55 protein-coding genes, 1 tRNA gene and 1 pseudogene (1 of these 57 cut by a window edge) are annotated in these 55,939 nt (G+C 68.4%); 32 read left to right on the plus strand and 25 right to left on the minus strand.

Going from position 1 to position 55,939, the window contains the following annotated elements; all coding sequences use genetic code 11:
* Positions 1-413: DUF3662 domain-containing protein (locus tag TU34_RS00575; protein WP_045820905.1), on the minus strand; the 413-nt coding region annotated here is incomplete at its 3' end.
* 230 nt (positions 414-643) lie between these two features.
* Here TU34_RS00575 and TU34_RS00580 point away from each other — a divergent pair.
* A tRNA-Leu gene (locus TU34_RS00580) sits at positions 644-726 on the plus strand.
* A 59-nt stretch (positions 727-785) separates the two neighbouring features.
* Here the strand turns inward: TU34_RS00580 and TU34_RS00585 are convergent.
* Together TU34_RS00585 and TU34_RS00590 are read right to left on the minus strand one after the other, a co-directional pair.
* Positions 786-1,400 (minus strand): annotated as a pseudogene (locus TU34_RS00585) (MarC family protein).
* Positions 1,401-1,409: 9 nt separating this feature from the next.
* Complete coding sequence (locus TU34_RS00590) at positions 1,410-2,450, minus strand: beta-ketoacyl-ACP synthase 3 (protein ID WP_045820906.1); 1,041 nt, start codon at positions 2,448-2,450, stop codon at positions 1,410-1,412.
* Positions 2,451-2,566: 116 nt separating this feature from the next.
* Here TU34_RS00590 and TU34_RS00595 point away from each other — a divergent pair, with 116 nt between their 5' ends.
* Positions 2,567-3,325, plus strand: a complete 759-nt coding sequence (locus TU34_RS00595; RefSeq protein ID WP_045820907.1) for a pirin family protein — start codon at positions 2,567-2,569, stop codon at positions 3,323-3,325.
* 18 nt (positions 3,326-3,343) lie between these two features.
* Here the strand turns inward: TU34_RS00595 and TU34_RS00600 are convergent, their stop codons facing one another.
* The gene (locus tag TU34_RS00600; protein ID WP_065973444.1) at positions 3,344-3,928 is read right to left on the minus strand and encodes a TetR/AcrR family transcriptional regulator; all 585 of its coding nucleotides are present in this window, start codon (positions 3,926-3,928) and stop codon (positions 3,344-3,346) included.
* Between the two features lie 38 nt (positions 3,929-3,966).
* On the opposite strand from TU34_RS00600, the gene TU34_RS00605 reads away from it, so the two are divergent.
* The gene (locus TU34_RS00605; protein ID WP_082079717.1) at positions 3,967-4,650 is read left to right on the plus strand and encodes a nitroreductase/quinone reductase family protein; all 684 of its coding nucleotides are present in this window, start codon (positions 3,967-3,969) and stop codon (positions 4,648-4,650) included.
* Here the strand turns inward: TU34_RS00605 and TU34_RS00610 are convergent.
* The 4 genes from TU34_RS00610 to TU34_RS00625 are packed head-to-tail and all read right to left on the minus strand — an operon-like array spanning position 4,590 to position 8,182.
* Entirely contained in the window at positions 4,590-5,561 is a 972-nt protein-coding gene (locus TU34_RS00610) for a glycine betaine ABC transporter substrate-binding protein (RefSeq protein ID WP_238981112.1), read from the minus strand. The two genes, TU34_RS00605 and TU34_RS00610, sit on opposite strands and share 61 nt — an antisense overlap.
* An 8-nt stretch (positions 5,562-5,569) precedes the next feature.
* The gene (locus TU34_RS00615; protein ID WP_045820909.1) at positions 5,570-6,340 is read right to left on the minus strand and encodes an ABC transporter permease; all 771 of its coding nucleotides are present in this window, start codon (positions 6,338-6,340) and stop codon (positions 5,570-5,572) included.
* The gene (locus tag TU34_RS00620; RefSeq protein ID WP_420835145.1) at positions 6,337-7,539 is read right to left on the minus strand and encodes an ABC transporter ATP-binding protein; all 1,203 of its coding nucleotides are present in this window, start codon (positions 7,537-7,539) and stop codon (positions 6,337-6,339) included. Before TU34_RS00620 ends, TU34_RS00615 begins: the two co-directional genes overlap by 4 nt.
* On the minus strand, positions 7,532-8,182 hold the full coding sequence (locus TU34_RS00625) for an ABC transporter permease (protein ID WP_045820911.1): 651 nt from the start codon (positions 8,180-8,182) through the stop codon (positions 7,532-7,534). Before TU34_RS00625 ends, TU34_RS00620 begins: the two co-directional genes overlap by 8 nt.
* 326 nt (positions 8,183-8,508) lie before the next feature.
* On the opposite strand from TU34_RS00625, the gene TU34_RS00630 reads away from it, so the two are divergent.
* From TU34_RS00630 to TU34_RS00645, 4 genes are all read left to right on the plus strand, one after another.
* Positions 8,509-9,501, plus strand: coding sequence for a TauD/TfdA dioxygenase family protein (locus tag TU34_RS00630; protein WP_150116319.1), 993 nt, complete (start codon positions 8,509-8,511; stop codon positions 9,499-9,501).
* A 59-nt stretch (positions 9,502-9,560) separates the two neighbouring features.
* Positions 9,561-9,995 (plus strand): SRPBCC family protein, encoded by a 435-nt coding sequence (locus TU34_RS00635; RefSeq protein WP_045820912.1) that lies wholly within the window; start codon positions 9,561-9,563, stop codon positions 9,993-9,995.
* Between the two features lie 134 nt (positions 9,996-10,129).
* Positions 10,130-11,173: a GGDEF domain-containing protein gene (locus TU34_RS00640; protein ID WP_082079719.1), complete on the plus strand. Its 1,044-nt coding sequence runs from the start codon at positions 10,130-10,132 to the stop codon at positions 11,171-11,173.
* 35 nt (positions 11,174-11,208) lie between these two features.
* Complete coding sequence (locus tag TU34_RS00645) at positions 11,209-12,720, plus strand: ATP-dependent DNA ligase (RefSeq protein ID WP_045820914.1); 1,512 nt, start codon at positions 11,209-11,211, stop codon at positions 12,718-12,720.
* 26 nt (positions 12,721-12,746) lie between these two features.
* On the opposite strand, the gene TU34_RS00650 is transcribed toward TU34_RS00645, so the two are convergent.
* The 4 genes from TU34_RS00650 to TU34_RS00665 form a co-directional block, all read right to left on the minus strand.
* Positions 12,747-13,070, minus strand: a complete 324-nt coding sequence (locus TU34_RS00650; protein WP_045820915.1) for a barstar family protein — start codon at positions 13,068-13,070, stop codon at positions 12,747-12,749.
* The gene (locus TU34_RS00655; protein ID WP_082079730.1) at positions 13,067-13,486 is read right to left on the minus strand and encodes a guanyl-specific ribonuclease; all 420 of its coding nucleotides are present in this window, start codon (positions 13,484-13,486) and stop codon (positions 13,067-13,069) included. The genes TU34_RS00650 and TU34_RS00655 overlap by 4 nt, the downstream gene beginning before the upstream one ends.
* An 82-nt stretch (positions 13,487-13,568) precedes the next feature.
* Positions 13,569-14,453, minus strand: a complete 885-nt coding sequence (locus tag TU34_RS00660) for an SAM-dependent methyltransferase (RefSeq protein WP_045820916.1) — start codon at positions 14,451-14,453, stop codon at positions 13,569-13,571.
* 47 nt (positions 14,454-14,500) lie between these two features.
* The gene (locus tag TU34_RS00665) at positions 14,501-14,917 is read right to left on the minus strand and encodes a YccF domain-containing protein (protein WP_045820917.1); all 417 of its coding nucleotides are present in this window, start codon (positions 14,915-14,917) and stop codon (positions 14,501-14,503) included.
* A 61-nt stretch (positions 14,918-14,978) separates the two neighbouring features.
* Between TU34_RS00665 and TU34_RS00670 the strand changes: the two genes are divergently transcribed.
* From TU34_RS00670 to TU34_RS22120, 5 genes are all read left to right on the plus strand, one after another.
* On the plus strand, positions 14,979-15,848 hold the full coding sequence (locus TU34_RS00670; protein ID WP_045820989.1) for an SDR family NAD(P)-dependent oxidoreductase: 870 nt from the start codon (positions 14,979-14,981) through the stop codon (positions 15,846-15,848).
* A 52-nt stretch (positions 15,849-15,900) separates the two neighbouring features.
* On the plus strand, positions 15,901-17,181 hold the full coding sequence (locus TU34_RS00675; RefSeq protein WP_045820918.1) for a GAF domain-containing protein: 1,281 nt from the start codon (positions 15,901-15,903) through the stop codon (positions 17,179-17,181).
* A 55-nt stretch (positions 17,182-17,236) separates the two neighbouring features.
* Positions 17,237-17,710: a winged helix-turn-helix transcriptional regulator gene (locus tag TU34_RS00680; RefSeq protein ID WP_082079732.1), complete on the plus strand. Its 474-nt coding sequence runs from the start codon at positions 17,237-17,239 to the stop codon at positions 17,708-17,710.
* 52 nt (positions 17,711-17,762) lie between these two features.
* Complete coding sequence (locus TU34_RS00685) at positions 17,763-19,205, plus strand: MFS transporter (protein ID WP_045820920.1); 1,443 nt, start codon at positions 17,763-17,765, stop codon at positions 19,203-19,205.
* Positions 19,206-19,295: 90 nt separating this feature from the next.
* Positions 19,296-20,069: an acetoacetate decarboxylase family protein gene (locus tag TU34_RS22120; protein ID WP_203225387.1), complete on the plus strand. Its 774-nt coding sequence runs from the start codon at positions 19,296-19,298 to the stop codon at positions 20,067-20,069.
* Here the strand turns inward: TU34_RS22120 and TU34_RS00695 are convergent, their stop codons facing one another.
* A complete protein-coding gene (locus TU34_RS00695) occupies positions 20,070-20,522 on the minus strand; it encodes a MarR family winged helix-turn-helix transcriptional regulator (protein WP_045820921.1) in 453 nt (150 codons plus the stop codon).
* Between the two features lie 62 nt (positions 20,523-20,584).
* Here TU34_RS00695 and TU34_RS00700 point away from each other — a divergent pair, with 62 nt between their 5' ends.
* Positions 20,585-20,953 carry a VOC family protein gene (locus TU34_RS00700; RefSeq protein ID WP_045820922.1) on the plus strand — a complete coding sequence of 123 codons (369 nt, stop codon included), beginning with the start codon at positions 20,585-20,587 and terminating at the stop codon, positions 20,951-20,953.
* A gap of 64 nt (positions 20,954-21,017) precedes the next feature.
* On the opposite strand, the gene katG is transcribed toward TU34_RS00700, so the two are convergent.
* On the minus strand, positions 21,018-23,231 hold the full coding sequence (gene katG, locus TU34_RS00705; RefSeq protein ID WP_045820923.1) for a catalase/peroxidase HPI: 2,214 nt from the start codon (positions 23,229-23,231) through the stop codon (positions 21,018-21,020).
* A gap of 85 nt (positions 23,232-23,316) precedes the next feature.
* Positions 23,317-23,733, minus strand: coding sequence for a Fur family transcriptional regulator (locus tag TU34_RS00710; protein ID WP_045820991.1), 417 nt, complete (start codon positions 23,731-23,733; stop codon positions 23,317-23,319).
* 113 nt (positions 23,734-23,846) lie between these two features.
* On the opposite strand from TU34_RS00710, the gene TU34_RS00715 reads away from it, so the two are divergent.
* The gene (locus tag TU34_RS00715) at positions 23,847-24,677 is read left to right on the plus strand and encodes a DUF1206 domain-containing protein (RefSeq protein WP_045820924.1); all 831 of its coding nucleotides are present in this window, start codon (positions 23,847-23,849) and stop codon (positions 24,675-24,677) included.
* 10 nt (positions 24,678-24,687) lie between these two features.
* On the opposite strand, the gene TU34_RS00720 is transcribed toward TU34_RS00715, so the two are convergent.
* Positions 24,688-25,155 (minus strand): SRPBCC family protein, encoded by a 468-nt coding sequence (locus TU34_RS00720; RefSeq protein WP_045820925.1) that lies wholly within the window; start codon positions 25,153-25,155, stop codon positions 24,688-24,690.
* A gap of 150 nt (positions 25,156-25,305) precedes the next feature.
* On the opposite strand from TU34_RS00720, the gene exaC reads away from it, so the two are divergent.
* The 4 genes from exaC (at position 25,306) to TU34_RS00740 (ending at position 28,729) form a co-directional block, all read left to right on the plus strand.
* Entirely contained in the window at positions 25,306-26,829 is a 1,524-nt protein-coding gene (gene exaC / locus TU34_RS00725; protein ID WP_045820926.1) for an acetaldehyde dehydrogenase ExaC, read from the plus strand.
* Positions 26,830-26,865: 36 nt separating this feature from the next.
* Positions 26,866-27,282, plus strand: a complete 417-nt coding sequence (locus TU34_RS00730) for a DUF779 domain-containing protein (RefSeq protein ID WP_045820927.1) — start codon at positions 26,866-26,868, stop codon at positions 27,280-27,282.
* 119 nt (positions 27,283-27,401) lie between these two features.
* Complete coding sequence (locus TU34_RS00735; protein ID WP_045820928.1) at positions 27,402-27,788, plus strand: DUF779 domain-containing protein; 387 nt, start codon at positions 27,402-27,404, stop codon at positions 27,786-27,788.
* 50 nt (positions 27,789-27,838) lie between these two features.
* Positions 27,839-28,729 (plus strand): SDR family oxidoreductase, encoded by an 891-nt coding sequence (locus tag TU34_RS00740; RefSeq protein WP_045820929.1) that lies wholly within the window; start codon positions 27,839-27,841, stop codon positions 28,727-28,729.
* Between the two features lie 12 nt (positions 28,730-28,741).
* Here the strand turns inward: TU34_RS00740 and TU34_RS00745 are convergent, their stop codons facing one another.
* Genes TU34_RS00745 through TU34_RS00755 form a run of 3 tightly spaced genes read right to left on the minus strand, consistent with a single transcriptional unit; the run spans position 28,742 to position 32,180 of the window.
* Complete coding sequence (locus TU34_RS00745; protein ID WP_150116315.1) at positions 28,742-30,058, minus strand: hypothetical protein; 1,317 nt, start codon at positions 30,056-30,058, stop codon at positions 28,742-28,744.
* A 33-nt stretch (positions 30,059-30,091) separates the two neighbouring features.
* Positions 30,092-30,919 (minus strand): SDR family NAD(P)-dependent oxidoreductase, encoded by an 828-nt coding sequence (locus TU34_RS00750; protein WP_045820992.1) that lies wholly within the window; start codon positions 30,917-30,919, stop codon positions 30,092-30,094.
* 13 nt (positions 30,920-30,932) lie between these two features.
* On the minus strand, positions 30,933-32,180 hold the full coding sequence (locus tag TU34_RS00755) for an MFS transporter (RefSeq protein ID WP_045820931.1): 1,248 nt from the start codon (positions 32,178-32,180) through the stop codon (positions 30,933-30,935).
* Between the two features lie 87 nt (positions 32,181-32,267).
* On the opposite strand from TU34_RS00755, the gene TU34_RS00760 reads away from it, so the two are divergent.
* The 3 genes from TU34_RS00760 to TU34_RS00770 all read left to right on the plus strand — a co-directional run bounded on the left by TU34_RS00760 (position 32,268) and on the right by TU34_RS00770 (position 34,910).
* Positions 32,268-33,149, plus strand: coding sequence for a LysR family transcriptional regulator (locus tag TU34_RS00760; RefSeq protein ID WP_238981113.1), 882 nt, complete (start codon positions 32,268-32,270; stop codon positions 33,147-33,149).
* Positions 33,150-33,156: 7 nt separating this feature from the next.
* Entirely contained in the window at positions 33,157-34,032 is an 876-nt protein-coding gene (locus TU34_RS00765; protein ID WP_045820933.1) for a haloalkane dehalogenase, read from the plus strand.
* 299 nt (positions 34,033-34,331) lie between these two features.
* Positions 34,332-34,910, plus strand: coding sequence for a TerD family protein (locus tag TU34_RS00770; RefSeq protein WP_045820934.1), 579 nt, complete (start codon positions 34,332-34,334; stop codon positions 34,908-34,910).
* A 17-nt stretch (positions 34,911-34,927) separates the two neighbouring features.
* On the opposite strand, the gene TU34_RS00775 is transcribed toward TU34_RS00770, so the two are convergent.
* Positions 34,928-35,608: a response regulator gene (locus tag TU34_RS00775; RefSeq protein WP_275041715.1), complete on the minus strand. Its 681-nt coding sequence runs from the start codon at positions 35,606-35,608 to the stop codon at positions 34,928-34,930.
* The gene (locus tag TU34_RS00780) at positions 35,605-36,780 is read right to left on the minus strand and encodes a sensor histidine kinase (RefSeq protein WP_052688562.1); all 1,176 of its coding nucleotides are present in this window, start codon (positions 36,778-36,780) and stop codon (positions 35,605-35,607) included. Before TU34_RS00780 ends, TU34_RS00775 begins: the two co-directional genes overlap by 4 nt.
* A 172-nt stretch (positions 36,781-36,952) precedes the next feature.
* Between TU34_RS00780 and TU34_RS00785 the strand changes: the two genes are divergently transcribed.
* Positions 36,953-37,498, plus strand: a complete 546-nt coding sequence (locus TU34_RS00785) for a hypothetical protein (protein WP_045820935.1) — start codon at positions 36,953-36,955, stop codon at positions 37,496-37,498.
* Positions 37,499-37,551: 53 nt separating this feature from the next.
* A complete protein-coding gene (locus TU34_RS00790; RefSeq protein WP_045820936.1) occupies positions 37,552-38,040 on the plus strand; it encodes a hypothetical protein in 489 nt (162 codons plus the stop codon).
* Here the strand turns inward: TU34_RS00790 and TU34_RS00795 are convergent.
* On the minus strand, positions 38,024-39,049 hold the full coding sequence (locus tag TU34_RS00795) for an alpha/beta hydrolase (protein ID WP_045820937.1): 1,026 nt from the start codon (positions 39,047-39,049) through the stop codon (positions 38,024-38,026). The two genes, TU34_RS00790 and TU34_RS00795, sit on opposite strands and share 17 nt — an antisense overlap.
* A 100-nt stretch (positions 39,050-39,149) precedes the next feature.
* On the opposite strand from TU34_RS00795, the gene TU34_RS00800 reads away from it, so the two are divergent.
* The 7 genes from TU34_RS00800 (at position 39,150) to TU34_RS00830 (ending at position 51,101) form a co-directional block, all read left to right on the plus strand.
* Positions 39,150-40,079, plus strand: coding sequence for an ABC transporter ATP-binding protein (locus tag TU34_RS00800; protein ID WP_045820938.1), 930 nt, complete (start codon positions 39,150-39,152; stop codon positions 40,077-40,079).
* The gene (locus TU34_RS00805; protein ID WP_045820939.1) at positions 40,076-40,879 is read left to right on the plus strand and encodes an ABC transporter permease; all 804 of its coding nucleotides are present in this window, start codon (positions 40,076-40,078) and stop codon (positions 40,877-40,879) included. The genes TU34_RS00800 and TU34_RS00805 overlap by 4 nt, the downstream gene beginning before the upstream one ends.
* Before the next feature lie 26 nt (positions 40,880-40,905).
* The gene (locus TU34_RS00810) at positions 40,906-42,072 is read left to right on the plus strand and encodes a sensor histidine kinase (protein WP_238981114.1); all 1,167 of its coding nucleotides are present in this window, start codon (positions 40,906-40,908) and stop codon (positions 42,070-42,072) included.
* Positions 42,069-42,683, plus strand: coding sequence for a response regulator transcription factor (locus TU34_RS00815; protein WP_045820940.1), 615 nt, complete (start codon positions 42,069-42,071; stop codon positions 42,681-42,683). The genes TU34_RS00810 and TU34_RS00815 overlap by 4 nt, the downstream gene beginning before the upstream one ends.
* 109 nt (positions 42,684-42,792) lie before the next feature.
* A complete protein-coding gene (locus tag TU34_RS00820; protein WP_045820941.1) occupies positions 42,793-44,742 on the plus strand; it encodes an EAL domain-containing protein in 1,950 nt (649 codons plus the stop codon).
* Between the two features lie 301 nt (positions 44,743-45,043).
* Positions 45,044-49,642, plus strand: coding sequence for a glutamate synthase large subunit (gene gltB / locus TU34_RS00825; RefSeq protein ID WP_045820942.1), 4,599 nt, complete (start codon positions 45,044-45,046; stop codon positions 49,640-49,642).
* Entirely contained in the window at positions 49,635-51,101 is a 1,467-nt protein-coding gene (locus TU34_RS00830; protein ID WP_045820943.1) for a glutamate synthase subunit beta, read from the plus strand. The genes gltB and TU34_RS00830 overlap by 8 nt, the downstream gene beginning before the upstream one ends.
* Before the next feature lie 72 nt (positions 51,102-51,173).
* On the opposite strand, the gene TU34_RS00835 is transcribed toward TU34_RS00830, so the two are convergent.
* A complete protein-coding gene (locus TU34_RS00835; RefSeq protein WP_045820944.1) occupies positions 51,174-51,428 on the minus strand; it encodes a hypothetical protein in 255 nt (84 codons plus the stop codon).
* A 150-nt stretch (positions 51,429-51,578) separates the two neighbouring features.
* Here TU34_RS00835 and TU34_RS00840 point away from each other — a divergent pair, with 150 nt between their 5' ends.
* A complete protein-coding gene (locus tag TU34_RS00840) occupies positions 51,579-52,130 on the plus strand; it encodes a dihydrofolate reductase family protein (RefSeq protein WP_045820996.1) in 552 nt (183 codons plus the stop codon).
* Positions 52,131-52,139: 9 nt separating this feature from the next.
* Here the strand turns inward: TU34_RS00840 and TU34_RS00845 are convergent, their stop codons facing one another.
* The gene (locus TU34_RS00845; RefSeq protein ID WP_045820997.1) at positions 52,140-53,015 is read right to left on the minus strand and encodes an SMP-30/gluconolactonase/LRE family protein; all 876 of its coding nucleotides are present in this window, start codon (positions 53,013-53,015) and stop codon (positions 52,140-52,142) included.
* A gap of 11 nt (positions 53,016-53,026) precedes the next feature.
* Entirely contained in the window at positions 53,027-53,692 is a 666-nt protein-coding gene (locus tag TU34_RS00850) for a TetR/AcrR family transcriptional regulator (protein WP_045820945.1), read from the minus strand.
* Positions 53,693-53,738: 46 nt separating this feature from the next.
* On the opposite strand from TU34_RS00850, the gene TU34_RS00855 reads away from it, so the two are divergent.
* Positions 53,739-55,939, plus strand: partial view of an acetyl-CoA acetyltransferase gene (locus tag TU34_RS00855; RefSeq protein ID WP_045820946.1) — the 5' portion only. The gene runs 208 nt beyond the window's last position; the window shows 2,201 of its 2,409 coding nt (coding positions 1-2,201); the start codon lies at positions 53,739-53,741; its stop codon lies off the right edge, out of view.

A 55,939-nucleotide genomic window follows, 5' to 3' on the forward strand; every position in this document is an offset into this window, starting at 1 on the left:
CTAAGGTGGGCCTCCCGCGATCCCACCGGCTTGGGGACGGCGTCGGGGTCGATCGCACCGCGTGCCCGGAACTGTCCGGTGTGCAGCGATGGCGAGTGTTCGAACTCGACGATCACATCACCGTAGGTCTGCCAGCCGTTGTCGCGGATGAAATGCTCGAGATGCTTCGAGAACGTCTTGCGGTTGAGTTCGTACTCGGCGGCCATCTGCTCGTGATCGGTCGAGCTGACCACCACCGTGTAGCTGTTCGGGGCGAGCCTGCCGCCGTCGCCGAGGTTCTCGAGGGAATCCTCGGCCTCGCGCTGCAACGCACCCTCGACCTCCTGAGGGGCCACCTTGCCACCGAAGACGCGGGCGAAGCCGTCGTCGACGGCGCCCTCGAGCTTCCGTTCGATTCTCTGCAGAATTCCCATGCCGGGGGCCTCCCTTCGCTCGCATCAGCGTGTCGCCGTGCCCCGTACGCCGTTTGATGATAGCGATTCGCCTGGGCATTCGTCCCATCGCGTCCCCATCCGTCCCGCCCGTCACAGCGCCCGGTGTCCTCCGATCAGGCGAAAGAGTGCCCCGAGCAGCGATTTAAACCCAAACTGCCCTGCGTGCTATCGTCTTGCAGTCCGTTTGCTTCACAACGCGGACAGGCCACGGGCGAGTGGCGGAATGGCAGACGCGCTGGCTTCAGGTGCCAGTGTCCTTCGGGACGTGGGGGTTCAAGTCCCCCTTCGCCCACACACAAGAGGTCCCCGCTTCGGCGGGGACCTCTTGTCGTTGCAGGCGGCGACCGGCGCTCATCGGGCGTCGATGAAGCCCATGATCGAGTTCGCGATGAGCTGTACCGCGATGGCGGCGAGCAGGAGTCCGGCGATCTTGGCCAGCAGGGTGACCCCGCCGACGCCGAGGATGCGGATGAGCACCGTGGAGAACCGCAACACGATCGCGATGACGACGTGGACGGTGACGATGGCCGCGGCGATGGCGAGTTAGGACGCGGCCTCTCCCGAGGCCTGGCTCACCGCGACGATCACCGCGGCGATCGCACCGGGCCCGGCGAGCAGCGGTGTCCCCAGCGGGACAAGCGCGACGTTCACACCGTCGGACGCCGTGGGCCGTGAGGCGCCGCCCCCGTTCAGCAGCTGCAGCGCCACCAGCAGCAGCAGGAGTCCCCCCGCGCCCTGCAGCGCGGGGACCCCGATGTGGAGGTAGCCGAGGATGAACTTCCCGCCGAGGGCGAACGTGCTGATCACGAGCAGGCTCACCGCGGGTGCCTGCCACGCGGCACGATGTCGGTCGGCCGGGGACTGGTGGCCGACGAGCGACAGGAAGATCGGGATCTGACCGGGAGGGTCCATGATCACGATCAGCGTGATGAGGACCGTCGTGTACTCGGTGACATCGAACCCCACCGTGGGGGGTCAGTCCGCGATCGGCGGCAGCGTCACGACCTGGCCGGCGTAGGCGAGGCCGGCACCGAAGCCCATCAGCAACGCCGTCTGACCGGGCTGTGCAGCACCGGAGCGCAGCACCTCCTCCATCGCCATCGGGATCGACGCGGCGCTGGTGTTGCCGGTCTGTCGGATGTCGTTGGCGACGACGGTCTTCTCGCCGAAGCCGAGGACCTTCACCAGCGCCTCGGTGATGCGGCTGTTGGCCTGGTGCGGGACGAACACGTCGATGTCGTCGACGGCCACGCCCGAGACGTCGATGGCGTCGCGACAGGCCTTCTCGAGGAAGGTGATGGCCCAGCGGAAGACCGCGGGTCCGTTCATGCGGATGTAGGGACGGACCGACGTGCCACCGGTGGCCTCGGCCTCGGCGACCTCGTCGAAGTACTGACCGAAGTCCTTGTCCTGCTTGATCGCCGTGGTCTGCGAGCCGTCGCTGCCCCAGGAGACCGGGCCGACACCCTCGACGTCGGACGGACCGAGCACGACGGCGCCCGCGCCGTCGGCGAAGATGAAGGCGCAGCCACGGTCGGTGGGGTCGAGCAGGTCGGTGAGCCGCTCGACACCGATCACGAGCGCGTACTTCGCCGCGCCGGACCGGACGAGACCGGCCGCGGTGCCCAGCGAGTAACAGAACCCGGCGCAACCGGCGCCCACGTCGAAGGCGGCGCAGTTCTCGATGCCGAGCTCGGTGGCCACGACGGCCCCGGCCGACGGACCGAGAACCAACATCGACGACGTCGCGAGCACGATGCAGCCGATCTCGGCGGCGTCGATGCCCGCCGCGGCGATGGCGTCACGAGCGGCCGCGAGGCTCATGCTGACGATGGTCTCGTCGTCGCCGGCGAAACCGCGGGTCTTGATCCCCGACCGGCTCTGGATCCACTCGTCGCTCGAGTCGATGGCGTCGACGATCTCCGAGTTGGGCACCACACGCTTCGGGCGGTAGACGCCGAGTCCGAGCATGCGCACGTGCTCGGTCGTGGGGGCGGTCGCCAGCACTGCAGTCATTTTCTTCTCTCCTCACCGGTCGGTGCGCCCTCGCCGCCGACGTCGGCCCCAGCCGGGGTGTCTCGGTCTATCGGGCGCACCATATACAAGACATGGTGCCCCCATCACCCCGTCTCATGTGCAGGAGGTCGGACTTGACGGTCGAGGTGTTACCGAGCACAGGCCGTCATCGGTGGGACGACACATGGCTGACGTCGCTGCAGTCGTTCCCCGCGACGGGCGACTTCGACCTCGAGGCGGGCGCCCACGGCGTGTTGATGGTCCACAACGAGGACATCGTCGACGCGGGCGGCGGCTTCGACACGCACCGCCACCGCGACGTCGAGATCGTCACCTGGGTGCTCGAGGGGAGCATCGAGCACCGCGACTCCGACGGCAACTGCGGCCTCATCGGACCCGGGCTGGTGCAGCGGATGTCGGCGGGACGCGGGATCACCCACAGCGAGCGCAACGCGTCGTCGCGGCGGGACGACATCACCGCCCACGTGATCCAGATGTGGTTGCCACCTGACGCCGACGGACGCGAACCGGGTTACGCAGAGCGCGATTTCACCGAGGACCTGTCTGCGGGCGGGCTGGTGACGGTGGTGTCGGGACGTGCGCGGGACCGCGACACCGACGCGCTCGGCATCGGCAACCGCTTCGTGGCGCTGCACATCGCGCGCCCGGGTGCGGGCGCCACCGTCGAGCTGCCCGCGGCGCCGTTCGGGCACCTGTTCGTCGCGCGCGGGCAGGTCGAACTGGTGGGGCCATCGCCCACACCGCTCGCGGCGGGCGACGCCGTCCGCTCGGTCGACGAACCCGCGCTGACCGTGCGTGCGGTCACCGACGCGGAGATCCTCTTCTGGGAGATGCACGCCTCGTTCGATCTCTGAGGTCCCCGGCGTCGGACCTCAGCCGCGGTCGGCCAGCAGACCGTCGACCACGAGGGTGACCATGCGGAGCTGATCGACGGCCCGTGGGCGGTCGCCGGAACTGACCGCATGCATGGCCAGGCCGTCGACGAGGGCGAGCACCGACGCCGCGGCGTCCGCGCAGCGTTGCCGGTCGGTGACGCCGGCGCGCACGAACGCCTGCGTCAGAGAAGCGCGCACCTCGCCGAGCACCTCGCGCTGAAGGTCCGCCAGCGTCGGTGAGACCGCGGCCCGGGCGGCGAAGGCGAGCTGCACCCGCGCCTCGTCGCGGCGCCGGTCGTCGAGGGGGAGCAGCTGGGTGAGGGCGCCGATGAGATCGCCGCGCACGTCGTCGCCGAGCTCCACGGCGTCGACGCGCTCACGGATGCCGGTCACCACCGCGGTGAACGCGGCCACGATGAGGTCGTCCTTCGTGCGGAACCAGTGCTGCACGGTGCCGATCGCCACCGACGCCTCGGCCGCCACCTCGCGCACCGTCACCCGGTCGAGCCCACGATCGGTGACCACCCGCAGCGTCGCGTCGACGATCGACGCCGCGGCGGCGGGGGTTGACTTCTCGGCCATACCGAGGAACATACATCTGTATGAACCCATACACATGTATGCCTGAGCGAGCTCGAGGATTGATCACCGCGGTGTGCGGTGCGCTGGCCCTGTCGTGGATCCCGTGGAGCATCGATCCCGGAAGCGGATGGATCTCTGCCGCGGTCCAGTCGTCGGTCTTCGTCGCCCTCGCGGTGTCGGGCGTGGTGTGGCCGGGCGGCAAGGTCGTCGCGGTCCGCTGCGCACAACGATTCGTGGTCAACCCGACCGTGCGGATCCTCATGTCCGTCGGCCTCAACCCGCTCGGCCTGGTCATCCTCGAGACCACCGGGCGCGTGAGCGGGCGGCGTCGACGCACCCCGGTGGGCAGCGGCTTCCGCGACGGCACCCTGTGGGTGATCGCCGAACACGGCATGCGGGCGAACTACGTGCGCAACATGATCGTCGAACCCCACCTGCGGGTGCGCGTCTGTCGCGGATGGCGACAGGTCTGGATCGACGGCGTCGGCACCGTGCTCCCCGACGACGACCCCATCGCCCGCCAACGACAGATCGTCGGCCGGAACCCGTTGCGCGCGTTCAACGCGCTGAACGTTCGCCTCCTCGGCGCGGAGCTGCTCACGATCCGCATCGACCCGATCGACTCACAGATGTCTCAAGGTCGGACGAAGCCCTCGGTGTCTCAGGGTCGGACGAAGCCCTCGGCGATCATCCAGTCCCGCGCCACGACCGCCGGTTCCTGACCGTTGACGTCGACCTTGAGGTTCAGGTTGGTGATGGCGTCGGTGGTGAGCTTGTTCGACACCGGCGTCATCACCTGCTCGATGGCCGGGTGGTCCTTGGCGAACGCCTCACGCATCACGATCGCGGCGTTGTAGTTCGGGAAGAACTGCTTGTCGTCGGTGAGCAGCTGCAGACCGAGTGACTTGATCCGACCGTCGGTGGTGAACACCTCGCCGAAGGGACATTCGGTACCGCCCGCGGTCGCCTGATAGATGATGCCGCCCTGCAGGATCGACACCGGCACCTTGGTGGGTGGAAACCCGTAGGCGCGAGCCATGCCCGGGAAACCGTCCTGGCGCGAACGGAATTCGGTCTCCAGGCACGTGCGTGCGGCGTTCGGGTCCCGGTTGACTAGAGCGGCGTAGTCGCTGAGCGTCTTCACCCCGGTCTTGTCACCGACGGCCTTGCTGGTGGCGAGAGCGTAGGTGTTGTTCATCGGTGCGGGTGCGGTCCAGACGAGCTTGTTCTCCTTGAGATCCTGATCGCGCACCGCCTCGAACTGGGCGCGTTCGCCGATCACGGGCTTCTCGTTGCCGAGGTAGTTGATCCATCCGGTACCGGTGTACTCGTAGGTGACGTCGACCTGCCCCGCGATCTCCGCGTCCCGTGTCGAGCGCGATCCGACGATGCTGGTGAGGTCGCGGACATCGGCGCCGGCGGCCATCAGTGCGTATTCGATGATGTAGCCCAGGATGGCCTGTTCGGTGAACTCCTTGGAGCCCACGGTGATCTTCACCCCGTCGAGTGACGGGACCTTCTGGATCGATCCCGACGTCACGGTGAACGGCGGGGTGCTGCCCGAGGACAGACCGCAGGCGGCGGTCGCCAGGACCAACAGCGACGACAGAGCCAGCAGCACAACGGTTCTCATCCGGCGCGTCATACTCGCAGCCCCTTCGGCCCGAGCCAGCGTTCCGCGAGCGCCCCGACCCAGTCGACCATCATCGCCAGGCACGCGGCGAGCACCGAGCCCACCACGAGCGCGACGTAGTCGCGCAGCTTGTAGCCGGTGTCGATGAGGATGCCGAGCCCGCCGGCGTCGACGAGGAAGCTCAACGTGGCCGTGCCGACAGCGAGCACGAGCGAGGTCCGCAGGCCGGCGAGGATGTAGGGGATGGCCAGCGGGAACTCGAGGCGCACGAGGATGCCGGTCTTCGACATGCCCTGCCCGCGTCCGGCGTCGATCACCGCGGGATCGACGCTGGCGTAACCGAGCAGCGTGTTGGCCAGCACCGGCAGCAGGGAGTAGATGGCGATGGGGATGACCCCGATCCAGAACCCGGTGGTCGCAGTCCAGAGGAACAGCAGCACCAGAAGTCCGATCGCGGGGGTCGCCTGGCCGATGTTCGCGATCGCGACGGCTATGGGCGCCAACCTCTTCAGGCGCGGGCGGCTCAGCAGTGTGCCCACCGGCACCGCGATCGCGACCACGATCGCTGCGACCACGACACTGATGACCAGGTGCTGCCACGCCAGCGACGACACGTACGAGGCGTTGATCGTCTCCTTCTGCGTGGCCGTCAGATCGCGAGTGAACGCCCAGATCAGCACCGCCGCGGCGACCGCGATCACCAGCACCGGTTGGATCAGCAGGCGCAGACGGCCCTCGCCGAGTTCGGAATCGACATCGGAGCCGATGGTGGTGGTCATGCGGGGTCCGTCGCGGCAACGTCGTCAGGGATCCGCATGTCGCGGATGGCCGCCATGAGGGTCTCGATCACGACGACGCCCTCGTAGCGACCGTTCTTGCCGGTGACGATCGCCGACACGCAGCCCGTCGAGAGGATGGCCTCGAGCGCCTGCTGCAGCGTCGACGACATCGAGACGAGGTCGGCGGGGACACCCACATCGCGCAGCGAGCTCGCCGACCGGAGGTGGTGGTCGCGGACCCAGCGCACCGGGCGATCGCGGTCGTCGAGGATGACGCCCCAGTCGTCGGGCGTGCGGGCGATCGCGGCGGCGAACTCGGCGGGCGGATCGTTCTCGTGTGCGGTGGGTCGGTGCTCGAGCTCCACGTCACGCACCCGCACCAGACCGAGCTGCTGGAGAAGGGCGCCGCTGCCCACGAATCCCTCGACCATCTCGGTGGCGGGGTTGGCCAGGATCGCCTCGGGGGTGTCGTACTGCTGGATCGACGACGCCTCGCCGAGGACAGCGATGCGGTCGCCGAGTTTCACGGCCTCGCTGAAATCGTGGGTGACGAATACGATCGTGGTGCCGATCTCGGCGTGCAGTCGGATCAACTCGTCCTGCAACGACGCCCGCGTGATCGGGTCGACGGCGCCGAACGGCTCGTCCATCAACAGCACCGGCGGATCGGCCGCGAGTGCCCGGGCCACACCGACGCGCTGCTGCTGACCGCCGGAGAGCTGGCGCGGGAATCGATGGAGGTAGACCGCGGGGTCGAGGCCCACGAGGTGCAGCATCTCCTCGGTGCGCGCGGTGACGCGCTTCTTGTCCCACTTCAGAAGTCCCGGGACCAGCGCGACGTTCTGCGCGATCGTCATGTGCGGGAACAGTCCGGCCTGCTGGATGGAGTAGCCGATGGAGCGCCGCAGTTCGTTGGCCGGGATCGAGAGCGCGTCGCGGCCGCCGATGCTGATCGATCCCGACGTGGGTTCGATGAGCCGGTTGATCATCCGCATCGTGGTGGTCTTGCCACAGCCCGAGGGCCCGACGAACACGACGATCTCGCCGGCGTTCACGGTGAGCGACACGTCGTCGACGGCGGCGGTCTTCTGCCCTGGGTAGCGCTTGCTGACGTGGTCGAGCACGATGTCGACGCCCGCCGACCCCCGTGTGCTCGTCGATGTCCCGGTACTGCTCGTGGTGGTGGTCATGTCAGTCACGCAGACCCTTCGAGGTCGTGAGTCGTCCGATGATCATGTAAACGGCGTCGAGAAGCAGTGCCAGCACGACGATGAGAACCGTGGCGGTGAGCGCCATGGGGATGGCGGTGGGGCTGCCGACCCGCGCGAGTCCGGTGAAGATCAGGTTGCCCAAGCCGGGACCCTTGGCGTACGCGGCGATCGCGAGGATGCCCATCGCCATCTGCGAGCTGACCCGCATCCCGGCGAGCACGGCGGGCCAGGCGAGTCGCATCTCGACGCGTGTCAACATCTGCAACCGCGACATCCCGGTGCCGCGGGCGGCGTCGACGAGGGCCGGATCGATCGACGACAACCCGACGATGGCGTTGCGGACGATCGGCAGGAGCGAATACAGGACCAGGGCGAAGATGCTGGGGATCACCCCGAGTCCGAACACCGGGATGAGCAGACCCAGCAGCGCGAAAGACGGAATCGTCAGGATCACCGACGACACCGAGTTCGCGAGGGCGGCGACCGCCGGGTTCCGATACGTGGCGATGGCGACCGCGAGTGCGATGAGCGTGGCCAGGATGACGCTCTGCACCACCGCACTCACGTGCTGGTAGCTGTCGAACAGGAGCTGACGGCGATGGTCGGTGAAGTAGTCCCACACGTCGTTCACGTCGAGTCGAGCCTCGTTCCTACCCACCCGGAAGGGGTGCGGCGGCGATGGGAGATCGCGCGACCGTGCCTGAAGGCCCCGGATTCGCCGAGTCTTGACGAGAAGCCACCGGATGCCCCGGAGGTCTCGCGAACCGGGTGTACCGGAGCGTGTTCCCGCCGTGGCTCGTTCGGATCAGTATGCGCCAAACCTTGCCGCCCATCGGCGATCACACGGAACATGCAGGTAGGACCACGTGCATGGGTGCTCTGATGTCGGATTCGCCGGTGTCGGGCGCGGGCGCGTCGGCCTGATCTACCGATGAAAGGCACTGTGCTGTGACCACGATCCTCGAACCGACCCACTCCCGCCTCAGCGGCCCGATCACCTCGCGCCCGCGGCCGGCGATCGAGGTGACCAAGTTGGGCCACCACCTCGGGGCGCGGATCGACGGCGTGACCCTCCGACCGGATCTCGACCCCCGCGTGATCGAGGAGATCCGGCGCGCGGTGCTGACGCACAAGGTCGTGATCATCACCGGTCAGCACCACATCGACGACGCCGCGCAGTACGAGTTCGCCGGCCTGCTCGGCACGCCGACGAAGGCGCACCCGACGGTGCTGTCCCGCGGCGAGGACCTGTTGCCGCTGGAGGGCGCGGCCAACTCGTGGCACACCGACGTCACCTTCGTCGACCGCATCCCGAAGATGTCGGTGCTGCGTGCGGTGGTCCAGCCCAGCTACGGCGGCGCGACCATGTGGGCGTCGACCGTCGCCGCCTATGCGGCCCTACCCGCCCCGTTGCGGGTGCTCGCCGACAACCTTCGGGCGATCCACACCAACGACTACGACTACGCCGAGCACCTGACCGTCGGGGACTCGAGCGACCCCGAATACCGGGCCGAGTTCACCAAGACGGTCTTCCGGACCGAGCACCCGGTGGTGCGGGTGCATCCCGAGACCGGTGAGCGAGCCCTGACGCTGGGGCACTTCGTCTCCGGTTTCGCCGGGCTCAAGACGTCGGAGTCGGCCGACATCCTGCGGCTGCTGCAGGCGCGGGTCGAGCGGCCCGACAACACCTTTCGATGGAACTGGTCACCCGGCGACATCGCGATCTGGGACAACCGCTCCACCCAGCACTACGGCGTGGCCGATTTCGGCGACGCCTACCGCAAGGTCAACCGCGTGACGCTCGCCGGCGACATCCCCGTGGGTGTCGACGGTCGGCCGTCGGTCTCGCTGGCCGGCGATGCGTCGGCCTACTCGGTGGTCGACCCCCCCGATCCGGTGCCGGGTTTCGTGCCCGCCAGCGAGCGCAGCATCACCGCGCCGATCGACTGAGGCGCGTACGTACCATCGGCGCCACGTCCGTATCCATCACAGACGAACGAGGAGCTGACATGGTCGAGGTATCGCGCACGTTCACCGTCGCCAAGGATCGGGCGGCCGTCGCCGCCTACCTGCGCGACTTCACCAATGCGACGCAATGGGACCCGGGGAGCCAGGACAACGTCCAGACGACCCCCGGCCCGGTCGCGGTCGGCACCGTCTGGCACAACACCTCGAAGCTGGTCGGGGTGACCACCGAACTCGACTACACGCTGGTGCGCGACGACCTAGACCACCTGCGGTTCGAGGGCGTCAACAAGACCGCCACGAGCAGCGACGACCTAGCGTTGGCGGACGCGGGGAACGGCGGTACGCAGATCACCTATCGGGCGAACGTGTCGCTCAACGGCGCGGCCAAGCTGGGCGAGCCGATCATGTGGCTGGTGTTCCAGAAGATCGCCGGCGAGACCGTCCGTTCGATGACGTCGGCGCTGGAGGCGCTGTAGTCGGGGTTCGGCCCTGTCGTCCGTACGAGACACCGTGAACTGTCACCTCGACGCCCCATCTGTGGGATCGTGCCCATCGTGAATGCTCCGAGCGTGTCCTCGGAGCACGGGTCGGATGAGGTGTGAAGAGCTGCATGGCCGCGGCGAGACGTTCTCGATTGGCGACCGCGCGCCTCCATGAGCCCCACCTCGAGGTGGTGTCGCGCCGCACCATCGGGTTCGCGGCGATGAACTTCGGTGTGGTCGGTATCGTCACGCGCTTCTATCAGGACCCGACCGATGCGGTCGGGATCGTGGTGTGGCTGCTCGCAGGGTGCGCCGTGATCTCCGGCGTCGTCTGGATGACGTCGCGTGTGTTCGTCGACGGGGTGGGCGCGCGCGTGTTCGGCCTGTTCGCCGACCTGGGGACGCTCGCGGTCATCTGCACCATCTCGCCACGGATCGACGCGGTGATCGGGTGCGCCCTGTACTCGGTGACCGGCGCCTTCTTCATGTTCTTCCTCTCCCGACCATGGCTCGTCGCGCACATCGTGTTCGCGACCGTGGCGACGATCGGCTTCACGGCCTGGGCGCTCGCCGACGGCGAGGACGTCGCCTACACGCTGGCCCGCACGATCATCGTGCTGCTGGTGGTGATCGGGCCCACCCTCACCATGGAGTTGGCGTGGTCGACGTTCCGACGCCGATCGGACCTCGCGGCGACCGACTCGTTGACCGGCGTCCACAATTTGCGCGGCATGTGGCAGGAGGCGATCCCGATGATCGAGCGGGTCGCCGACGCCGAGAACGCGGTGGCGTTCGCGGTCGCCGACATCGACGGGTTCAAGAAGGTCAACGACGCCCATGGCCACGACATCGGCGACGAGGTGTTGGTGCGGGTCGCCCACGAACTCAGCGAGCACGTGGGGACCGCCGGGTTCGTGGCCCGCAGCGGGGGTGAGGAGTTCACCCTCGTGGTGAGCGGACCGGCGGAGACGGTGCGTGAGATCGCCGCGACCATACCCACCGAGTTCGACGGTGGGGCCGCCGCGCCGTCGGTCACGATGAGCATCGGGGTCGTCGCTGCCCATCCCGCACGGTCGGGACGGGAGGCGGCGCGCGACGCACGACGCCGCGCCGATCACACGATGTACGAGGCGAAGCAGTCCGGCGGCAATCAGATCCGCCTCGCCCTCTGACCCGGCCCGTCGTACCAGCGCGGTAGAACTGGGTGATGCGACTCCACGAGGTCATCGAGACGTCGGAGGCGGTCGGCGCCGTGTCCGGCCGCCGCGCCAAGATCGACCTGCTGGCCCAACTCATCGCCTCCCTCGACGCCGCCGAGGTGGTGCCGGTGGTCGCCTGGCTCACCGGTCGCCCCCGGCAGGGACGGATCGGCGTCGGGTGGCGCACGTTGTCGGCCGCGAGACCCGAGCCCAGCGCGGAGTCCGTACTCTCGGTCCTCGATGTCGACACCGCTCTGACCGATCTGACCAGCGTCTCCGGTGCGGGCTCGACCGCGCGCCGTCGCGATCTTCTTGCCGGTCTCTTCGGCGCGGCCACCGCGCCCGAACAGGATTTCCTCGTCCGGTTGCTCACCGGGGAGTTGCGGCAGGGTGCCCTGGAGGGTGTGGCCACCGATGCCGTCGCAGCCGCGTTCGATGTCGAGCAGAGTGCGGTCCGACGCGCGGCGATGCTGTCGGGTGACCTCGCCGTCACCGCGGCCGCGGCCCTGTCCGGGGGCGCCGAGGAATTGGCACGTTTCACCCTCACCGTGGGTCGGCCGGTGCGACCGATGCTCGCCTCACCCGGCGAGTCCATGGACGCGGCGTACGCCGCACTCGGGCCCGACGTCGTCGTCGAACACAAGCTCGACGGCGCCCGCATCCAGGTGCATCGCGACGGCGACGAGGTCCTCATCGTCACCCGCACGCTGCGCGACATCACCTCCGCCGTCCCCGAACTGGTGGAGTTGGTCCGTGCGCTGCCGTGCCGCTCGGTCGTGCTCGACGGTGAGACGCTCGCGCTCGAGGACTCCGGCCGGCCGCGCCCGTTCCAGGAGACGATGAGCCGGTTCGGATCCGCCGCGGGCGAACTGCTGTTGTCGCCGTACTTCTTCGACTGCATCCATCTCGATGGTGAGGACCTGCTCGACGCCCCGCTCGAGAAGCGCAGGGCCGCCCTCGATTCCGTTGCCGGGCAGCACCGTATCCCGGCAGTGGTCCGGCCGAGCGCCGAACAGGCGCGTGCTCACTTCGACGCCGCGATCGCCGCGGGACACGAGGGCGCGATGGTGAAGTCGCTCGCCTCCACCTACGCCGCGGGCCGTCGCGGCAAGAGCTGGCTCAAGGTGAAACCCGAGCACACCCTCGACCTCGTCGTCATCGGGGTGGAACGGGGCTCCGGCCGACGCGCCGGCTGGCTGTCGAATCTGCACCTCGGCGCCCGCGACCCCGACGGCGGTCCACCGATCATGGTCGGCAAGACGTTCAAGGGACTCACCGACGAGCTGCTCCGGTGGCAGACCGAGGAGTTCCCGAAACATGAGTCGCACAGTGACTCCCACGCGATATACTTGCACCCGGAGATCGTCGTCGAGATCGAGCTCGACGGGGTGCAGACCAGCACCCGGTACCCGGGTGGTGTCGCACTACGCTTCGCGCGCGTGTCGCGGTACCGGCCAGACAAAGATGCCGCCGACGCCGACACCATCGACGCCGTGCGCGCCCTGCGTGTGGGTGGCTGAGCGCGAACGACGTCAGCGGGTCGTCGTCAGCTCAGCCGCAGCGGCACGCCGCAGTCGGCGAACACCTCGATGATGTGGTCGAAGACCGAACGGTCGCCCCGCATCTGCGTCGACAGGTGCTCACGGGCAGTGGCGCTGTGACTCCACTCGAATTCGAAGGGCCGGTCGTCCGGGGTGCCGAAACCCCCACGGAGACAATCGGCCAACGCATCGAGGTTCGCACCGAAGTAGCCGCCGGGACCGTTCACCGCCCGCCCGATCTCGGTGTAGAAGTCCTCGGGTGACGTCATCGCGCTGCCGTCGATCTCGTAGCGCACCGGGTCCGAGGAACGGGCGGGGGCATCGGTCATGCGTCCACTATCTCGCAGAACGAGCCGTAGTGGTCACCGGTGTAGTAGTAGTGCGGCGGGGAGGTGAGCGGCGTTCCGCCGGTGACGATCCGACGAGCTCCCCGGGTCGACGCACCGGGGGTGGGCACCGTGTACTCGTGGTAGTAGCTCGACGACTGCGCGGGCAGCACACCCTCGCGGTTGGAGAACACGACCCCGTCGTTGTTGGGGTAGGGGAACGGACCGCCGGAGTGGATGAGGTCCACCGTCTGCGAGGCCTGCACCGGCAGTTTGGCGAGGTAGCAGTTCGAGATGGCGGCATCGGCGGTGGCAGGTGTCGCGAAGGCGATGGCGCCGGCGGTGGCGAGACCGGCGAGCGTGGTGGCCAGGCGTGTGGTTACGCGGCGGTGTGAGGTGCGCGAAGAGGTCGTTAGCATGCACAAGAGTGTGGTCGTCACCGATGACACCCGGTGATCGTCCGGGTGAACGGCGCGTGACAACTCCCTCGGTGGCTTCACCTCAGCGGCGATGCGCCACAACCAGATCGAGCGACTGCTGCATGCGGGTCCACGGCGAACCCTCGGGCGCGGGCCGGCCGTACTCCGACAGCAGGGACACCAGGGAGTCCGAGGTCGTCGCCCAACCGTGACCGTCGAGCCAGTCCTGTGTGGCGAACTGGCCGATGTCGAAGAACAACTCGTCCATCGTGACGCCGAAGGCAGAGGCGTCGAAGTCGGCGTGGTCGGGTTCGAACGGTTCACGGGGGACGTCGAGGATCAGCACGCTGCCCGAGGGCGCGGCGGATCCGATGGTGGTGAGCAGGGTCTGCTGGTCCTCGGCGCGCAGGTAGGGGAGGAGTCCCTCCGCGAGCCACACCGTGGGGATGTCCTCACGGAAGCCTGCGTCGCGCAGGGCGCCGAGCCAGTCGTCACGCAGGTCGCAGGCGACGGTCGTCCGATGGGCGGCGGTCTGCGCGTCGAGTTGGTCGAGGACCCCGTTCTTGAACTCCAGGACCGCGGGCTGATCGACCTCGAACACGGGTGTGCCGGATGCCCACGGGAGTCGATGGGCGCGTGCGTCGAGACCAGAGGCGAGGATGACGGCCTGTGCGCACCCCGATGCGGTCGCGTCGGCGACGGCGGTGTCGATGCGCAGGGTGCGCGCGGCCATCATGTCGCGCAGCATGGTCACCGAGCCGGCCACCGACGGGTCGCTGTCGACGAGCTCGTCGATCGCCTCCGGCGTCAGGGAGTCCTCGCCCGCGGCGCGGACGAAGGCCTCGGCGAACCGGTCTCGGATCAGCGCGTCGGGGCGTCGGGTCTCCAGTGCCCGTCCGAGGGCGACGAGCAGGGCGGTACGGCCCACGCTGGAGGTGATGGTCCAGGAGTCCTTGTTCGTACGCATAGCTAAATGCTACGCCGGTCAGCGAACCCGGGCCGGTCGCCGATCGGTCAGTACCGGACCGCAGGGTTGGTGACCGGGGGCGCGAGACGGACGTCGGTGGAGACGATGCGGGAGCCCAGAGGCAGCAGCGAGATGGGGATCATCTTGAAGTTGGCGATACCCAGCGGGATCCCGATGATGGTGAGGCACAGCACGATACCGGTGCCGATGTGGCCGATCGCGAGCCAGATGCCCGCGAAGATCAGCCAGATCACGTTGCCCACCGCCGACGCGGCGCCGGCCGACGGATCGCGCACGACCGTGCGGCCGAACGGCCACAGGGCGTAGCCCGCGATGCGGAACGAGGCGATCCCGAACGGGATGGTGATGATCAGGATGCAACACACGATGCCGGCCACCACGTAGCCGATGGCCATCCAGAACCCGCAGAGCACCAGCCAGATGATGTTGAGGAGTGTCTTCATCACACCAGTGTGCCGATCACCGGCCGTCGCGGCGAGAACAGCGGTGATCTACCGTTTGGCCATGACGAACGCAGTGACCTCGTTGACCAACCGCGTGGTGCGGACCGCGATGCAGCGACCGCGCTCGGTGCGCGACCTCGTCGACCTCACCCGTGCTCCGGCCGAGGGGCTGGAGGGCAAGACCGTCCTCATCACCGGATCGTCGTCGGGTATCGGCGAGGCGGCCGCGCGCAAGTTCGCCAAACACGGTGCGAACGTGTTGCTCGTGGCGCGACGGGCCGAAGAACTCGAGACCGTGGCGGCCGGCATCCGCGCCGACGGCGGGCTCGCCCACCCCCTCCCCGCGGACCTGTCCGACACCGAGGACATCGCCCGCCTCATCGAGGCCGTGATCGCCGATCACGGGTGCCCCGACATCGTCATCAACAACGCGGGCCGCTCCATCCGGCGCGACGTGCTCGATTCGACCGACCGCCTGCACGACTACCAGCGCACCATGGCGATCAACTACTTCGGCCCGGTGCAGCTCACGCTCGGTTTCCTCCCGGCGATGCGCGAGCGGGGCAGCGGACAGTTCATCAACGTCTCCACCTGGGGCATCCCGATGGGGGCGATGCCCAAGTTCTCCGCCTACGCCGGCTCGAAGTCCGCGCTCACCGCGTTCGGCCGCTGCATCGCCGCCGATCTGCGCGGCACCGGGATCGCGGTGACCACGGTGTTCTTCCCGCTGGTCCGGACCCCGATGATCTCCCCGACCGACGAGTACACCGAGGCTCCGGCGCTGTCGTCGTCGGAGGCGGCACGCTGGCTGATCCACGCCGCAATCCACCGTCAGGCCGAGGTGATGCCGCGGGTGGCACGGTTCATGCGACGCGTCGGCGCCGTCTCGACCGACGCCGCGGACGAACTGATCGCGCGCTCAGCCGTCTGACCTCCGGGCGGTCTGTGGTGCGCGCCACACATCGCCCGCTCGTCCTGGCACAATGGCGGCCGTGGCGGGAACATCCAACCGATCGCTCGAGCAGCCGGAACAGGTCCGACTGGCCTTCGAGCGGTTCCTCGCCGACCGATCCACTCGGCGGGACTCGATGCGTTCGGTGGTCCGCGACTCCTGGATGCGGTCCCTGCGGCGCGGTGTCGACCCGGCCGGGTCCACCGTCGCCGACATGACGTCGGCGGACTTCGACACCTACCGGGCCGCGCACCCGATGACCGCGATGCGTCCGCTGGTCCGTTCGCTGATGCTCGACGACATCGGCGGCGCGGGGGTGGTGGTCGCTCTCACCGACGAGGTCGGGCGCCTGCTGTGGCTCGAGGGGGACCGCGCCGCCCGCGACCGCGCCGCCGCCATCGACTTCGTCGAGGGGGCGATCTGGTCGGAGGAGACCGTGGGCACGAACGCCCCCGGTCTGGCCCTTGCGGTCGATCGCGGGGTGCAGATCGTGGGCCGCGAGCACTTCGCCGAACCGGTGCAGGAGTGGAGCTGTGCAGCGGCGCCCGTGCACGACCCGGTGACCGGGCACGTCATCGGTGTTCTCGACATCACCGGTGGACGACAGGTCGCGGCACCGTTCGCGATGTCGACCGTCCGGTCGGTGGTCGCCGCGATCGAGATGCAGATGCGGTACGGCGGAGTCGATCTCGGCCAGATCGCCGGGTCGGAGGACACCTCCGGCGCGCGGTTGTCGGTGACCGATGTCGCGGGCCTGCGGGTGGTCCTCGACGGCCGCACCCATCGCCTGAGCCCGCGTCACGCCGAGATCCTGTTGCTGCTCGCCCACCATCCCCACGGTCTGGGTACCGAGGAGCTGGCCGCGAAACTGTCCGACACCGGCGTCGACGCGGTGACCGTGCGCGCCGAGATATCCAGGCTGCGACGCGATCTCGGCGCCGAGGTCGTGTTGTCGCGCCCGTATCGGCTGGGTGTGCACATCGACTCCGACGTGCACCGCATGACCGAGCGGGTCCGCCACGGCGATGTGGTCGGCGCGATCGACGAACTGGGCCGGGGCGGGCTGCTCGCCCAGTCCCACGCTCCCGGCGTGGTGGAACTGTTCGAGGAGATCACCGCCGACATCCGTTCGGCGGTGATGCGCGGACACGAACGACGTGCGCTGCAGGCGTGGACCGATTCTGTGCACGGGCGTGACGACGCCGAGGCCTGGCAGGCACTCGCGTCGGCGATCGGTCCGAGCGATCCCGGTCATGCGCAGGCGTTGGGGCGAGTTGCCCTGTTGGACAGACGCTTCGGCCTCAACAGCTGAGACCGCTCCGTCGACTCTGGCCAGATCGGGATAGAGCCAGCGTAGGATGTGGGTCATGGCAATGAATCTCGACGGGGTACTCGCTGATCGCAGTCGGTGGACGGCCGACGAGTGTTCGGTGGCCAAGGCACTCGAGGTCGTCGGATCGCGTACCGCCATGTTGTTCCTGCGTGAGGCGTTCTACGGCACCACGCGGTTCGCCGACTTCGCCCAGCGCGTCGGCGTGACCGATGCCGCCGCGGCCACCCGACTCAAGCAACTCGTGTCCGACGGGATCTTTGCCAAGCGCCCCTATCAGGAGCCGGGATCGCGTCCGCGTCACGAGTACGTCCTCACCGACAAGGGACGCGATCTGCTCCCGGTGGTGCTGGCGATGATGGAGTGGGGCGACCGTCACCTCCAACCGCAGGGCCCGCCGGTCGAGGTCGTGGATGCGGCGGGGGAGCGGGTCGGTGTGTCGGTCCGTACGTCAGCCGGCGACGAGGTGGATCTCGACGCCCTGCGACTGCGGCGCGGGCGCCGCACCTGATCGGACCGTGTCTGAATTGACCCTGGTGTAGTCAGGGCTTAGGTTGATCACTATGGTCAACACCAGAGTTGCTGCGTCGGAGACGACCGCCATCCGCCGTCCCGGCATCGTTCTGTTCGTCCTCTCGTTGGCCGCGTTCATGGCCAGCCTCGACGTGTTCATCGTCAACGTCGCCTTCGACGACATCGGCCGCGACTTCGCGGGATCGGATCCGACGCAGTCGATCCCGCTGTCGCAGCTGTCGTGGATCCTCAACGCGTACACCATCGTCTACGCCGCGCTGCTGGTCCCGGCCGGGCGTCTCGCGGATCGATTCGGCCGCAGGGAGAGCTTCCTGTTCGGCCTCGCGCTGTTCACCGTGGCCAGTGCCGCGTGCGCGGCGAGCGACGGTGTCTGGTGGTTGGTCGCCGCGCGCGTGGTGCAGGCCGTCGGCGCGGCGATCCTCACGCCCTCGAGCCTGGGCCTGGTGATCGCGGCGGCCACCCCGGCCAACCGTGCCCGGGCGGTCCGCATCTGGGCGGCCACCGGCGCGCTGGCCGCGGCCCTCGGTCCGGCGTTGGGCGGCATGCTGGTCGAGGCGTCCTGGCGCTGGATCTTCCTCGTGAACATCCCGGTCGGGATCATCGCCTTCGTGGGGGCGGTCATCGTCGTCGATCGCTCGCGTGACGATTCGCCGACCCCGTTCCCCGACATGCTCGGAGCCGCGCTCCTCGCCGTGTCGATCGGTGCGCTCACCCTGGGACTGGTCGAGGGCCCCGACTGGGGCTGGGCCGACCCACGCACCCTGACCGCATGGATCGTCTCGGCGATCACGCTGGGCCTGTTCGTCGTCAGCTCCGCCCGCCACCGGTCCCCGGTGATCGACGCGGCGCTGTTGCGGGTCCGCGCCTTCTCCTTCGCCAACGCGACCGCGGTCCTGTTCTCCATCCCGTTCGCGGCCTCGCTGCTGGTGAACATCCTGTGGATGCAACAGGTCTGGGGCTACTCGGCGATCCGCACCGGCTTCGCGGTGGTGCCCGGGCCGTTGATGGTCCCGCTGTTCACCGTTGTCGGGCACCAGCTGGCCACCCGTCGGGTACCGATCGGCGTCATCGTCGGTGTCGGCTGCGCGCTCATGGCGGGCGGCGCGTTGCTGCTGGCCGCATCGGTGGGTCAGACACCGGACTATGTGGGCGACATGCTGCCCAGTCTGCTCATCGGCGGCAGCGGCATCGGTCTCGCCCTGCCCTCGATCCTGTCGTCGGCGACCGCCGACCTCCCGCCCGCACAGGCAGCGACCGGCAGTGCCGTGGTCAACATGAGTCGGCAGATCGGCACGGCGCTCGGCGTCAGCATCATCGTCGCCGTCATCGGGACACCGATCGGGTACGCCGCGGCCCACACCTCGTTCACACACGCATGGTGGACGCTCGCCGCGATCGCGGTCCTCGCCGCGGTCGTCGCCCCGGGCATGACCCCCCGACGCTCCCCGGTGCCACCGGTGGCGGCGAACTGAGTCCCGTCGACTCCTCCCGCTCAATGGAACGTTTCTGTTAGTTTGTTCCATATCGGCGTGGGCGTCACGCCGTCGGAAGGAAGTGACGACGTGGTCGCGAACCCCATCGCATCGAGCGAGTCGCGCTGGCGAGGCCTGGCGTCGACCATCCCCGAGGGTGTCGCCACACCCGCCATGAACGACGCGCTGCCCGACATGGGCAGCCCCGCACCCTGGTCCATCGCCGGCAGCGGGGTGTTCTGGTCGGCGAAAGCGCGTCGCTCCGACCGCGACCTCCTCCCGCCGTCCCTGGCCCGCTTCGCGGTCCCGCTGCTCCGTGTCGGGTTCGGCGTGCGCTACAGCTACACGCCGGTCGGCACCTACAACGAGCTCGGCGGCGTCATCGTCTACGCACGCCCGGGCGGCGTGTTCGGGCACATCCCGTTCCTGCCCGTCGACTCGGCGGCCACCATGCGCGGGGGGCGCGAGAACTGGGCGCTGCCCAAGGTCCTCGCCGAGTTCTCCGGCGACCCGGCAGCCCGCAGTGAGTTCACCGCCTCCGGCGACGGCTGGTCGGTGGGGGTGAGCATCGGTGACGCCGCGCCGGCCCGCGCCCTCGCGGTCCCGAAGGCGCTCGGGTGGCCCATCCTGTCGTCGGTGATCGTCCCGGCGCTCAGCGGCATGGAGCAGGTGTTCGCCGACGGGTCACGTGCCCGCACCGGCGCCCTCGACATCCCGGACTTCGACATCACCACCGCCGAGACCACCGTGACCGTGTCGACCACGGGGAGCGAGCCCCTGCGCCGGTTGTTCCCCGATCGGGCTTACCGCGGCAACGTCATCACCTACCGCGACGTCGTGCTCGGAGCTCCTCGCATCCGCTGATCACCGAGTGTCGGGATCCTCACCCAGGTTGGTGACGACGCGGCGCAGCACACCGAAGGCGGTGGCCTGGTCGCGGTCGGCGACGCCGTCGAGCATGGCCTTCTCGACCGATCGGACGGCGACGGTCGCCTTCTCGAGGCTCCGACGGCCCCGTGGGGTGAGCTCGGTCGGCAACACCTTGCCGACGGGCGCCTGATCGGGGCGTCGCACGAACCCGTCTCGCTCCAGCGCCTGCACCAGCACGTTCATCGACTGCCGCGTGACGAACGTTCCCCGCGCCAGCGCGGCCGTCGACAGCCCGGGCCGCTGGGCGAGGAGTTCGAGGCAGGAGTACTGCGTGACCGTCAGCCCCAGTGGGCGGAGCGCGGACTCCATCGCCGTCCGCAGCGCACTCGACGCCTCCTTGAGCAGATACCCCATTGACGACTCGAGATCGATGCCCCCTTGACTCATGTCAGTATTCTGACATAGCTTCTTCTGTGTCAGGAACCTGACACAGACCGAAGGAGAACCCCATGCCCGTCACCGGACCCGATTTCGTCTCCCTGCAGGCCCGCGATCTCGCTGTGTCGCAGGCGTTCTACGAGAAGTACCTCGGCCTGGTCCGGTCTCCGGCCGGACCGCCGCACGCGGTGGTGTTCACGACGAAGCCGATCGCCTTCGCCTTGCGCGAGGTCGTCGCGGGCACCGATCTGGAGTCGGTGCCTCAGCCCGGCATCGGGATGGCGCTGTGGATGCACGCCACCGATGTGCAGGCCATCCACGACGCCCTCGACGCCGACGGCCATCCGATCGTCACCGCACCGTTCGACGGGCCGTTCGGCCGCACCGTCACCTTCGCCGATCCCGACGGCTATCACGTGACGCTGCACGAGAAGTCGTGACACGACGACACCCCGCCGACCGGTGAGGGTCGACGGGGTGTCGTGGTGTGTGGAGTTGAGAGCGTCAGCCCTTCACATCGAAGCGATCGGCCATCATGACCTTGTCCCACGCCGCGACGAAGTCGTGCACGAACTTCTCCTTCGAGTCGTTCTCGGCGTAGACCTCGGCGACCGCACGCAGCTGCGAGTTCGACCCGAACACGAGGTCGTTGCGGCTGCCGGTGTACTTCTCCGCTCCGCTGGAGCGGTCCTTGCCGACGTAGGTGCCCTGCTCGTCGCCGACGGGCTCCCACACGGTCTCCATGTCGAGGAGGTTGACGAAGAAGTCGTTCGACAGCGTCTCCGACTTGTCGGTGAACACGCCGAGCTTCGAGCCGCCGTGGTTGGCACCCAGCACGCGCAGACCGCCGACGAGCACGGTCAGCTCCGGCGCGCTCAGCGTCAGCAGGTTGGCCCGATCGACCAGTGCGAACTCCGCGGGAAGGCGATCGCCCTTGCCGAGGAAGTTGCGGAACCCGTCGACCTTCGGCTCGAGGTAGGAGAACGACTCGACGTCGGTCTGCTCCTGCGTGGCGTCGGTACGACCCGGGGTGAACGGCACGGTGATCTCGACACCGGCGTTGCTCGCGGCCTTCTCCAGGGCGGCCGCGCCGCCGAGCACCACGAGGTCGGCGAACGAGACCTGCGCGCCACCGGCGCCGTTGAACGACTCCTGGATCGACTCGAGCGAACGGATCACCTGGGCCAGCTCGTCGGGCTCGTTCACCTCCCACCCGGCCTGCGGCTGCAGGCGGATGCGGCCACCGTTGGCGCCACCGCGCTTGTCGCTGCCGCGGAACGACGACGCCGCCGCCCACGAGGTCTTGATCAGCTGCGAGACGGTGAGGCCCGACTCGAGGATCGTCGCCTTGAGCGCTGCGATGTCCTCGCCGCCGATGAGGTCACCGGTGACCGCGGGGATCGGGTCCTGCCACAGCAGTTCTTCGCTGGGCACCTCGGGTCCGAGGTAGCGGACCACGGGTCCCATGTCGCGGTGGAGCAGCTTGAACCAGGCGCGCGCGAACTCGTCGGCGAGCGACGAGGGGTCGGCGAGCCAGCCGCGGGTGATCTCCTCGTAGATCGGATCGACGCGCATCGCCATGTCGCTGGTGAGCATCATGGGCGGGTTCTTCTTTCCCTCGACGTGGGCGTCGGGGACGAGATCGGTGGCGGCACCGTCCTGCGGACGCCACTGGTAGGCGCCGCCGGGGCCCTTGTGGACCTCCCACTCGTAGCCGTACAGCGTCTCGAGGTAGGAGTTGTCCCACTGGGTGGGGGTCGCCGTCCAGGCGCCCTCGATGCCGCTGGTGATCGTGTACTCGGCGTTGCCGGTTCCGAAGCTGTTCTTCCAGCCCAGACCCATCTGCTCCAGCGGTGCGCCCTCGGGCTCGGGTCCGATGTACTTCTCGGGATCGCCCGCGCCGTGCACCTTGCCGAACGTGTGGCCGCCGACGACCAAGGCGGCGGTCTCACGGTCGTTCATGGCCATGCGGCCGAAGGTCTCGCGGATGTCGTTGGCCGACAGCTGCGGATCCGGGTTGCCGTTGGGGCCTTCGGGATTGACGTAGATGAGGCCCATCTGCACGGCGCCCAGCGGCGTCTCGAGCTCGCGGTCACCGCTGTAGCGCTCATCGCCGAGCCAGGTCTGCTCGGGACCCCAGTAGACGTCCTCCTCGGGCTCCCAGCGATCCTCGCGACCACCGGCGAAACCGAAGGTCTTGAGTCCCATCGACTCCAGCGCGACGTTGCCGGTGAGGACGATCAGGTCGGCCCACGACAGGCTCTTGCCGTACTTCTGCTTCACGGGCCACAGCAGACGACGGGCCTTGTCGAGGCTGGCGTTGTCGGGCCAGCTGTTGAGCGGGGCGAAGCGCTGCATGCCGGCGCCCGCGCCGCCGCGACCGTCGTGGACGCGGTAGGTGCCGGCCGAGTGCCAGGCCATGCGGATGAAGAACGGGCCGTAGTTGCCCCAGTCGGCGGGCCACCAGTCCTTCGAGTCGGTGAGCACCTCGGTGATGTCGGACTTCACCGCGGCGAGATCGAGGCCGCTGAACGCCTTCGCGTAGTCGAAATCCTCACCCAGCGGGTTGGCGACGGCCGGGTTCTTCTGCAGGATGCCGAGGTTGAGGGCGTTGGGCCACCATCCGCGGTTGGTGTTGCCACCCTCCACCGGTGCGGCGTTGCCGTGCACCACCGGGCATCCGCCCGACGCGTGGTCGGCGGGCTGCTCCTCGTTCATCTCTTTTTCGCGGGTTTCGTGGGCTTCGGTCACGAGATTCCTTCCGGTGATTGACAACTGGCTGTAGAGCAGACGCCGTTCGCGATCAGTGCTGAGTTCGCGCCCGGCGTTCGATGGTGCACTGGGGGCAGTGGCCCCAGTAGATGACCTCGGCTTCGTCGATCTCGAAGCCGTTGCTGGTCGATGCGGTGAGACACGGCGCCTCGCCGACGGCGCAGTCGACGTCGGCGATGGCACCGCACGAGCGGCACACGACGTGGTGGTGGTTGTCGCCGACGCGTGATTCGTACCGGGCGACCGAGCCGGCGGGCTCGATGCGGCGCACCAGTCCGGCGCGCGTGAGGGCGCCGAGGACGTCGTAGACCGCCTGACGCGACACCTCGGGCAGAACAGTCCGCACCGAGGTGAAGACGGTGTCGGTGTCGGCGTGGGGATGAGCTGCCACCGCGTCGAGGACCGCCACGCGCGGACGTGTCACGCGCAGGGACGCTGCGCGCAACATCTCCGTGTGATCGGTCGCCGGGTGCACGCCACCACTATGCGCGACTTTTCTGGAATGAGTCAAGACTCGCCGGGATGAATTCTGGGTGACGTCGGACTTTCTAGGGTGAGCGGATGCGGAAGTTCGGTGCCGGCGGCGTGGTACGTGCCGCTGACGACGCCACGGGCAACGCCTGGTTCGAGGTCGCTGCCCGTGCCGGTCACGTCACGAGCGGGATCGTCCACATCCTCATCGCCTACGTCATCGTGCGCATCGCGGTCGGGGCGGGCGGCAACGCCGACCAGTCCGGCGCGCTATCGGCCGTCGCGAGCACCACCGGCGGGACCGTCGCCCTCTGGGCAGCCGCGGCCGCGTTCTTCGCGATGGCGTTCTGGCGAGTGGCCGAGGCCATTGTCGGAGTGCACGCCACCGAACCCAACGGCCCCGACGACAAAGGGGCGTCGGGGTTGGCCGACCGCGGCAAAGCACTGAGCCTCGCGGTGATCTACTTCGCCTTCGCGTGGACGGCGGTGCGTTTCGCCCTCGGCGACGGCACCTCGAGCAGCAAGGAGAACGCCGGCCTCAGTGCGCGGTTGATGGGCTCGGGCGCAGGCAAACTCGCGCTCGTGGTGGTCGGTGTCGTCGTTTTCTGCGTCGGCTGCTATCACGTCTACAAAGGCATCAGTGGGAACTTCATGGACGACCTGTCCATCGCCGACAACGCCGCGGTCCGCACCACCGGGATCATCGGCTACGTCGCGAAGGGGGTGGTGCTGGCCATCGCGGGCATCCTCGTCGGCGTGGCCGTGGTGCGCGCAGATCCCTCGAAGGCCACCGGCATCGACGGTGCCGTGAAGGCGCTCGGCTCCGCCCCGGCCGGTCAGATACTGCTCTTCGTCGCCGCCATCGGCGTGGCCACCTACGGCGTCTACGCCTTCGTCATGGCCCGCTACGCGCGGATGTGATCTCCCGCGATCAGGCGAAGCGTGCGGCGAGACGCTTGAGGGTCTCGGTGATGCCGTCGCCGTTCTTCTTGTCGTAGCCGGTCAGCGTGAGCGCGGCCGGGAGCTTGGCTGTGCCGTAGTTGAACGACTCGGTCACCGTGGTGACGCCGGGCGTCTTCTCGTCGAGTTCCCAGCGCCACTTGTGGCCCATCGGGTGCTGCCACTCGACGACCTTGTCGGGCACGATCTCGGTCGCCTTCGAGGTGATCTTGTAAGGAAAGCCGAACTGCTTCATGCCGACGCTGAACTTGGCGCCGGTGGTCAGGCGGTCGGGGCCCTTCACGGCGGTGTCGCGCACGGTGCCCGACCCGTCGAGCTCGTGATGGCGGTGCGGGTCGGCCACGAGGGCGAAGATCTGCGACGCCGGCGCATTGACCTGCACCTGGCGGGCGACGATCTTCGGGCCGATGTCGACTGAGGTCACGGTGGAGTTCGTCATGTCCCTCACGCTACTCATCCGCTCCCACGATGCAACGGGCTTGCAACGTCGGTCGGCGTAGCGTTTGTGGTGCACATCACAAGTACCCCGTGCAGTGATGACGACAGCTGTCGTCCCAGGATGCGCGGGTCAGGACAGGGAGGTCCAGACATGGCAGTGTTCGCCAACCCCGGAACCGACGGCGCGGTGATGAACTTCGAGTCGCGCTACGACAACTGGATCGGTGGCAAGTGGACGCCGCCGGTGAAGGGTCAGTACTTCGAGAACCCGTCGCCGGTCAACGGCAAGACGTTCTGCGAGGTCGCCCGCTCGACCGCCGAGGACATCGACCTCGCCCTCGACGCCGCCCACGCGGCCGCCCCCGCGTGGGGCAAGACGTCGGTCGCCGAGCGCTCGCTGGTGCTGCTGAAGATCGCCGACCGCATCGAGGCGAACCTCGAGAAGATCGCCGTCGCCGAGTCGTGGGACAACGGCAAGGCCGTCCGTGAGACGCTCGCCGCCGACATCCCGCTCGCCGTCGACCACTTCCGCTACTTCGCGGGAGCGCTTCGTGCGCAGGAGGGTTCGCTGTCGCAGGTCGACGAGGACACCGTCGCCTACCACTTCCACGAGCCGCTCGGCGTCGTCGGCCAGATCATCCCGTGGAACTTCCCGATCCTCATGGCGGTCTGGAAGCTCGCCCCGGCACTCGCCGCGGGCAACGCCGTCGTACTCAAGCCGGCCGAGCAGACCCCTGCGTCGATCCTGTTCCTCATGTCGATCATCGGCGACCTGCTGCCCGACGGTGTCGTCAACATCGTCAACGGTTTCGGCGTGGAGGCGGGCAAACCGCTCGCGTCGAGCAACCGCATCCGCAAGATCGCGTTCACCGGTGAGACCACGACCGGCCGCCTGATCATGCAGTACGCCTCGGAGAACATCATCCCGGTGACCCTCGAGCTCGGCGGCAAGAGCCCGAACATCTTCTTCGCCGACGTGATGGCCTCCGACGACGGGTTCCGCGATCGCGCGCTCGAGGGCTTCACGATGTTCGCGCTCAACCAGGGCGAGGTGTGCACCTGCCCGAGCCGCGCGCTCATCCAGGAGTCGATCTACGACGAGTTCATCGATCTCGCCGTCACCCGCGTCGAGAAGATCAAGCAGGGCAACCCGCTCGACACCGACACCATGATGGGTGCCCAGGCCTCCAACGATCAGTTCGAGAAGATCGTCTCGTACCTGAGCATCGGTCAGGAAGAGGGCGCGAAGGTGCTCACCGGCGGTGAGCCGCTCAAGCTCGACGGTGATCTCGCCGGCGGTTACTACGTGAAGCCGACGGTGTTCGCGGGCAACAACAAGATGCGCATCTTCCAGGAGGAGATCTTCGGACCCGTGCTCTCGGTCGCGACGTTCTCCGACTACGCCGAGGCCATGTCGATCGCCAACGACACCCTCTACGGGCTCGGCGCGGGCGTCTGGTCGCGTGATGGTGCCACCGCCTACCGCGCGGGTCGCGAGATCCAGGCCGGTCGTGTGTGGACGAACACCTACCACGACTACCCGGCACACGCGGCCTTCGGCGGCTACAAGGCGTCGGGCATCGGGCGCGAGAACCACCTGATGATGCTCGAGCACTACCAGCAGACGAAGAACCTGCTCGTCGGCTACGCCCAGGGAGCGAAGGGCTTCTTCTGATCCGCTCGCGCCACCTGCACTACGAAAGAGACCGTGATGACTGCTGCTACCGACAGGGTCGTCGCCACTGACTCCGCCGTGGAGCTCCTGACCAAGTTGTCGGAGCTCCACGGCGGCCTCATGATCCACCAGTCCGGTGGATGCTGCGACGGCTCGGCGCCGATGTGCTACCCGGCCAACGAGTTCCGCGTCGGGCAGCGCGATGTGCTGCTCGGCGAGATCGACCTGGCCGAACCCATTCCCGCGGTGCGGGTCTGGATCCAGGGCGATCAGTACGAGGTGTGGAAGCACACCCAGCTGATCCTCGACGTGGTGCCCGGCCGAGGCGCCGGGTTCAGCCTCGAGGCACCCGAGGGAGTGCGGTTCCTGGCTCGCTCGCGGGTCTTCAACGAGGCCGAGAACACCTGGCTCGACGCATGCCCGCCGCGGCGGGGAGCCGAGTTCGCGACCTGAGTGAAGCGGGTTCACCCGCGTGACCTGCACCGCCGCCCCGGTTCGTCTGTGACCAAGACGACCGGGGCGGTCTGCGTCCCGGGGTCGCGCGTCGCGTCGCAGCGGCTCACGATGGAGCGATGACCGTCGATGACCTGCCCGTTGTCTCGCACGACCTCGTGCTGGCGACCGGCGCCGCCGTCGAGGTGCTCACCGCCCTCACCGAGGTCCACGGTCAGCTCCTCATCCACGAGGCCGGCGGGACCTGCGCCGGGTCGGACCCCATGTGTCACCCGGTGCGCGAGTTCCGCGTCGGCCTACGTGACGTGGTGGTCGGCGAGATCGCACTCCCCAGTCCGCTGCCCCCGACCCAGGTGTGGGTGTCGCCCGAGCGCCACGAACTGTGGCACGACGCCGACATCGTGCTCGGTGTCGCCGCCGGCCGCGGGTCGGGGTTCAGCCTCGAGGCGCCCGACGGCATCCGATTCGTCGCGCAACCCTTCGCCGGCCCCGGCATCGACCGCTAGGTTGGAACCGCCCACGACGCGAAGATGTCGGGTCGGGGTAGGAGAAGTCGATGTCGTCTGTGCGGGGCAAGGTCGTCCTCATCACCGGTGGTGCTCGCGGGATCGGATGCGAGACCGCCCGAGCGTTGGTCGGGAAGGGCGCAAAGGTCGTCCTCACCGATCTCGATGAGGGACCACTGGGGTTGATCGGTGAGGAACTGGGATCGTCCGCGGTCACCGTCGTCGCCGATGTCACCGATCTGGCGGCCATGGAACGCGCCGTCGCCGCCGGCATCGAGGCCTTCGGGGGGATCGACATGGTCCTCGCGAACGCCGGGATCGCCAGTTACGGGTCGGTGCTGAACACCGATCCGATCGCGTTCCGCCGAGTCGTCGACATCAACATCACCGGTGTCTTCCACACCGTGCGTGCGGCGCTGCCCTCGGTGATCGAACGCAAGGGATACATCCTCGTGGTGTCCTCGCTCGCTGCGTTCACCCCCGCGCCCGGCCTCGCCGCCTACAACGCGAGCAAGGCCGGTGCCGAGAACTTCGCCAGCGCGCTGCGTCTCGAGGTCAAACATCTCGGCGTCGATGTCGGTTCGGCGCACATGTCGTGGATCGACACCCCGCTCGTGCAGGACGCGAAGAAGGACCTCACCGCTTTCGCCGAGATGCTCGACGCGCTGCCCGGCCCGCTGAGCAAGACCACCACCGTCGACAAATGTGTCGACGCGTTCGTCGCCGGACTCGAGAAGCGCAAGCGCCGCGTGTTCGTCCCCGGATGGGTCGGTGCCATCGGATGGCTGCGCAACGTGATCACCTCGCCGATCGGCGAGAAGTCCTCTCTCGCACAGGCTCCCACGGTCATCCCGAAGATGGACGCCGAGGTCGCGGCCCTCGGCCGCTCCACCAGCGCACGCAACATCGACAGCGGTGCGGTGGTCGAGAGCGACCACTGAGCGCTCAGGCTCTCAGTCGGCTGTCGCGGGCGAGCGGCGCAGAAGGATCAGAGCAGCGGCACTGCAGACCGCAGTCGTGACGACGGCGCTGACGGTCCCGGTGGCTGTGGCGGCCGAATAGCTCAGCCCACCGAAACCGTCGAGTCCGTCGGCGTCGGTGAGTGGCGTGTAGGCCGTCCACCCCACGGTGGCGCCGGTGGTGCGGGTCAGCAGTGGCAGCGCCACCAGAGCGCCGATCACGATCGCACCGTCAGGCGGTGTGGCTCCGTGAACCGCGGCGACCAGGACGAACCCCGCCACGGCGGGGACCACGAACGCGCCGCCCAGCACCGGTACCGCCGCGGAGAGATCACCGTCGAGGAACTGTGTCGCGGTGAGCACCGTGAGCGCCGTCAACCCACCCACGACGAGCAGAGGCGCCCGTTTCGATTGCGGCTCACGAGAGAGAACAACTGCTGCCGCGGCGCCGATTCCGATGAGCGCGGTGATGATCAGGGCCATCGACGCCCCGCTCGTCGTTATACCGTCGGCGCCGTGCGCGGCCACCACGGCGACGGCGGCGAGCCAGATCGCACCGCGCCGACCCGGGGTCACCAGCGCGATCACGACGGCCGCCACGGTGAGAACGTAACCGCCGAGGAATGTGTTCAGTCCGGTCGACTGCTGCGTCGTGGAACTGATCCAGCGCAGGAACCACCAGAACACGAGTGCGCCGCCGACCGTGGTCGCGGCTGCGATGCCCACCGACGACAGTGGAGGTCGCTCGATCGCCTCGGCGAACCGGCGCCGGTGCAGCACCACCAGAACGATCACCGCAGCGACTACCACAGCCGCACCGATGACGAGGACCGGGTCACCGGCGAAGCGAGTGTACGGACCGTCGGACGGGATGTAGTCGGCGTAGCGGCGCGGCGTCGACGGCTCCCGACGGCGTATGCGGGCCAGTGCGGGTACCGCGTAGCCACCGGCGGCGAAACCCGCGACGGCGGCGGCGAGAACAGTCCGCCGCCCGATCGTCGACGCGAGAGCAACCGCGCCGCCGAGTGCTGCGCCGGCCCCGATGGTCGCTACCACGGGCTGGGTGTCGAGAAGCGCGGCGACGACGAGAACGACAGCGCCCGCTCCCATCCCGACGAGTGTGACGCCGACCCGTTTCGGTAAAGCCGCCACGAGCAACGCCAGCAGTCCGCCGATCGCGATGGCCGTGGGACTGGATTCGACCGGGAAACTCGGCAGCGATGCCGAGAAGCCGAATACGTCGCCCTGCGATGTGGGCGCGGTGAGGACGCCACCCGTCACCAGGGCGATGGCGATGACGCTGGAAGTCACCGCGATCAGCCGGTGATCGAGATGCACCATCGGTCAGCGGCCGACGAGTTCGGCGCTGATGTCCCAGAGGCGTTCGGCCAGTGCCATGTCCGTGCTCTGACGGCTCGAGGTGGCGGGCTTGCGTTTGGCGAAGTAGCCACCGGGCTCCCAGTCGGAACCGGGTGTCGAGGTGGCCAGCCACACGAGCGTGTCGGCGCCCTTGCTCGGCGAGATCGTGACGAGGTTCTTGATCACGGGCGTGTGGTAGGCGAATCGCATGACGTGGGTGGTGTCGCTGGCGAAGTTGGTGCCGACGATACCGGGATGGAACGAGGCTGCCGTAATCCCGCGGTCGCCGTATCGCTTCTGCAGCTCACGGGTGAACAGGATGTTCGCCAGTTTGGCGTCGCCGTAGGCCTTCTCGGGCGAGTACCCCTTCTCGTTCTGGAGGTCGTCGAGGTCGAGTCGACCCCATTGCTTGGCCGCGACACTCGCCGACTGGATCACGCGTGCGTTGCTCTCGGTGAGACGGTCGATGAGCAGGTCGGTCAACAGGAACTGTGCGAGATGGTTGACCTGGAAGGTCTTCTCGAACCCGTCGACGGTCACTTGGCGATCACCCATGATGCCGCCCGCGTTGTTGGCCAGCACGTCGATCCGTGGGTACTCAGCCAGCAGGGTCGCCGCGAGGTCGCGCACCTGGGCCAGCTCGGCGAAGTCGGCGACGTGATGGGGGACGCCCAACTCGCGCGCCACCGCCGCGGTCTTCTCCGGTGATCGGCCGACGAGTACGACGTCGTGGTCCGGGGCGAGTGCACGCGCGGCGGCGGCCCCGATCCCATCGCTGGCGCCGGTGATGACGATCGTCTCGCGTGGTGTCATGGCGCCCATCGTGTCAGGCGGTGACGGCGGCCTTCTCGTGCGCCGTACGGATGAGGACGACCCCGGCCAGCACGACACCGATCACCATCAGAACGCCCACATAGCCGACAACACCGACCCATCCGGCGGCGGTGAAGGCCAGGCCGCCGAGCGCGCCGGCGACCGAGCTACCCAGGTAGTACCCGAACAGGTACAGCGACGAGGCCTCGGCGCGGTGATCGCTCGCCCGGGCTCCGACCCAACTGCTGGCGACGGAGTGGGCTCCGAAGAACCCCGCGGTGAAGAAGAAGATCCCGACGAGGGTGCTCGGCAGCCAGTCGGGCACGGTGATCACGAGACCCGCCACCATCACGGCGATCGAGATCCACAGGACCCGTCCTCGTCCGTGCCGGTCGGACATGCGGCCCGCGTAGCTCGACGAGAACGTACCGGCGAGGTACATGACGAACACCAGGCTGACGATGCTCTGCGGCAACGAGAACGGCGAATCCAGGAGTCGGTAGGCGAGGAAGTTGTAGACGGTGACGAAGCCACCCATGAGGACGAACGCGAGACCGAACAGGCACAGCATGGGCACATCACGAAGATGCCCGGCGAGGTTGCCCACCACGATCCGCGCGGTGACCCGCTGCGGCACGAAGTTCCGCGACGGGGGGACCAGCCGGATGAACACGATCGCGAAGCCGAGCGACACCAGGCAGGCGATCTCGAGCGCCCACCGCCAGTCGACGACATCGGCGGCCAAACCCGGCACGAGACGCCCGGTGAGGCCACCGATCGTGGTGCCGGAGACGTAGTATCCCATGGCTTTTCCGAGTGACGGGCCGTCGATCTCCTCGGCCAGGTAGGCCATCGCAACGGCGGGGACACCGGCGCACAGGACACCGACGAGAGCGCGTCCGGCGAGCAGGATCTCGATGTTCGGTGACCACGGCAACACCAGTCCCAGCACAGAAGCCGCGACCGCCGAGATCACCATCACGCGCACGCGTCCGTACCGCTCAGACAGCACACTCGCGGGGATGATGGTGAGTGCGAGCAGCCCGGTGGTGAGCGACACCGTGAGCGCCGACGTCGTCGGCGAGACCCCGAAGTGGTCGGAGAAGACCGGAAGCATCGCCTGCACGTGGTACATCGCCATGAACGCGGCCATGCCGGCCGCGAACAGCGCCAGCGTCGCCTTGCGGAACTCTCGCGATCCGGCGGGATGGCCGTCGAGGTCCGTCACAGCTGGGCTGGGCGTGCGCACTGCTGAACTCATTCACCTGAGATTTCCACGTGGTCCATCGAAAAGGAAATGAATCGTTTCGACATCTCTCATGCGTCGCACGCATATAGCCTGATCGGCGTGCAGTCGGATTTCGAATGGTTCGTCGATCTCGCGGAGACCGAGAACGTCAGCGTCGCCGCGCAGCGACTCCACGTGTCGCAGCCGACGCTCTCGCGGGCGTTGGCGCGACTCGAACGCGAGGTCGGGGCGACCCTGTTCGACCGACGTGGCAAGCGGCTCACGTTGAACGACCGTGGCCGCGTCTATCTGACGCACTGCCGTCGGGCCCGGGCCGAGATGGAGGCCGCGCGCCATCAGATCGCGGACATGATCGACCCGGTCGAGGGCACGATCCACCTGTCGTTCCTGCATTCGTTCGGTGTGCGGTTGGTGCCCGAATGGATAGGGGCGTTCCGGCGCGACGCCCATGTGTCGTTCACCCTCAGCCAGGACGCCGCCGAGACGGTCGTCGGCCGAGTCCTGTCCGGGGAGGCCGATCTCGCCGTCGTCTCGCCCCGCCCGCGTAGCACCGAGGTCGCCTGGGCGCCGCTGATGCACCAGCGCCTCGGACTCGCCGTGCCGGTGGACCATCGGTTCGCGGCCCGCTCGGAGGTCGCGTTCGACGAGGTCGCCTCCGACCCGTTCATCGCGATGGCACCCGGGTTCGGTATGCGCCGCATCCTCGACGAGCTGTGCGCTGCCAATGACTTCCGACCCGACATCACCTTCGAGTCGACCGAGCTGGGCACCATGGCCGGTCTCGTCGGTGCCGGTCTCGGGGTTGCGGTGCTCCCCATCGAGGACGGTGCGCACACCCCGGAGACCGTGTCGCTCATCCCACTGTCGGGATCGCAGACCACTCGCGAGATCGGGCTGATCTGGCAGCGTGACCGCGCCCTGCCGCTCCCGTCCGCACGGTTTCGCGACTTCGTCGTCGAACGGTGCGCCACCGGTTCATGATCGACGGATGGACGTCTTCCGCACCCCTGACGATCGCTTCGAGAATCTTCCCGGCTGGGACCACGAGCCCCGGTATCTGGAGTGGGAGGGAATGCGTGTCCACTACGTCGACGAGGGCGCGGGCGATCCGATCGTGCTGTTCCACGGCGAACCGACGTGGAGCTACCTCTACCGCACGATGATCGGCCCGCTGGTCGACGCCGGCCACCGCGTGATCGCCTACGACCACATCGGTTTCGGACGTTCCGACAAGCCCACCGACCGGCAGTGGTACACCTACGACCGGCATTCCGCCGTCGCCGACCACGTGCTCGACGAACTCGGTGTCGACAACGCGACCGTCGTCGTGCAGGACTGGGGCGGGCCCATCGGCCTGCGCTGGGCGGCCGAACACCCCGACCGTGTCGCGCGACTGGTCATCATGAACACCGGCCTGTTCACCGGCAAGGTCAGCAAGGGGTTCCTGGCGTGGCGCGACTTCGCCGAGCGCACCCCGGATCTGCCGGTAGGCGCGATCATCTCCGGCGCGACCGCCACCGACGTGCCGCCCGAGGTGATCGCGGCCTATGACGCGCCGTTCCCGACCGTCGAGTCGAAAGCCGGCGCCGCGCAGTTCCCGCTGATCGTGCCCGTCGATGCCGAATCGGTCGGCGCCGACGTCCTCACACGGGTCTCGGATGACCTCAGCCGCTGGCAGAAGCCGGTGCTGCTGGCGTTCTCCGACAGCGATCCCGTGTTCCCGCACCCGCGGTCGGGCCAGGTGTTCACCGACCTCATCCCCACGGCGGGAGAACAGGTCACCATCACCGGCGCCGCGCACTTCCTCCAGGAGGATCGCGGCGAGCAGATCGCCGCAGAGATCATCGCGTGGATGGGCGCCTGATCCCCTCGGCTCTTCGGCGTTCCGCGAAGCGCGGTCAGGCGGCGATGGGTGTGGTGTGTCTCTCCGCTGCGCCATTCTTAGGCGGACGGCAGGTCGCGCACCGGTGAACTCCCGCCGACCGGCCCAACCCGCCCCAACCTGACGAACCCGCCGCCAGTACGTGGCGGGTTCGCCAGCTCGTGGCGGGCCGGGTATCGGGACCCACCGACAATCGTTCCTGACCGCGCTCCGCGGAGCGCGGTCGATACCCTGGGAGAGAGCGCAGCGAGGGCGCGCTCACCGGTCGGAGGAGGTAACGGATGTCGGTGTCGTTGGCCAAGGGTGGAAACGTCTCGCTGAGCAAGCAGGCGCCTGACCTCCGTGCAGTGAGTGTCGGATTGGGATGGGACGTACGGGCCACCACCGGGGCCGACTTCGACCTCGACGCCAGTGTGCTCGCCGTCGGACCTGATCGAAAGGTGTTGTCCGACAGCTACTTCGTCTTCTACAACAACCTCACCTCACCCGACGGGGCGATCGTGCACACCGGCGACAATCTCACCGGCGAGGGTGACGGTGACGACGAGTCGGTCAATGTCGACCTCAAGGCCCTCGATCCCCGGGTCGAGTCGATGATCTTCGCGGTCACCATCCACGATGCGGACAACCGCCGACAGACCTTCGGTCAGGTGGTCAATGCCTTCATCCGCGTCGTCAACATCGACGACGGTGTGGAGCTCGCGCGCTACGACCTCAGCGAGGATGCCTCCACCGAGACGGCGATGGTCTTCGGCGAGCTGTATCGACGCAACTCCGAATGGAAGTTCCGAGCGGTGGGCCAGGGCTACGCGAGCGGGCTGGCCGGCATCGCACGTGACTTCGGCGTCGACGTCGACTGAATCGCGTTCGGGCCGCGTCAGCCCGAGACGAGCCCGTGACGATGCGCGAAGGCGATGGCCTGGCCGCGGTCTCGGAGCGCCAACTTCGCGAACACGTTGTTGATGTGGGTCTTCACGGTGGACTCGCTGACGAACAGCGCCTTGGCGATCTCGCGATTGCTGGATCCATCGGCCATGTGCACGAGGACCTCTCGCTCGCGGGCGGTGAGTGCGTCGAGTTCGGGCGGTGACGCGGTCGCCACAGACGGACCGGCGGAACGGACGGCACCGGCCAGAAGGCGTTGCTGCACAGTGCGATCGAGGACGGACTGTCCGGCGGCGGCTGCGCGGATGGCGGCGGCGATCTCGTGGCGGTTCGCATCCTTGGTGAGGTAACCGCGGGCGCCCGCGTCGAGTGCGCGGAAGATCGACTCGTCGTCGTCGAAGGTGGTGAGCACGACGACGGGTAGGTCGGGAGACGATTCGCCGATGATGCGGGTGGCCTCGGCGCCGTCCATCCCGGGCATCCGGAGATCGGTCAGCACCACATCGGGCTGATGTTCCGCCACGAGGTCGACGAGTGCGGCTCCGTCGGCCGCGGTACCCACGATCGACAGGTCGGCCACGAGGTCGAGCATCGCGGCCAGTGCGTCGCGGATGGTGGCCTGATCATCGGCGATGACGACCCGAATCGGCTGGGCGGAGTCGGCGGCGGTCACCGGGGCACCTCGATCGCGACGGTCCAGCCCGCGCCCGGATCGGCGACGGTACCGGGCCCGGCGGTGAGCGTCCCGCCGATCTCCGCGGCGCGTTCCCGCATACCGACCAGTCCCATGCCCGACCCTCCGGTGAATCGCTCTGCGTGCGTGCCCCTGCCGTTGACCACAGTCACACGAAGCGCGGCGGACGTGAATTCCAGGGCCACCGTGATGGGTGCCCCGGCCGCGTGACGGCGGGCATTGGTGAGTGCCTCGCCGACGATGCGGGCGAGGTGCGCGGCGACCTCGGGTGCGGGCTCCCACGGTTCGCCGTCGGTCGACACCGTCTCGCGACCTCCGGTCACCAGGGCGCGGATCGCGGTGACGAGATCACGCGACTCCTCCCGTAGGGCGTACACCGCACGTCGTGCCTCGACGAGTCCGTCGGCCACCATGCCCTGGGCCGTCTTCACCGCCTGTCGCCCCTCGTCGGCGCGACCGTCCTCGAGCAGCGCATCGGCGAGATTGAGCTGCATGTTCACCCCGGACAACGAGTGCGCGAGGACGTCGTGGATCTCGCGTGCGACCCGGGCCCGTTCGGCCAGCACCTGCGCCCGGCTCTCCGAGGCGATCGCCCGGTCGGTCTGTTCGACCTTCTCGCGTGCCAGACGCATGGCCTCGCTGCGGTCGCGGCGCGTCATCCCGATGAGCACGGCCAACCCGACGAGCAGCGGCCAGTACGCCGTGCCGTCGACGCGGATCGACGTCGCGATGAAGGCGGTGGCGGAAGTGGTCGCGGCGACGACGATCGCCGGGACGGTGGCGAACCGGAACCCCGCGGTGCCGGCGATGATGGGGGCGAACGCGGTGACCGCGCTGGTCGGGTCGAACGCGAAGAGCAGTCCGGCGACGACACCGGCGGCCAGGGTGGCGAGAAAGCCGATCGGGCGCGGTAACAAGGCGGGATCGAGCAGACGCATCGACATCCCCAGCGTCCCCAGGACCATCAGGATCACGCCGTAGAGACCGGTGCCGGAGAACCCGAGCGGCGAGACCGTGAGCCAGGCCCACACCACCACTGCGACGTTGATCAACGGGAACAGTCGCGACACCGTCGCGTCGGTGATCCCGGTCCCCGCGAAGCCGTCGGCCGGTACCGGCGGCGCCAGTCGGGACAGGTTCGGAACGCGCATAGGTGACCACGATGCCACCGACCGTGCGTGTCCGTCCTCCACCCACGGGTGGAGACATATGTCCACCCCGCACTCCACTGTCGGGTCGATCCGCTTTCCGTTGTGGCGCAGCAGAGTTGTTCTCGAGCGACACACCGGTCGCCACGGATCGTCACCCACGAAGGAGAACACCATGTCGGACCTCAGCCAGGCAGTCGAGATCAGCGGCGGAATCTTCGCCCTCATGATGGCGACGCAGTACGGCACACGTCATTTCGGCCTGCACAAGATCGCGATGCCCGTTCTCGCGGTGGCCGGCTTCGGCTACGCCTACCTCAAGGACGCGCCGACCGACCACAACTCGATCGTCCTGTACCTCGTCGGCGCGGGTATCGGAGCGGTGTTCGGACTCCTGGCCTACTTCGCCACGGCCATGTGGGCCGATCGCTCCACCGGCAAGATCATGACCCGCTGCACGACCGCCTTCGTCTCGGTGTGGTTGGTCGCCATGGCCGCACGGATCGGATTCGTGTGGGCCGTCTCCGACAACGCGTCCTTCCGGACCTGGGTGGGCGAGCACATGATGTCGCTGCACCTCACGTCCGACGCGATCGCCCCGTTCTTCGTGATCTGGGCACTGGTGATGGTCGTGGGCCGTGTCGTCGCCCTCACCGCCCGCTCGGCCCGGCTGCGCGCCGAGGTCCGCGCGTCGTCCACCGACTTCGCCCTCGCTCGCTGAGCGGGTGACCGGACGTCCACCGCACCGCGAACACACCATCGGAAAGGCACATCATGCTCGCCAACATCGTCATCGCCGTCGCCGTGATCGGCCTCATCCTCTACCGCCAGATGCGCCCGACACCGGTCGGCGGTTCACCCAAGATCACGGTGATCCTCACCGTGATCGGCGCCGTCGTCGCCGTGAAGTCCCTCGATGGCACCGGGGTCGGCGCTCTCGACCTCGTCGTGCTCGGCGTGTCGACCGTCGTCGGTCTGGCCATCGCGGTGGTCCGTGGCCACACGGTGCGGATCTACCGCGATCCCGCCACGAACACCGCCTATGGCCGCGGCACCGCCCTCACCGCGGGACTGTGGCTGGCAGGCATCGCCGCCCATGTCGGGATCGACCTGCTCGCGTCGGCCGACGTCAGCGGATCGACGCTGCTGTTCTACCTCGGGTCGGTGCTGCTGGTGCAGAACCTCGTGGTGACGGCCCGCGCACGGCACGCCGGTCTGCCCCTGGCCGAGACCGACGCGGGCAAGGTCAGCGCGAATCGGTGACGCGCGAGCGATCGAACTGATCGGACACGAAAGAGGCCGCCGCGCGCACCGCGCGAGCGGCCTCTGGTCCGAACAGGGGGAACATCTGGAACACGTGGGTCTGGTCGGGCCAGATCTGCAGCTCGCTGGAACCACCGGCGTCGGTGATGCGCCGGTGGATGTCTCGCGCGTCGTCGGCCATCACCTCCAGCGAGCCGGCCTGGATGAGGGTCACGGGCAGATCCATGTCGGCGGTGAGATCGATGTGCAGGCGGGGATCGTCCGCGGCGGCATCGCCGAGATACATGCGGATCACGTTGGCGCCCAAGCGCGCATCGATCAGCGGGTCGCGGTGACCGCCGCGCTGCCGGGCCAGCGACAACTCGAAGGTCGGATCCGACAACGGCGAGAACAACACCATCGCCCGCGGCTGACCGAGCCCGTGGGCGTGGTTGTGCGCCAACAGATCCAGGGCCATGTGGCCGCCGGCGGAATCGCCCGCGATCACGATCTGGTTCGGCGAGTATCCGCGGTCGAGCAGCCATCGGTATCCGGCGATCGCATCGTCACCGGCGGTGGGGAACCGGTACTCGGGCCCGAGGCGGTAGTCGAGACTGAAGGCCGGCATACCGGTGAGCGTCGACAACCGCGACACCAGACCGCGATGGGTACGCGGAGAACACACCACGAACCCGCTGCCGTGCAGGTAGTAGATGATCGTGGCGCTCGGCCCCACACCGCGCCCGTGGACCCACTCGCCGCGGACGCCGCGTCGCTCGTGCACCGGGCTGATCGTTGTCCCGCGGGGGACCGGACTCAACGCCACGATGGTGCGGTTCACCACCGGCCGTGCCCGTCGGATCATCGTCGGGGTCGGAGAGTTGACCGCGTCGGCCGAGCGGAGCCCGAATCCCGAGATCAGGGCGGGCAGCGTGCGCTGCATCGAGGAATTGAGCGACCGGGACCGCCTCGAGCCGCGGGGCGTGTGCCAGGGCTGCACGGGATCACCGATGTCGTTGGACGCGACCATCAACCGACCATAACCCCGATTATCGAGATGACATCTGTCATTCGAGATCCGTGACATCCGATCCCGGTGCGAGGCCCTTGGCGACGGCATCGTCATCGGCATGAACATCCCACTCGCTCTCCACACCGAAGGACTGACGAAGTCGTTCCGCGGACCACGGTCGCAGACCGTGCGTGCCGTCGACGGCGTCGACCTGTCCATCCGCCAAGGCGAGGTCGTCGCCTTCCTGGGCCCCAACGGCGCAGGCAAGACCACGACCCTCGACATGATCCTCGGACTCACCCGACCCGATTCGGGCACGGTCGAGTTGTTCGGCACCACGCCCGACGCCGCGACCGCATCGGGGCGGATCGCCGCGGTGACCCAGACCGGCGGGCTGCTGCCCGACTTCACCGTCGCCGAGACGGTCCGCATCGTCGCCTCGACCTTCGGCGTGCGTGATGTCGACGACGTGATGGACCGGGCGTCGATCACCGACATCGCCGGCCGCAAGGTGTCGAAGTGCTCCGGCGGCGAGCAGCAGCGCCTGAAGTTCGCGCTCGCGCTGCTTCCCGATCCCGACCTCATCGTGCTCGACGAGCCCACCGCCGGGATGGACGTCGAGTCCCGACGTGCGTTCTGGGCGACGATGCGCGCCGACGCCGGACAGGGACGCACCGTCCTGTTCGCCACGCACTACCTCGAGGAGGCCGACGACTTCGCCGACCGCATCGTGATGATCGCCGGCGGCAGGGTCGTCGCCGACGGCTCGACCGCGGCCATCCGCGCGCAGTCCTCGGGCCGCGTGGTCTCCGCGGTCGTCGATCCCGCCCGCATCGGCTGGATCACCGACAACGCGCCCGGTGTCACCGCCAGCGAGGTCCGCGGCGGTCGACTCCACCTGTCCACCAGCGATTCCGATGCCGTCGCACGGTTCCTGTTCACCGCCACCGACGCCCACGACCTCGAGATCGTCGCCCACGACCTCGAGGATGCGTTCGTCGCCCTCACCGCCCCCACCACCCAGAGCACCCCGGAGACGATCAGATGAGCACCCTCACCCCGACTGCACCCTCCACCGGCGGCGGCCCGCTACGCGGCTTCTCGCCCACCTATGTCCGCCTCGACGTCCGACGCGTGCTGCGCAACCGGCGGGCGATGATCTTCACCCTCGCCATGCCGACCCTCCTCTACATCGTGTTCGGCGCGACCCAGAAGTACGGCGGCGACGACAGGATCGGCCACGCCAACACCGCCGCCTACGTGATGGTGCACATGGCCGTCTACGGCGCGATCCTCGCGACCACCACCAACGCCGCGTCGGTCGCCCTCGAACAGCAGGCCGGATGGACGCGAACCCTGCGACTGACGCCGCTGACGTCGTTGGGATACGTCGTGACCAAGGCCCTCGTCGCCCTCACCATGGCGGCCCTGCCGCTGATCCTGCTGTCGATCGTCGGTGTGTTCACGGGTGCCCGCGCGCCGGTGGCCATCTGGATCGGCTCGGTGCTGCTCGGCTGGATCGGTGCCTCGGTGTTCGCCGCCTTCGGCATGGCGATGGGCAGCGCCCTCAAATCGGAGGCCGCGATGCAGGTCAGCGGCGGTGTCCTCACCCTGCTGGCCTTCGCCGGCAACCTGTTCGTGCCGCTCAAGGGCGCGATGCTGACCTTCTCCATGTTCACCCCGATGTTCGGCATCAACACGCTGGCCAACTACCCGATGACCGGAGGCGACACCGTCTACGGCGACCACATCGCGCTCTGGATCAGCCTGCTGAACATCGTGGTGTGGGCGTCGATCTTCACCGCGGCCGCCGTGTGGTTCTACAACCGCAGCACCGATCGTCAATGACGCCGCTCGCGCTTAGAGTCGACCCCGTGAGCACTGCGTCACCCGAGTCAGCGACCACCGAGCCCACCGCGCCACGCCGGCGCGGTGGGTTGCGGGGGTGGGTACGCGGACGGGGGCGCGACGACCTGCGATGGGCGTTCCCGGCGATCTGGCTGATCTTCCTCGGCTATCCGATCGCCTCCCTGCTCGCCGCCGACGAGACCGCGACACGCACCGCGGTCGGCATGGCCCTCATCGCCGCGTTCGCCGTGACCTACGTCCTGGCGTGTGTCCACGTGATCCCGATGCGCCACGACAACCCCGACCCGGCGATCGCGCTGCGGTATTTCACGGCGCTGAGCGCGATCACGGTCGCGACCACGCCGATCCTCGCCAACGGCAGCCTCGCTTTCGGACCGTTCCTCATCGCCATCACGGTGTTCGGGTTGGCGCAACGTATGGGCTTCGTGGTCACCGGCATCGTGATCGGCCTCGCCGTCCTCGGACCGGAGTTCATCCCCGGTTGGGATTTCGACCCGGGAACGGTCATCGCGCTCATCGTGTCGGGTGGGGCGATGATCGCGGCCCGCAATCTGCAACTGCGCGAACGGGAACGCGAGGCGGCCGAGGAACGGCAACGCGAGCTCGACGAGCAACTGGCCGTGGTCGCCGAACGTGAACGGGTCGCGCGCGATGTCCACGACATCCTGGGGCACTCTCTGACGGTCATGACCCTGAAGTCGGAGCTGGCCGGGCGCCTCGTCGACATCGACCCCGAGCGTGCGAAAGCCGAATTGGCCGAGCTGCACTCGATGTCGCGCCAGGCGCTGGCCGAGGTACGGGCGACCGTCGGCGGATTGCGGACACCCGACCTGCGCACCGAACTGGCCTCCGCGCGCACCGCGTTGACCGCGGCCGCCATCGTCGCCGACCTACCGCAGGCGCCGGAGGATCTGGCCCCGTCGCGCTCGGCGCTGTTCGCCTGGGTGCTGCGGGAGTCGGTGACGAACGTGGTGCGCCACAGCGGAGCCGCCCGGTGCAGCGTCTCGGTCGAGGCCGACCGGCTCGAGGTTGTCGACGACGGCTGCGGCATCCCCGACCACGCCTTCGGCAACGGCTTGCGAGGACTCACCGAGCGTGTCGAGGCGGCCGGCGGCGACCTGTACGTGCGTGCGACTTCCGGCGGGACCGCGGTGGAGGTGATCCTCGCGTGAGTGCACCGATCCGACTGCTCCTCGCCGACGACCAGGCGCTGGTGCGGGGCGCCCTCGCGGCGCTGCTCGATCTCGAGAACGACATCACCGTGGTGGCGCAGGTGGGCCGCGGAGACGAGGTGGTCGACGCCGCGCGGGCGGCCGCCGCCGACGTGTGCCTGCTCGACATCGAGATGCCCGGCGCCGACGGCATCGAGGCCGCTGCACGGGTCAAGGCCGAACTCCCGCAGACCCGTTCGTTGATCGTCACGACATTCGGTCGCCCCGGGTACCTGCGGCGCGCGGTCGAGGCAGGTGCTTCCGGGTTCGTCGTGAAGGACACGCCCGCAAGCGAACTCGCCGACGCGGTGCGACGCGTGCACGCCGGCCTGCGGGTGATCGACCCGACGCTGGCCACCGAGAGCCTCACCGACGGAGACAGTCCGTTGACCGAACGGGAACGTGACGTGTTGCGCGCGGCTCTCGACGGGGCGACCGTCGCCGCCATCGCCGGCCAGGTGCATCTCACGCCGGGGACGGTGCGCAACTATCTGTCGAGCGCCATCGGCAAGACCGGCGCGTCCACGCGGGCCGAGGCCGCCGTCACCGCCCGGCGTCGCGGCTGGTTGTAGACCCGCTGTTCTGTCACATCGCGGTTCGCGGTCCGGTGTGTGGTTCGTCGGGCTACGCTTTCCGAAACTGAGTGGGGTAAAAGAGCTGCCTCGCCTGGGGGGAACAACGATGTCGACCGACGCCGCGCGATCTCTCGACGACCTGCTGGGTCCGTCGGGTCGGGTGCGGTCGGTGTATCAACCGATCCTCGACCTGCAGACCCGTGTCGTCGTGGGGTACGAGGCTCTCGCCCGCTTCCCGGGGACTCCCGAACTCGGTCCGGCCGAGATGTTCACCGCCGCCCGTGACATGGGCGTTCTCGGCGATCTCGACTGGGAGTGCCGCCGCGCCGCGATGACCGGAGCGCTCCACGCGGGTGTCCGCGGCCCGCTGCACCTGTTCATCAACCTCGAACCAAGCGTCCTGGGCACGCCCCCACCGTGGAGGGTCGACCCCCGCGAGGTGTCGGAGGCGGTGGGCATCGTCCCGACCGTGATCGAGCTGACCGAGCGGGCCCTGCTGACCGATCCGCGCTCGGTGTTGTGGGCCGCCGACTGGGCCAGGGAACGCTCGTGTCTCGTCGCTCTGGACGACGTCGGGGTCAATCCGGACTCGGTGGCGATGCTCTCGGTCATCCGACCGGACATCATCAAGCTCGACCGGGTGATGCTCGGCCCTGAGTTCGCCTCCGAACACCGTCGCACTCTGCGCGCGGTGTGGGACCACGTCAGCGACAGTGACTGCCGGATCCTCTGTGAGGGAATCGAATCCGACGACGACCTCGATCGTGCGCGAGCGTTGGGTGCGACCCTGGTGCAGGGCTACCACCTGGGCATGCCGGGCCCGCTGGAGATCACCGCCGACATCCTCGACGCCGAGAGCGGGTCGACCGTGTTGGCCATCGAGCCCGAGGCGCCGTCGGTGATCCCCTCGGTACCGGCGGATCTGCTGCGACGGGTGCCGACACGCACCTCGCCACTGCGTCAGATCGCCACTCTGGGATCGGGTTTCGAGGAGGCCGCCGCCCGCGACGGCACCATCGGGCTGATCCTGCTCTCGATCCATCTGCCCGAGTTGTTCACCGCCACCGCGGCCGCGAGGTTCGCCGAGCTCGCGGAGTCGAACACCCTCGTGGGGGTGGTGGGGGTGGGCACCGCCCTGCCCGAGGGCGTGCGCGGCGCCCACATCCAACCGCTGCGCGAGCACGTCGCGCTCGCCGTGGTCGACCCCGACGGGTCCACGGCCGTGGTCGCCCGCAACCTCGGCGACACCGGGCCGGTCGGGGACCGCCGCTACGAGTGGGCCATCACCCATGACGAACGCGAGGTGGCCGGCATCGCCCGTGCCCTGCTGCGCCGGCTGGCCCCGCTCCCGTCGACCGACGTCGCACAGGGACACCGCATCGCCGCCCACGCCACGTCGGGTGACCACCGCGCTCTCCTGTCGGAGCTGGCGCAGACGGCGGCACGGGCCGTGCCCGGTGCCGAGAGCGTCGGGCTGTCGCTGGTGTCGCGCGACCAGGGACTGACCACGATCGCCGCCAACGACCAGTACCCGGTGCTGCTCGATCAGCTCCAACAGCTCTACGGGGTGGGGCCCAGTCTCGAACCGAGCGACGACGACACCGTGATCCACATCTCCGACCTCGCCTCCGACGAACGGTGGCCGGAGTACAGCCGCGTCATCAACTCTGCGGCACCGATCGGCACCGTGCTGTCGTTCCGCCTGTTCACCGGTCTCGACACCTCCGGCTTCATCACGTTCTACGCCCAGGAGTCCCATGCCCTCGATCCGAGTGCGGTCGAGGTCGCCCACGAGCTCGCCCGCCACACCCAGCAGTACTGGATCTCACTGCGTGCGTTGACCGCTCGTGACGCCCCGACCCCGATCCCGCGGGGTCGCCTGGCGGCGGCCATCGACGACGCGGTCGGCGGACCGGAGGCGCCGGCGAGCCACACCGCCGCACCCGACACCGGTCGCATGGGCCGGGTGCGCGAGGTCTTCGACCGGGCCGTGCGGGAAGGCCGTCCGGTCGCGGCGGTCGCGACCGAGGGATCGTGCGGGGCCACGGGGACATGACCACCGCGGTCAGTGGTGGTGGGCGATTTCTGTGGTAGCCGCCTTCCGTGAGAAAATTGTCCGATGATCACGTGCAGGGCGACCCCTTGCCGGGGTCGACGACGCCACGTCCGGTGACGGGCTGGCGTGCACCGTTGAAGCAATGGGGCTGCAACGTTGGGTGCGGATACCGTGGGCCGGGGCGTAAGCGCTGGTCAGAGCCGTGATTAGGTTGTCCTCATAAGGGTTTGCCGAGCGGTGGTGCCGTAATCTGGGAAGCAGTGAGGCGTTCTCGCGTTACGCGATGTAAGGGCGAACAACAATGAAGCAGGCACCCGGCCCCCAGGGCCTTTACCACCCGGTCAACGAGCACGACTCGTGCGGCGTCGCCTTCGTGGTCGACATGCACGGCCGCCGTTCGCGCGACATCGTCGACAAGGCGATCACGGCGCTGGTCAACCTCGAACACCGCGGTGCCGCGGGTGCCGAGCCGAACACCGGCGACGGCGCGGGCATCATGATCCAGGTCCCCGACGCGTTCCTGCGCGCGGTCACCGATTTCGAACTCCCCGCCGAGGGTGAGTACGCGACCGGCATGGCGTTCCTGCCGCAGGGCTCCGGCGATGCCCGTACGGCGTGCGAGTCGGTCGAGAAGATCACCGAGTCCGAGGGCCTCACCGTTCTCGGATGGCGCGAGGTCCCCACCGACGACACCTCGCTCGGCGCCCTCGCCCGCGACGCGATGCCGACCTTCCGTCAGATCTTCGTCGGCGGTGCCTCGGGCGACGAGCTCGAGCGGCGCGCCTTCGTGGTGCGCAAGCGCGTCGAGACCGAGCTCGGCAGCAAGGGTGCCGGCCAGGACGGACCCGGACGCGAGACCGTCTACTTCCCGAGCCTGTCGGGTCGCACCTTCGTCTACAAGGGCATGCTGACCACGCCGCAGCTCCGTGGCTTCTACCTCGACCTGCAGGACGATCGGGTGGAAAGCGCTCTGGGGCTGGTGCACTCGCGCTTCTCCACCAACACCTTCCCGTCGTGGCCGCTGGCGCACCCGTTCCGCCGCATCGCCCACAACGGTGAGATCAACACCGTCACCGGCAACGAGAACTGGATGCGCGCCCGCGAGGCGCTGATCGACACCAGCGTCTTCGGCGACTCGGTGGCCGAGAAGATCTTCCCGGTGTGTACCGAGGGAGCCTCGGACACCGCGCGTTTCGACGAGGTGCTCGAGCTGCTCCACCTCGGTGGCCGATCGCTGCCGCACTCGGTGCTGATGATGATCCCCGAGGCGTGGGAACGTCACGAGAGCATGAAGCCCGAGCACCGGGCGTTCTACGAGTACCACTCGACGCTGATGGAGGCCTGGGACGGCCCGGCGTCGGTGTGCTTCACCGACGGCACGGTGATCGGTGCGGTGCTCGACCGTAACGGCCTGCGCCCCAGCCGGATCTGGGTCACCAAGGACGGTCTGGTCGTGATGGCGTCAGAGGTCGGTGTCCTCGACATCGATCCCGCCGACGTCGTGCAGAAGCTGCGTCTGCAGCCCGGCCGCATGTTCCTCGTCGACACCGATCAGGGACGTATCGTCGACGACGCCGAGATCAAGGACGAACTGGCGTCGCTGCACCCGTACCAGGAGTGGCTCGACAAGGGCTTCCTCCGGCTCGGTGACCTGCCCGACCGCCCGCACACCCACATGCCCCACGATCGGGTTCGACTGCGCCAGCAGGTGTTCGGCTACACCAGCGAGGAGCTCAGCCTCCTGGTGACGCCGATGGCGGCCAGCGGTGCGGAGGCCATCGGCTCGATGGGCACCGACACCCCCATCGCCGTGCTGTCGCTGCGGCCCCGCACATTGTTCGACTACTTCCAGCAGCGCTTCGCCCAGGTCACCAACCCGCCGCTCGACGCGATCCGCGAAGAGGTCGTCACCAGCATCGGCGTGACCATCGGCAAGGAGGGCGACCTGCTGAACCCGACGGCCGACTCGTGCCGTCAGATCGCGCTGCCCCAGCCCATCCTCGACAACGACGCGTTGGCCAAGTTGGTCCGCATCAACGACGACGGCAACTACCCCGACTTCCGCAGCGTGCAGATCCGTGGTCTGTACCCGGTCGCCGAGGGCGGCGAGGGCATGCGCCAGGCGCTCGAGGACGTGCGTCGCCAGGTGTCCGAGGCGATCGCCGACGGTGTGCGGTTGATCGTGTTGTCCGACAGGGAATCCGACGAGAAGCTCGCCCCGATCCCGTCGCTGCTGCTGACCTCGGCGGTGCACCACCACCTCGTGCGTGAGAAGACCCGCACCCAGGTCGGGCTGCTCGTGGAGGCCGGTGACGCCCGCGAGGTGCACCACATGGCGTGCCTCGTCGGTTTCGGCGCCGCGGCCATCAACCCCTACATGGCACTCGAGTCGATCGAGGACATGGCCGAGCGGGGTGTGCTGAAGGACGCGAAGGGTGAGCCCCTCGACTTCGTGACCGCGCAGGCCAATTACGTCAAGGCCGCGGGCAAGGGCGTGCTCAAGGTGATGAGCAAGATGGGCATCTCCACTCTCGCCTCGTACACCGGCGCGCAGCTGTTCCAGGTCATCGGTATCGGCCAGGAGACGGTCGACGAGTACTTCACCGGCCTGCTCAGCCACCTCGACGGCGTCGGTCTCGACCAGATCGCCGCCGACGTCGCCGCGCGTCACGCGCTGGCGTTCGAGGCCCGTCCCGAGGAGCGCGCGCACCGCGAACTCGAGGTCGGCGGCGAATACCAGTGGCGTCGCGAGGGCGAGTACCACCTGTTCAACCCGGACACGGTGTTCAAGCTCCAGCACTCGACCCGCACCGGTCAGTACTCGGTGTTCAAGGAGTACACGAAGCTCGTCGACGACCAGTCACGCAAGATCGCCTCTCTGCGTGGACTGTTCGACTTCAACTTCGGTGACCGCGACCCCATCCCGATCGACAAGGTGGAGCCCGCGAGCGAGATCGTGAAGCGGTTCTCGACCGGCGCGATGAGCTACGGCTCGATCTCCGGTGAGGCCCACGAGACGCTGGCCATCGCCATGAACCGTCTCGGCGGCCGCTCGAACTCCGGTGAGGGCGGCGAGAGCGTCGACCGCTTCGAGCCCGACGAGAACGGCGACTGGCGGCGCAGTGCGATCAAGCAGGTCGCCTCGGGTCGCTTCGGCGTCACCTCGCACTACCTGACCAACTGCACCGACATCCAGATCAAGATGGCGCAGGGCGCCAAGCCCGGCGAGGGTGGCCAGCTGCCGCCGCACAAGGTGTACCCCTGGGTCGCCGAGGTCCGCGGCTCCACTCCCGGCGTCGGGCTGATCTCGCCGCCGCCGCACCACGACATCTACTCGATCGAGGATCTCGCCCAGCTGATCCACGACCTGAAGAACGCCAACCCGGCCGCGCGTATCCACGTGAAGCTGGTGTCGGAGGTCGGTGTCGGCACCGTCGCCGCGGGTGTGTCGAAGGCGCACGCCGACGTGGTGCTCATCTCCGGGCACGACGGTGGCACCGGTGCCACCCCGTTGACATCGGAGAAGCACGCCGGCGCACCGTGGGAGCTCGGCCTCGCCGAGACCCAGCAGACGTTGCTGCTCAACGGTCTCCGCGATCGCATCGTGGTCCAGGTCGACGGTCAGCTCAAGACCGGCCGTGATGTCGTCGTCGCCGCACTGCTCGGTGGCGAGGAGTTCGGGTTCGCCACGGCGCCACTGGTGGTGTCGGGCTGCATCATGATGCGTGTCTGCCACCTCGACACCTGCCCCGTGGGTGTCGCGACGCAGAACCCCCTGCTGCGGCAGCGGTTCACCGGTAAGCCCGAATTCGTCGAGAACTTCTTCATGTTCATCGCCGAGGAGGTGCGTGAGCTGTTGGCGCGCCTGGGCTTCCGCACGCTGCAGGAGGCGGTCGGCCAGGTCAAGGCCCTCGACACCACCAAGGCGCTGGCTCACTGGAAGGGCGCGAAGGCCGGCAAGCTCGACCTCTCGCCGATCCTGGCCGAGGCCGACTCGCCGTTCATGAACCAGGACCTCTACTGCTCGGGCAGCCAGGATCACGCGCTCGACAAGGCGCTCGATCAGCAGCTCATCGCGCAGAGCCGTCCGGCGATCGACAAGGGTGAGCGCGTCTCGTTCACCTCGGCGATCTCGAATGTCAACCGCACGGTCGGCACCATGCTGGGCCACGAGGTGACGAAGGTGTACGGCGCCACCGGACTTCCCGAGGGCACGGTGATCATCGACTTCACCGGGTCGGCGGGCAACAGCTTCGGTGCGTTCCTGCCCAAGGGCATCACCCTGCGTCTCGAGGGCGACGCGAACGACTTCGTCGGCAAGGGTCTCTCGGGTGGACGCATCGTGGTGCATCCCTCGAAGGTCGCGCCGGAGAGTTTCGTCGCCGAGGAGAACATCATCGCGGGCAACGTGATCGGGTTCGGCGCCACCGGCGGCGAGATCCTGCTGCGCGGCGTGGTGGGCGAGCGGTTCTGCGTTCGCAACTCCGGTGCCGTCGCGGTGGTCGAGGGTGTGGGTGACCACGGTTGTGAGTACATGACCGGTGGACGGGTGGTCGTCCTCGGCGACACCGGGCGCAACTTCGCGGCCGGCATGTCCGGTGGTGTCGCCTACGTCTACGACCCGTTCGGCAAGCTCCCCGACAATCTCAACACCGAGCTCGTGGAGCCCGAGGCGCTCGAGGACGATGACGTGGAGTTCCTGCACGGGATCATCGAGAAGCACCGCAACGAGACCGATTCCCCGGTGGCCGCAGCCATTCTGGCCGACTGGGACAACACGCAGGGCAAGTTCACGAAGGTGATGCCCCGGGACTTCAAGCGGGTTCTGGCGGCCATCGCCGACGCCGAGAAGGCCGGGCGTGACGTGGACGAGGCGATCATGGAGGCAGCTCGTGGGTGACCAAAAGGGTTTCATCAAGTACACCGAACGTGAGCTCCCGGCACGTCGGCCGGTCGATCTGCGGCTGATGGACTGGAAAGAGGTCTACGCCGAGTACGACCACGAGACGCTGCAGCGCCAGGCCAGCCGGTGCATGGACTGCGGTATCCCGTTCTGCCACAACGGCTGCCCGCTGGGCAACCTGATCCCGGAGTGGAACGACCTCGTCTACAAGGGGCAGTGGGAGGACGGCATCGACCGTCTGCACGCCACCAACAACTTCCCGGAGTTCACCGGTCGGTTGTGTCCCGCGCCGTGCGAGGCATCGTGTGTGCTGGGCATCAACCAGCCCGCCGTGACGATCAAGCAGGTCGAGGTGGAGTTGATCAACAACGCCTTCGACAACGGCTGGGTCAAGCCCGTGATGCCGACCAAGGAGACCGGTAAGACGGTCGCCGTCGTCGGTTCGGGTCCCGCGGGACTCGCTGCGGCACAGCAGCTCACCCGCGCCGGCCATACCGTCACGGTGCTCGAGCGCGCCGATCGGATCGGCGGACTGCTGCGCTACGGCATCCCCGAGTTCAAGATGGAGAAGCGCCACATCGACCGTCGCGTCGAGCAGATGGAGGCCGAGGGAACCACGTTCCGCACCGGCGTCAACGTCGGCGTCGACCTCTCGGTCGAGGAGCTCCGGTCGTCCTACGACGCGGTGATCCTCGCCAACGGCGCCACCAGCTGGCGCGACCTGCCCATCCCGGGCCGCGAGCTCGAGGGCATCTACCAGGCCATGGAGTTCCTGCCGTGGGCCAACAAGGTGCAGCTCGGCGACGACGTCGTCGGCGAGGACGGTCAGCCGCCGATCACCGCGAAGGGCAAGAAGGTCGTCATCATCGGCGGCGGTGACACCGGTGCGGACTGCCTCGGCACCTCGCTGCGTCAGGGTGCCGAGATCGTCCACCAGTTCGAGATCATGCCGCGGCCGCCGGACGAGCGCGCCGAGAGCACCCCGTGGCCGACCTACCCGCTCATGTTCCGCGTGTCCTCGGCCCACGAGGAGGGCGGCGAGCGCGTGTTCTCGGTCAACACCGAGAAGTTCACCGGCGAGAACGGCAAGGTCACCTCGCTCTCGGCTCACGAGGTCGTGATGAGCGGCGGCAAGTTCGAGAAGGTCGAGGGTTCGGAGTTCGAGCTCGAGTGCGATCTCGTCCTGCTGGCCATGGGCTTCGTCGGTCCCGAGCGCGAGGACTTCCTCGACAAGCTCGGCGTCGAGTACAACGGTCGCGGAAACGTGGTGCGCGACGACGACTTCCAGTCCACCGTGCCCGGTGTCTTCGTCGCCGGTGACGCCGGTCGCGGACAGTCGCTCATCGTGTGGGCCATCGCCGAGGGGCGCTCCGCCGCCGCCGGCGCCGACCGCTACCTCACGCAGGAGACCTACCTTCCCGCGCCGATCCACCCGACGCAGGCACCTCAGCGCTGACCTGAATTACTCCGCCACAACGCCCCTCGTCGATCGCGACGGGGGGCGTTGTGCGTTCTGAGTGATCCGCGCTCACGACCTGCGAGGCAACAGCTTTCGTAGGAGTACGTTCGCCGTCAGCATCACGACGAGGATCCCAGTGCCCTGCACCCACCAGGTCCACCACGGCGCCACGCCGGTCACGCTGATGATCGCCGACGCCACGATCAGCGCGGGGAACAGCAGCGGCAGTATCCACCCGCGCCACCCGCGGGAGCTGTACCAGAGCCCGTTGTCGGGTAGGGGTTCGTGGACCTGGTCGACCGGCCGCATCGGTTCGATGTCCATGTCTCCCGTTCGTCTCGTCGAGTCTCGGAATCGACGGTAGTCCGCGGTCCGATGAGTTCTGTCCGGTTGGGGAGTCGGTACTCCCCGACAGCGAAAGATCGCGCCGGTCGCGCCTCGTGCCGAGCGGCGGCACCACCGAGAGGAATGGACGTGCGAGACCTCGTCATCACCCAGAACATCACCGTCGACGGCGTCGTCGAGGCCACCGACGACTGGTTCACCAACGCCGGATCCGATCCCGCAGCCGATGCAGTTCTGGCCCGTCAGCGCGACGCCTCCGACGGGTTCCTCGTCGGCCGCGATACCTTCGTCGGGATGCGGGACTACTGGGGTCCGCGCGCCGACGACACGACGGGTGTGACCGCACACCTGAACCAGGTCGCGAAGTACGTCGTGTCGTCGACGATCACCGAGCCGGGGTGGGCGAACACCGAGGTGCTCTCGGGGGATCTGCGCAGCGGAGTCGAGGAGATCAAGCAGCGGGCGGGTGGCGACATCGTGTGCACCGGGAGCATCGGCCTCTGTCACGCGTTGATCGCACTCGGGCTGGTCGACGAGTTCCGGCTGTTCGTCTACCCGTTCGTCCGGGGTCGAGGTCGCCGACTCTTCGAGGACGCGCCGCCCGTGCCTCTCGCGCTGGAGGAGTCGACAGCGTTCCCGTCGGGGATCACGATGACGCGATACCGGCCGCGGCCGGTCTGACCGCGGCGGTCACGAGGGCAGCTGCACCGCCAAGAGCTTGCCGTCGGTGGCGACCTTGCGGGCGTGTTCGTCGAAATCGGGAGCGGCACAGACGAACAAGGTGCGACCGTCCGTTCCTCCGAGGCCGCAGGCGAACACACCGCTGTCGAAGTCGTACTGGTCGATGACGCCGCGGCCCTCGGCCACGCGGGCGACGCGCCCGCCGAGCGCATCGGCGACCAGAAGTGTGCCGTCGGTGTCGAGGCAGCATCCGTCGGGTGCGAGGACGATCTGGCCCATCGCCGCGGCGATGTCGTCCATGTCGGGGAGATCACCGAACACCGCCCAGTCACGGCGCTCGCCGAGCGATCCGTCGTCGGCGATGTCGAAGGCGCTGACCCGGTTGGCGATGGTCTCGTCGACCAGCAGCCGCCCGTCGTCGGCGAGCGCCATCCCGTTCGGGAAATACAGGTCGTCGGCGACGACACGCGCCGAACCGTCGGGTTCGACGAGGACGAGGTGCGTGGATGCGGGCGTCCCGCCGTTCATGAGGTCGAAGCCGAAATTGCCGACGTAGGCGCGGCCGCTCGCGTCGACGAGCATGTCGTTCAGATTCTCCGACACCAGCTCGGAGAGGTCGGCGTGCACGACGAGTTCACCATCGGGTTCGCGCCGGAGGATCGTCTGATCGCGCATCGACACCACCAACAGCCGCCCGTCGGGGAGCCACCCCAGCCCGGACGGCTGGTTCGGGACCTGCGCCTCCACGCGCACGTCGGAGCCGTCGGCGTTCGCCGAGATCACCTGGTGGGTGTAGAAATCCGACACCCATACGCGATCGTCGTGCCAGCGCGGGCACTCGAAGTAGGTGTAGTTCTCGAGGATCACGGTTGCGTCGGTGGTCATACCCGATCCGATCACGGGGACGGCACGGCGTGTGGCGGAATCGCGCCCACGATCGGCGCGACGGTGCGCCGGGCGAAAGCCCGGACCGCTGCTGGATCGGTGAGATCGACCGCGAGCCCCGGCGTCATCAGATACGACAGCCCCAGGTGTACGAGCGCGTCTGCCTGTTCGTCGGGATCGCCGACCGTGATCGAACCGTCCCGGTGCGCTCGGCGAAGATTCGCCGCGACGGCCGACCATGCGAGTCGCAGCGGCGACGGGTCCCCGCCCGACAGGGCGGCGAGCAGCTCGCCCCGGCGTCCACGGTCGGCGAGAAGCGGGTCGTCGTCGAGCGCCAGACAGATCGCGAACCCTTCCACCACCTGGTCGACGGGATCGGTCACCGCGGCGAACCGGTCGACCATCGTGCCGACGACCTGACCGACGAACCGTACGAGTGCGGCCTCGAAGACGTGGTCGCGACTGTCGAACCGGCGGAACACCGTGGCACGACCCACGCCAGCCTCGCGGGCGATCTCCTCGACCGTCGCCTCCCGCGTGCTGCGGCGGCCGAGCACTGCCAGCGCGGCGTCGAGGATGCGGTCGTCGGTGGTGTCGGACGTGGGCAACGCGGGTCCGAAGGCCTGTGTCACGGCGCGAGCGAAGAGATCTCCCAGTGGTGCACCCGGTCGCGTCATGGCTGCGATGATCGCATGCGCCGAGGCCGTGTGAGACTATTCAGTCATGAGTAGTCTCACCGATCTGGATCCATCCACGCCGGTCATCGTGGGGGTGGGTCAGGTTTCCGAGCGGCTCGGCGAGCCCGAATACCGCGCTCGATCCGAAGCCGACCTCGCCGCGGACTCGGTCCGCGCAGCGTTCGACGACACCGGTTGCGCGCGGGACGAGGTGGCGAGCGCCATCGACACCCTCGGAGCCATCCGATCGTTCGAGGTGTCGAGCCCGCTGTCGTCATCGCAGCTGGGACGTCCGGCGAACATGCCGGGCGCCATCGCGCGACGGGTGGGTGTCGATGCCCGACGACTCATCGCCGAGGTGGTCGGCGGGCAGAGTCCGCAGCACCTGCTCACCGAACTCGCCGGCGCGATCGCGGCAGGGGAGACCGAGGCCGCGGTGATCGTGGGGGCCGAGGTCATATCCACGGTCCGTGCGATCACCTCCGACCCCGAGGCGACCCGGCCCGATTGGAACGAGCCCGACGACGCGGCGGCCGATGCGCGCCTCGAGGACCGAGGATTCGGACTCCGCGGCATCACCACCGTCGCCGAGGTCCGCCACGGACTGATGGTGCCCGTGCTGCAGTACTCGGTGATCGAGAACGCGCGTCGTGCGCGGCTCGGTACCGATCGCGCAACCTACACACGATCGATGGCCGAGCTGTTCGCGCCGATGACCACTGTCGCGGCGAAGAATCCGCACGCGGCGTCACCGGTCGAACGCACTGCCGAGGAGATCGCGTCGGTGGACGATTCCAACCGGCAGGTCACCGATCCGTTCCCGCGTCTGATGATCGCGCGCGATCAGGTGAACCAGGCCGCGGCTGTCGTCCTGATGTCGGTGAGTCGCGCCCGCGAGCTCGGGATCCCCTCCGACCGCTGGGTCTTCCTCCACGGGCATGCCGACCTCCGCGAGAAGCGCCTGCTCGACCGGCCCGACATCGGTTCCGCACCGGCGGCTGCGGCGTCGGTCTCCTCCGCGCTCGAGGTGGCGGGAATCGGTCTCGACGACGTGGCCGCCATGGATCTCTACAGCTGCTTCCCCGTCGCGGTGTCGGCGGTGTGCGACGGCCTCGGTCTCGCACCGGATGACCCGCGCGGGCTCACCGTGACCGGCGGGTTGCCCTACTTCGGCGGGCCCGGCAACAACTATTCGATGCACGCGATCGTCGAGGTCGTCGATCGTGTGCGCGCCGAGCCCGGCTCCTACGGGCTCGTCGGTGCCAACGGTGGTGTGCTGAGCAAGTATTCGACTGGCATCTATTCGACCACCCCGGCGCCGTGGGCGGCGTCTCACAGCGCGCGAGTCCAGGCACGCCTCGATGCCGTCGCCGATGTCGCGATCGTCGATCGTGCCGACGGGCCCGCGGTCATCGAGACGTTCACGGTGTCCTACGGCAAGCGAGGGCCGACGTCGGCGATCGTGATCGGTCGGCTGCTCGGCGCCGACGGCGGGCAGGGCGCGCGCTTCATCTCGACCGTGCACCGGTCCGACGAGGCGATGATGGCGCACCTGACCGACACCGATCAGCCGATCGGGACGCCGGTGGTCGCACGGTCGTTCGCCGACGGCAATCGGGCGAGTCTCGATGTCGCAACCATGGATGCGTTGAATCCCGTTCGCGCGGCAGGCTTTCGGGACGATTACAGCGGTGTTCTCGTCCGGCGTGACGGGCACCTGCTCGAGGTCACGATCAATCGGCCGCAGGCGCGCAATGCCCTCGATGCCGCGACGAACGCCGAGCTCGACGAGATCTTCGACGCCTATCTCGCCGATCCCGATCTGTGGGTCGCGATCCTGACCGGTGCCGGCGACAAGGCGTTCTCGTCGGGCAACGATCTCGCGGCGACGGCGTCGGGCGCGATGTTCTCGGTTCCCAAGAACGGGTTCGCCGGGCTGACCAGCCGCCCCGATCTCACCAAGCCCGTGATCGCGGCGGTCAATGGCCACGCGCTCGGCGGCGGGTTCGAGATCGCGCTCGCCTGCCACATGATCGTGGCCGACGAGCGCGCGACGTTCTCGTTGCCCGAGGTGAAGGTCGGACTCGCGGCGCTGGCCGGCGGGCTGGTGCGACTGCCCCGTCTGCTCGGGCGGTCGATCGCCATGGAGATGATCCTGACCGGACGTCGCATGCCCGCCGCCGAGGCCCTCGAGCGCGGCGTGGTCTGCCGCGTCGCACCCGAGGGCACCGTGATGGACGCCGCCCG

The organism is Williamsia herbipolensis (assembly GCF_000964005.1).
Lineage (GTDB): Bacteria > Actinomycetota > Actinomycetes > Mycobacteriales > Mycobacteriaceae > Williamsia_A > Williamsia_A herbipolensis.

Excerpts from the sequence above, each read along its gene's own strand:
- gltB (WP_045820942.1), top strand. The coding sequence starts at position 45,044 with ATGAAGCAGGCACCCGGCCCCCAGGGCCTTTACCACCCGGTCAACGAG.
- TU34_RS00805 (WP_045820939.1), top strand. The coding sequence starts at position 40,076 with ATGAGCACCCTCACCCCGACTGCACCCTCCACCGGCGGCGGCCCGCTA.
- TU34_RS00770 (WP_045820934.1), top strand. The coding sequence starts at position 34,332 with ATGTCGGTGTCGTTGGCCAAGGGTGGAAACGTCTCGCTGAGCAAGCAG.
- TU34_RS00820 (WP_045820941.1), top strand. The coding sequence starts at position 42,793 with ATGTCGACCGACGCCGCGCGATCTCTCGACGACCTGCTGGGTCCGTCG.
- TU34_RS00595 (WP_045820907.1), top strand. The coding sequence starts at position 2,567 with ATGTGCAGGAGGTCGGACTTGACGGTCGAGGTGTTACCGAGCACAGGC.
- exaC (WP_045820926.1), top strand. The coding sequence starts at position 25,306 with ATGGCAGTGTTCGCCAACCCCGGAACCGACGGCGCGGTGATGAACTTC.
- TU34_RS00835 (WP_045820944.1), bottom strand. The coding sequence starts at position 51,428 with ATGGACATCGAACCGATGCGGCCGGTCGACCAGGTCCACGAACCCCTA.
- TU34_RS00845 (WP_045820997.1), bottom strand. The coding sequence starts at position 53,015 with ATGACCACCGACGCAACCGTGATCCTCGAGAACTACACCTACTTCGAG.
- TU34_RS00795 (WP_045820937.1), bottom strand. The coding sequence starts at position 39,049 with ATGGTCGCGTCCAACGACATCGGTGATCCCGTGCAGCCCTGGCACACG.
- TU34_RS00615 (WP_045820909.1), bottom strand. The coding sequence starts at position 6,340 with ATGACCACCACCATCGGCTCCGATGTCGATTCCGAACTCGGCGAGGGC.
- TU34_RS00755 (WP_045820931.1), bottom strand. The coding sequence starts at position 32,180 with ATGAGTTCAGCAGTGCGCACGCCCAGCCCAGCTGTGACGGACCTCGAC.
- TU34_RS00700 (WP_045820922.1), top strand. The coding sequence starts at position 20,585 with ATGCCCGTCACCGGACCCGATTTCGTCTCCCTGCAGGCCCGCGATCTC.
- TU34_RS00665 (WP_045820917.1), bottom strand. The coding sequence starts at position 14,917 with ATGAAGACACTCCTCAACATCATCTGGCTGGTGCTCTGCGGGTTCTGG.
- TU34_RS00680 (WP_082079732.1), top strand. The coding sequence starts at position 17,237 with ATGGCAATGAATCTCGACGGGGTACTCGCTGATCGCAGTCGGTGGACG.
- TU34_RS00710 (WP_045820991.1), bottom strand. The coding sequence starts at position 23,733 with ATGTTGCGCGCAGCGTCCCTGCGCGTGACACGTCCGCGCGTGGCGGTC.
- TU34_RS00735 (WP_045820928.1), top strand. The coding sequence starts at position 27,402 with ATGACCGTCGATGACCTGCCCGTTGTCTCGCACGACCTCGTGCTGGCG.
- TU34_RS00640 (WP_082079719.1), top strand. The coding sequence starts at position 10,130 with ATGGCCGCGGCGAGACGTTCTCGATTGGCGACCGCGCGCCTCCATGAG.
- TU34_RS00675 (WP_045820918.1), top strand. The coding sequence starts at position 15,901 with ATGGCGGCCGTGGCGGGAACATCCAACCGATCGCTCGAGCAGCCGGAA.
- TU34_RS00670 (WP_045820989.1), top strand. The coding sequence starts at position 14,979 with ATGACGAACGCAGTGACCTCGTTGACCAACCGCGTGGTGCGGACCGCG.
- TU34_RS00635 (WP_045820912.1), top strand. The coding sequence starts at position 9,561 with ATGGTCGAGGTATCGCGCACGTTCACCGTCGCCAAGGATCGGGCGGCC.
- TU34_RS00715 (WP_045820924.1), top strand. The coding sequence starts at position 23,847 with ATGCGGAAGTTCGGTGCCGGCGGCGTGGTACGTGCCGCTGACGACGCC.
- TU34_RS00750 (WP_045820992.1), bottom strand. The coding sequence starts at position 30,919 with ATGACACCACGCGAGACGATCGTCATCACCGGCGCCAGCGATGGGATC.
- TU34_RS00720 (WP_045820925.1), bottom strand. The coding sequence starts at position 25,155 with ATGACGAACTCCACCGTGACCTCAGTCGACATCGGCCCGAAGATCGTC.
- TU34_RS00695 (WP_045820921.1), bottom strand. The coding sequence starts at position 20,522 with ATGAGTCAAGGGGGCATCGATCTCGAGTCGTCAATGGGGTATCTGCTC.
- TU34_RS00600 (WP_065973444.1), bottom strand. The coding sequence starts at position 3,928 with ATGGCCGAGAAGTCAACCCCCGCCGCCGCGGCGTCGATCGTCGACGCG.
- TU34_RS00605 (WP_082079717.1), top strand. The coding sequence starts at position 3,967 with ATGCCTGAGCGAGCTCGAGGATTGATCACCGCGGTGTGCGGTGCGCTG.
- TU34_RS00765 (WP_045820933.1), top strand. The coding sequence starts at position 33,157 with ATGGACGTCTTCCGCACCCCTGACGATCGCTTCGAGAATCTTCCCGGC.
- katG (WP_045820923.1), bottom strand. The coding sequence starts at position 23,231 with ATGAACGAGGAGCAGCCCGCCGACCACGCGTCGGGCGGATGCCCGGTG.
- TU34_RS00780 (WP_052688562.1), bottom strand. The coding sequence starts at position 36,780 with ATGCGCGTTCCGAACCTGTCCCGACTGGCGCCGCCGGTACCGGCCGAC.
- TU34_RS00660 (WP_045820916.1), bottom strand. The coding sequence starts at position 14,453 with ATGCGTACGAACAAGGACTCCTGGACCATCACCTCCAGCGTGGGCCGT.
- TU34_RS00645 (WP_045820914.1), top strand. The coding sequence starts at position 11,209 with ATGCGACTCCACGAGGTCATCGAGACGTCGGAGGCGGTCGGCGCCGTG.
- TU34_RS00685 (WP_045820920.1), top strand. The coding sequence starts at position 17,763 with ATGGTCAACACCAGAGTTGCTGCGTCGGAGACGACCGCCATCCGCCGT.
- TU34_RS00590 (WP_045820906.1), bottom strand. The coding sequence starts at position 2,450 with ATGACTGCAGTGCTGGCGACCGCCCCCACGACCGAGCACGTGCGCATG.
- TU34_RS00785 (WP_045820935.1), top strand. The coding sequence starts at position 36,953 with ATGTCGGACCTCAGCCAGGCAGTCGAGATCAGCGGCGGAATCTTCGCC.
- TU34_RS00730 (WP_045820927.1), top strand. The coding sequence starts at position 26,866 with ATGACTGCTGCTACCGACAGGGTCGTCGCCACTGACTCCGCCGTGGAG.
- TU34_RS00650 (WP_045820915.1), bottom strand. The coding sequence starts at position 13,070 with ATGACCGATGCCCCCGCCCGTTCCTCGGACCCGGTGCGCTACGAGATC.
- TU34_RS00655 (WP_082079730.1), bottom strand. The coding sequence starts at position 13,486 with ATGCTAACGACCTCTTCGCGCACCTCACACCGCCGCGTAACCACACGC.
- TU34_RS00790 (WP_045820936.1), top strand. The coding sequence starts at position 37,552 with ATGCTCGCCAACATCGTCATCGCCGTCGCCGTGATCGGCCTCATCCTC.
- TU34_RS00800 (WP_045820938.1), top strand. The coding sequence starts at position 39,150 with ATGAACATCCCACTCGCTCTCCACACCGAAGGACTGACGAAGTCGTTC.
- TU34_RS00740 (WP_045820929.1), top strand. The coding sequence starts at position 27,839 with ATGTCGTCTGTGCGGGGCAAGGTCGTCCTCATCACCGGTGGTGCTCGC.
- TU34_RS00850 (WP_045820945.1), bottom strand. The coding sequence starts at position 53,692 with ATGACGCGACCGGGTGCACCACTGGGAGATCTCTTCGCTCGCGCCGTG.
- TU34_RS00610 (WP_238981112.1), bottom strand. The coding sequence starts at position 5,561 with ATGAGAACCGTTGTGCTGCTGGCTCTGTCGTCGCTGTTGGTCCTGGCG.